This is a genomic window from Sagittula stellata E-37, assembly GCF_039724765.1.
Classification (GTDB): Bacteria; Pseudomonadota; Alphaproteobacteria; order Rhodobacterales; family Rhodobacteraceae; genus Sagittula; species Sagittula stellata.
Map to the genome: position 1 here is coordinate 57,072 of NZ_CP155730.1, position 57,097 is coordinate 114,168.

Below are 57,097 nucleotides of genomic sequence, written 5' to 3' on the forward strand. Positions count from 1 at the left end.
GGGCGGCTTGTTGCCAATGTGTCGGCGGATCCCCTCATGGCGAGTTCATTGCAACTTTGGCGTGCAGTTGCAGGCCAGTTCGGTTTCGGTAGAGAGAACTAGATTATACAATGTTCAACGCAGTTCAACATTGGATGCAAGCAGGCGGCGCATACTTCGGCCTCTCAGCCCCAAGCCTCCGATACTGCACTTGCAAAAGCATCTCGCCCTTCGGAACCGGCCATGGCGCGGCGTTTGACCACGGCGCGTGAACGCCAGCGCTGCGCAGGCGCATTCCGACGTGCCCTCGGCCAAGATGACGGCGTCATGCAGAGTTTTCATGACCGATCAGGCCGCGCCGCCAGGCAGCCCCTGCTCCATGTAGATATGCTTCGTTTCAAGAAATTCGTTCAGACCCTCGACGCCGTGCAAACGACCGAGGCCAGACTGTCCGAAGCCACCCGTTTCACCTTCCGGGAAAAGGCGGCTGTGGCAGTTGAGCCAGACGGTGCCCGCCCGGATCGCCCGCGAGAGCCGCATCGCCCGCTCCAGATCGCGCGTATGGACCGAAGCGGCGAGACCATAGGGCGTCGCATTGGCCTTGGCCACAGCCTCGGCTTCGTCGGCGAAGCGCTCGACGCTGACGAGTGGACCGAAGAGCTCTTCCTGCACGAGCGCGGATGACGTGTCCTCGATGCGGAAAAGCGAGGGCGAGACGAAGGCCCCTTTGCTGGTGCGGCCAAAGGGGTTGTCGCCTTTGAGCAGGAGCTCGCCCTCGTCGCCCGCCTGTTCGATAAGCCGGTGCAGCCGCGCCTCGTTGGCCTTGTCAATGAGCGATCCCATCTGGCTTTCGGCGCTAGCCCCAGGTCCTGTCTTCACGGCGCGAAAGGCCGCGGCGATGCGCTCGGAGAAGGCCGGGAGGACTGCGTCATGCACAAGGAAGCGTGTCGCGGCGACGCAGATCTGGCCGGCCATCATGGTCGCGGAGGCGGTCAGTTCCTTCACCGCGCGGTCGAGGTCGGCATCGTCGAAGACAACCGCCGGTGCCTTGCCGCCCAACTCCAGCCCCACGCGTTTCAGCGTGGGGGCCGCGCCCGCCATGATCCGCTGCCCGGTCGCGGAAGAGCCGGTAAAGCTGATCACGTCGATATCCGGCGAACTCACGAGCGCCTCTCCCACGTCCGATCCCGACTCGTTGACGGAATTGACCACGCCCTTGGCCAGCGCGGGACAATCCACGAGGCACTCCATGACCTTCTGGTGAATGAGCGGTGTCTGATGTGCGGGTTTGATCACGCAGGTGCAGCCTGCGGCCAGGGCCGGCCCGAGCGAGCGCACCAGCAGAGTCACCGGCGCGTTCCACGGCACGATGATCGCCGCGACGCCAGCCGCCTCGCGATGCATGATCGAGAAGCTGCCCGGCGTGGCCTCCAGCGTCCGCCCGAGGATCGCCCGAGCCAGACCGGCGTAATATCGGACCTCCGAGATCGAGCCCATCATCTCGCCGCGCGCCTCGGCCCGGAGCTTGCCGTTTTCAGCTACGATGAGCTCTGCCAGCTCCTCAAGCGCGGCCTCCAGCCTGTCGGCGAACTGAAACAGGGCATCCGCGCGCTGCCGAGGGGCCTGGGCCCAGGTCGTACCGAAAAAGGCCCGACGGGCGGCGGCGGCAGCCTGATGCGCCAATGCGGCATTGCCTGCGTGGTACTGGCCCAGAACCGCGCCCGAGGCGGGGTCGGTGCTGTCGCCAAGCGGACCCTCGGACAGCCATTCGCCGTCGATGTAATGACGCGCCAACATCACAGGTCCAGCCCCAGCAGGTTGCCGATATTGTCCTGATAGACCTTTTGGCGGGTCTCGTCCGTGAAGTCCTCGCTGTCGAGAATGCGAATGGTCTCGCGGATATATGCCGGCCCGCCTTCGGGATCGAAGGGCGCGTCCGAGGCAAAGACCACGCGATCCTCTCCGAAGAATTCCAGCGCGTGGCGGATCGCGGACTTCGAACCGAATGTCGCGGTATCCGCATAGAACTCCTTGAAATACTCTAGATGCGGACGCTTCAGCGCCTTGCGTACGGCGGCAAGATCCCGATCTGTGGTCCGCGCACCCATCTGGTCCCAGCCGGGACCGACACGGCCTTCGAAATAGGGGATCATGCCGCCCGCGTGGTGGGTGATGACCTTGAGGTTTTCCCAGCGGTCGAAGAACTGCGAGAAGACCATGCGCGCCATCGCCGCCGAGGTCTCGTAGGGCCAGCCGAACGTCCACCAGATCTCGTATTCCGACTGCGATTCAGAGGCATAGTCGGTCATGTTGGCGCCGCGCGCGGGGTGCAGCCAGACGGGCTTTTTCGCGCTGTTCATATACTCGAAGAACGGCGCGTAGTCGGGCAGGTCGACGGGCGTGCCTCCGATATTGGTGAAGATCTGGATGCCGACCGCGCCGAGATCCTCGATGGCGCGTTTGGCTTCCGCGACCATGCCATCGGGATGGCTCATTGGTGCCGTGGCGATGAATGCGGGGAAGCGGTCCGGGTATTTCTGGCACAGTTCGGCCATCGAATCCGACCCGATGCGCGAAAGCTCCAGAGCGGCCTCGGGCCCGACCATCTTTTCCAGCGGCGGCGAGGCCAGCGACAAAATCTGGCAATACTCCGGTCCGAATTCGTCCATCACCTGAAAACGGCGGTCGAGATCGGTCATCATCGGGACGTCCCCCGACCTTTTGGTGATGTCGCTCATCGTGCCGATATGGCCGATCAACGCGTCGAAAAAGGGCTTGGGCCAGATATGGTTGAAGGCATCGATTTTCTTCATGGGTCTTCTCCTGTCAGTCTCTGCCCGCGAACGCTTCGGTCCAGTCGCCTGCCAGATGGGCAAGGCGGGCCGAGGTTGCGGTGGCGGAGGATTTGATGGCGCGGCCGGGGTGCTCGTCGGCCCGATCTTTTGGCAGAGCGCGCAGCCCGTGTTCTTCGGCGGCAGAGGCCGTGTTGAGGGAGATCGAGCCCGGTTTCGATGGTGGGACACCCACGGTCTGCGCCTTGGCCACACGGTCGAAGGCCGCGCTAAGCGCAATGGCCAGGCCAAGGCCTGTCAATCCATCGGTCATGGTTCCCCTCCCCAAGGCCGATCCGCAATGCGTAACCGGAGTGAAATCCCGTTTTGTGAGATTTGACTACCTTTTTGCTTGTCATCACCGGCAGATCAAGCAAAAAGTCTCGTCAAAGATGCACTTTCTGCCGGCCCGAGGGCTGAGCCAAGGGACACGAGGGAGGGTCAGATGACTGCAATCAATGGAAAATCCGGCAGTTCGGACGCCGCAACTACGGCATCCAAGCGGAGCAGAACCGGGGCCGAGGCGCTTCTGACAGGTCTCAAGCGCGATGGAATCGACTTCATCTTCTCAAATAGTGGGACAGACCACCCTCCGATCATTGAAGCCTTTGCGGCGCTGCACCCCGACGAGCGCCCCGAGCCGGTCATCGTCCCGCATGAGACGGCAGGCGTCGCGATGGCGCATGGCTATTACCTCGCGACCGGCAGACCGCAGGCGGTGCTGGTGCATGTGAATGTGGGTTTGGCGAACTGTGTCATGGGAATGATCAACGCGGCATCCGACGACATTCCGCTGGTCATGATGTCCGGGCGCACCCCCCTGACCGAAACCGGGCGTCCCGGCGGGCGCGTCTCGCCGGTGCAATATGGGCAGGAGATGTATGACCAGACCGCTCTCGTGCGCGAGGTCGCCAAGTTCAGCTACGAAATGCGCTACCCCGAGCAGGGAGATCTGCTGCCCCGCCGCGCCATCGCTCTGGCGAAGAGCGCGCCCTCCGGTCCGGTCTATCTCAGCCTTCCGCGAGAGCCGTTGATGGAGGACGTGCCCGACCATATCGCACCGGCTCCGGTGCAGGAACCCGCCGCCGCCGGCCATCCCGCGCCAGAGGCCATCGCACGCGCCGTAAAGATGCTCCGCGCCGCAAAGTCGCCGGTCATCCTGTGCCAGCGCGGCGACCCGGAGGGACGTCTGGCGGTGGCTTTGGCCCGGCTGGCAGAAACGCACGGCATCGGGGTGGCCGAGACCTTCGTTGTTCGGAACGTCCTGCCCGGTTCACATCCCTGCCATCTGGGCCACGACCCCAAGGCGGCGATCGATGGCGCGGATCTGTTGCTTGTAATCGACGCTTCGGTGCCCTGGATCGAGGCTGCGCACCGCCCTGCGCCGGATGTGCCGGTGATCCAGATCGGCGCCGATCCCCTGTTCCGGCGTTTGCCGGTGCGCTCCTTCCGGACCGATCTTGCCTTGCAGGCCGATCCGGTCGCCGTGATCGAGGCGCTGTCAGAGGCCATGGGCGCGCCCGAACCCGCCGCCGCCGAACGCCTTGAGGCTCTGAAAGTCCGAACCGACGCGCGCCGCGCCCGCGCCCGCTCGGTGGCCGAGGCAGGGGTGAGCGAGCCGATGGCCAGCGAATGGCTCTCGCATTGCCTTTCCGAGATCATGGACGAGGACTCCATGCTGTTCTCTGAACTGGGGGCCGTGCCTGGGATGATGCAGATGAAAGGCCCGAACCAGCTGTTCAACAGCCCGCATTCGGGTGGGCTCGGATGGGGCCTGCCTGCCGCGCTGGGGGCGCAACTGGCGGATCGGGACCGGCTGGTGATCGCGGCCATCGGGGACGGGTCCTACATGTTTGCCAATCCGGTTGCCTGCCACCAGATCGCCGAGGCCCTCCAGCTGCCGATCCTGACGATCGTCAAGAACAACGGCATCTGGAACGCCGTCCGCCGCTCGGTCGTGGGCGCCTACCCGGACGGCGCGGCGGCCAAAGCCAACGAGATGCCGCTGACCTCGCTGCAACCGCAGCCCGATTTCTGCATGATCGCCGCCGCCAGCCGCGCCCATGTCGAGACAGTCAAGCACGGGCGCGACCTGAAAGCGGCGTTGGAGCGCGCCCTGAAGGTGATCCGCGAGGAAAAACGGCAAGTGCTGCTCGATGTGCGTGTGGCGCTCTCGGACAAGCACTGAAGCGATGGAGACTGATCGTCTGGGCGCCAGGGCGCAACCCGGTGTCCTGGCGCGTCGCTGAAGATTTGAGAGCACGCGTTGCCGATGTCTTTCGTCGTAAGCCACCGCCCCTGATCCTGATATGTCATGCCATGGCGAATGGCGTTGTGGAACAATACGGCGATCTTGCGCGCTGTCGCTGTGACCGCCTTCTGCTTGCCGAACCGGCTTGCCAGTTCGGCTGCCGTTTCCTCGCCTTTCAGGGCTTCCAGCGCGACCTTCGCCTTGAACTCAGGCGCATGCAGCTTGCGTTTCGACATCTCTGATCTCCTTCTCGTCGAAAATCAGCAGACTGCCAATCGTAGCTTATGTCAGTGTCCGGATTTCGGGGGGGTAGCTCACGTCCTGAGTTGAAACGCTTAACCGAATGGGCGTTCCAGGGCGGTAACACTGTCAAGGACCTGCGCAACCTGACCATCGGGACCGCGCGCGTCGCGCGGGTGGTCCGCGATCTCGATCATGTTCCAATCGAACAGCGCCAGGGCGTCAGCAACGTCCTGCGCCTTGGGGAACTGTATCTCCGGATCGCTCCAGGCCCAGGGGGCGAGGCTTCCGTGCCCTGCGATCAAAAGGAGTCCCCCCGGCGCAACGAGGGTCGCCGCAGCACGGAGCATGGCGGCCCGATCAAATTCCAGTGGCGTATGGGTGAACATCGAAAGGACAAGATCGAACGGGCCGTCCGGCAGTGACTTCGAAAGGTCATGACGCAGCCAGGTGACCCGCTCTGCGACCCCGGCCGTCTCGGCGTTGCGCCGAACAGTATCAAGGGCGGCCTGCGACACATCGACGGCAACAACCTTCCATCCGTTCCTCGCAAGCCAAATCGCATCATCGCCACGCCCGCAGCCAAGGTCCACGGCGCGGCCGGCAGGTCGACCCGCGATGAGGCGTTCCAGCGCCGCGGAGGGGCTTCCGCTGCTCGGTCGGGTCATCCCGGACCAATAGCGATCCCAGAAGCTTTCCGGCGTGTCGGTATCGAGGATGGTCGGTTTCATATGGTTTTCCTTCCGTGTTTGCGCAAGCTGTCGAGGCCGAGAAGCGCGAAGAGGATCATTGGATAAAGGCAGGCGGCAATCATGGCAGGGAGCGGATCACCGTTCGCCGATAGGCCGAAATAGATGCCAGAGACGATTGCGATACCCAGTGCCGCCCCGATCTGTTGAAACGCCTGCAACGCGCCCGAAGCGGCGCCGGAGTCTGCCGCAGCGGCCGTGGCCATCACGGACTGGAACAGGGCCACCACGACCGTTCCCATCCCGAACCCGCAGACAATGAGCGGGACAGTAAGGTGCCACGGCACAATGCCGGCTCCGATCTGCAACAGGACCAGAGCAGTCAGCACCATGCCCATCACAAGGAGTCCGGCGCCAACCCCGATCCGCCGAGGCAGCGGCCAATCTCGCAAGCGCGATGCGTTCATCGATGCCGCCATGACACCTACCGGAAACGCTGCCGTCGAAAGCCCGCTTTGCAGGGGCGTCAAGCCGAGGTTAGATTGCAGGTAGACCGTCAGCACCAGGAAGAAGCCTGGGATGCCGGAAAACACGAACACAACCCGGCAAAGGCCCTGCAGGAAGGATGCGTTTCGCAAGAGATTGGTGGGGATAAGCGACGTCCGGCCGCGCCGATCCCGCCTCAGCATGTGGCTTACGGTCAATCCCGCCAGCGGCAAGGATGCGATAAGAATTGCGATGATCGGCCATGGCCAGCCCATCGCGCGCCCCTCGACCAACGGCAGGACAAGGCAGACAGTCGTCAGCGCGGAGAGCGCCGTGCCGGTCCAGTCCGCCGCTTGCGTCACGCCTCGTTCCGCGGGCACCGTGAGCTTCGCGCCGATGATGGCCACGATCCCTAAGGGTACGTTCACAATGAAGATGGCGCGCCAGTCCAGGCCCCAAAGATCGAGCGCGATGAGCCCGCCTCCAAGAACCGGTCCGGCAACCGAGGCGAGGCTGGATACTGCCGCAAACAGGCCGAAAACACGGGTCTTCTCCTCTGGCGGAAAGGTTACGTTCAGGATGGCCAGCACTTGTGGCACCATCACCGCCGCTGACAGTCCCTGCACCAGACGTGCGCCGATCAGCATTGCGATGCTCAAAGCCCCTGCGCATGCAGCGGATGCGAGGGTGAAGCCGATCATCCCCCAGATGAAGAGGTGCTTGCGCCCCCAGCTGTCACCGAACCGGCCCATGGGCAGCAGCCCGACCGCCAGCGCCAGCACGTAGATCGCCGCCACCCATTCCAGCTGGGTCGGCGTGGCCGCCAGGTCAGACTGAATGCGCGGCAAGGCGACGATGACAATGGTGACGTCGAGCAGATTGATGAAACTGCCAAGGCAGAGGAACCCCATGGCAAGCCATCGAGTCCGCGGAGTGGGCGCGGTCATATCGGAACTCTGGTGTTTGGGTCGAATCTTTCGTAACATCGTTTGACACGTTACGGTCGAGACATCAAGTCTCGCATCATCAAAAGTATCATGAGAGGCTTCATGCGATCAGACAGCCGCCTTCCGCGCGTTCTTCATGCGCTGTTGCACTTAGCCGATATGGACCGCCCGGCGACGTCCGAGGAGATCGCGGCGATGCTGGGAACGAATGCCACTGTCGTGCGCCGCACCCTGGCAGGGCTGCGGGAGGCGGGGCTGCTTTCCTCCACCAAGGGACACGGCGGAGGATGGAGCCTGTCACGGCCTTTGACCGAGATATCTCTGTTGGATCTGTACAGCGCACTCGGCTCTCCGGAGCTTTTTGCGATCGCTCCTGACGAGGCCCAACCCGCATGCCTGCTGGCCCGAGCGGCAAACGCCGCCACCAATGACGCACTTCACGCGGCGCGGGAGGTTTTCGAAGAGCGTCTCAAGGCTCTCACCGTGGCAGAGATTGTCAGGCCATGAGGTAGCCTGAGCCACCATCCGAGGTCGAAGCGTCGCTCACTCCCCGGCCAACTCGGCTAGTCACAGGCAATTGCTGGGGAATGCCATGGCCGGGGCGGCTTTGGCCGCTTTGATCAAACACGGCAGGACGCTCTCCTCGACATCGAGATCCGGGCTGGCCTGAACAACGGCCACGCCGCCGTCCGGCACCAGCCTTATGGACCTGATCTTACCTTCGTGTTCATGAAACCGGCAGCGGGCCATCCAGCAAGCTGGCGGAAATGGAGCAAACGACAGGCGCTTGAGCCTAGGTGACATTCCGGGGATAGAGCGCCGGGAGGGTATCGGTCGATGTCCGCCGGAAAAGGCCTCCCTTGGAGGAGCGGCGAACCGAGAGCGTCTTCAACAGTTTGCGCAGATCCGTCGACACATGCGATTGCTCCGGCGCATAGGCCGCCCGATCAAGCTGCGCAAGCGCCGTGTCGATTTGCGTACGCTCCTGCGGATCGGACAGGGCCCGAAGCTCCAGAAGCCCTTGATAAAAGGCGCTCTGATCGCTTGCGCTTGCCGCATTCCTCAGTGTTTTCAGGACATGCGCCTTGTCGCGGCGCGAATTAATGTCGACAGGTCGGGACGTGCGCCGCCGGCGTCGAAAGAGGACCAGTCCGGTCCCAAAGGCGGCCAGAAACGCTAGCCCGCTCAGCCCAAGACTCACCGGGCCATACGACTGCGCGGATTGCGTTGGGACCGCGCGCGGCGCAACACTCTGCGTCGCCGCGGCGGGAACGGTCCCCTCAACGGAGATGGTCTGAGCGGGCAGCGTTGCAACCTTGGTCTCGCCAGAGGCCGTATCCAGCCAGTCCACGGCGATTTCCGGCAAGGTTACCTGCCCTCCGCGTGTCGGTACGACCGACAGGCTGAAATCGCGACGCGCGACGGTGCCCTCGGGGGTCTCGACCATGTCGGTGTCGACAGTGTCCATATAGATGCGCGCGCCGTCGGGATCTGCGAAACTCAGATTTGGCAGCTGCTCGGGCCGCGCCCCAAGCGCCAGCACACTGATCTTGCGGGTCACCGCCTCGCCTTCGCGGAAACTCGGGGTCTCGGGCTGCCAGACCTCGTGCAGCTCGACCGCCTTGGCCGGCAGGAACCAGTCGGACGTGCCGGCATTCGGATTGGCCAGCACATCCAGGGTCAGCGCATCCGAGCGGGCCACGAAGGGTTTGCCCGATTGAAACATCGAACCGAAGGGCGAGGTCATGCCGCCGGGACGACCCATACGCGCCATCATCTGATCCATCATGGCAAAGGGATCGCGCCCCCCGAACGGGCTGGAAACGGCGCTGCGCCGCCCGGCCCCGTCAGGGACCGTGCCTTTCAGCGTGAAGGCCGGAATTGTCAGCCCGCCGGTCGTGTCCGGGCGCAGCAGATAATCGCGTTCGATCACCGTGATCGGCTGGCCGTTGCGGGTGATCCGGCTCTGGCGGTCCTGACCGGTCTGGGTCAGCTCAAAATCGCCGGTGGGGGCGATCAGTTCTGCCGATTGCAGCGGCTGGGCCGTTTCGATCCGCACGGTCAGCGGGATTTCCTGGAACTGATAGTGATCGCCCTGATCAATCGTGGCGCTCAGGCTGATGCCCGTGGTGCCCTGCAACTTCGGCATTTGGCTGGCGTCCAGCACCTGAACCTGCAACGGATCGCTGGACAGGGCGCCTGCATGGATCGCCGGGATCGTCAGCGCGCCCGTACTTTGCGGGGCAAGGGTGACGATCCAGCTGACGGACTGGGACCTCTGCCCGTTGATAATCTGCGTTTGCGAGGACTGGGAGGTGCCGAGCACATCGAAATTCTGCGACAGGGGCGACAGGTCCGGAGCGGCGGTGGCCTGCTTTGCCGTCAGAACCAGCTGAAAGCTGTCCCCCTGTGCGACCTGACCGGTATTCACCTGCGCAGAGAGGCCCGCGGCCAAGGAGGCAGAGGCACTCAGGCAAAGGGCCGCCACCGCAACTGTTGTTCTCAAGAGTTTCATCGTTTTAACCCTTCTCTTCAGCAGCCTTAGCCGCCGCGCCGCAGAGTGGCGTAATGTTGACGAATGCGCGCCCTCAGCAGGCCCGACGGGTCGTCCGGCACGCGGCGCAATTGCTGCTCGATGGCCTGATCGACGGGCTGTGCGCCGGGGGCGGCCCCCTCGATCATCTCTTCGGGCTGCTGATCGGGATCGCCGAGCAGATCGGACAGCATCTGCGACAAGCCGCTTTCAGAGGGCTCTTCGGGCGCGGTCTCCTGACCGGCGGAGGCAGATTGCGGGTCTGCGGGTATCTCCGCCCCTTGTTGCTGGCTGGCGTCCTGGCCGGCCTCGGAGTCGGAGGTCCGCTGAGCGTCAGCTTGCTCTTGTCCGTCGGCTTGCGCCTGAGCCTTGGCCTGCTGCTGCTGGTCGCCCGATTGCTGATCCTGTCCCTGAGCCTGCTTCTGGTCTCCGGACTGTTGATCCTGCGCCCCAGCCTGTTGCTGCTGGTCGCCCGCCTGTTGATCTTCTCCGTCGGCCTGTTGCTGGCCTTCGGATTGTTGCTGCTGCGCGCCGGACTGCTGATCCTGGCCATCGGCCTGCTGTTGATCTTGCTGGCCGCCGCCCTGGCTTTGGTCTTGCGCCTGATCCTGCCCGGACTGACCTTGATCCTGTTGGCTTTCACCGCCGGATTGCTGTTGGTCAGCGGACTGCTGCTGATCATTCTGTTGCTGTTGCTGTTGCTGTTGCTGTTGCTGTTGCTGTTGCTGTTGCTGTTGCTGTTGCTGGTCTTGCTTCAAAAGCTCCGCCACAAGATCGCGGTTGAACTGCGCGTCGGCGTCCTCGGGATCGCGGGCCAGAGCCTCGTCATAAGCCGCAAGCGCCTGTTCGAATTCGCCGGATTTGGCAAGGGCATTGCCCCGGTTGAACGGCGATGCCATCAGATCGGCAGCGGTCTTGAAATCGCCCTCGCGATAGGCCGCGGCGCCTTTCCACGCGGGGTTTTCGAAATCGGCAGCTGCCTCGCCGTAGTCTTCGGCCTGGAACGCCGCCCGGCCTTGCTGATCCGGGGTCGCCCAAAGATCGTCCCAGGGGCTGGCCTGCGCCGCGCCGGGTTGCAGCGCAAGTCCGACACCGATCAGGGCCAGCGAAAAGACAAGCCCGCGCCGAAAGGCAAAGGGCAGCAACAGCACCGGCACAAGCAGCAGCAGATAGCCCATGTCCACATGCCGCTCTGCAAACATGTCCTGCGCATCGCCCGGCGCTGTCACCGCGCGCTGCGGCAGCAGACGGTCCAGATCGGCGCCGCCCGCCGTGATCATCGAAAAGGCGCCGCCCCCGGCCTTGGCCACGGCCTGAAGATCCGTGCGGGCTAGCGCCGTCATGAAGGTCTGCCCGTCCTTCCCGGCAATGGCGCGACCATCGGCGGTTTGCAGCACGGCGCCGTCCTCGGTGCCCGCGCCAAGAACCGAAACGGTAAAGCCGTCGCGGGCCGCGGATTTTGCCGCGGCGATGCTGGCGTCCACATCGTTGCCCGCGTCGTCCGCCATGACGATGATGTCGCCGCGCGGCGCACCGGCGCGTGTCATCATCGCGTGGGCCTCGTCGATCGCCAGATCGAGCCTGTTGCCCAGAACGGGCATCAGCGAGGTCGACAATTCGGGCAGCATCTGTTCGATGATCTTGGGATCGCTGGTCAGGGGGGCTGCCACGAAGGGCGCGTCGGCATAGATCACCAGACCGCGCTCGTCGCCCTGCGTGCGGTCCAGAATATCGCGCAGCTTGTGCACCGACCGGGTCAGGCGCGAGGGCGTCAGATCGTCCGCGTTCATGCTCTGGGCCAGGCTCAGGACAGTGACCACGGGGGTTCCGCCCTCGAAACTCGGCACGTCGCGCTCCTGCCATGTCGGGCCAGCCAGCCCGATGATGGTGGCGGCGATCATCGCGGCTGCCGCCAGCGGAACCTCCCGCGACGGTTTGGCCGAGGCCCCGCTGATGGCAAGATGCTTGAGCAGATGCGCATCCACCAGCTTGCTCCATTCACCGGCTTGGCCCCGACCGCGACGGCGCAGCACCATCGCCCCAAGAAGGATTGCGGGCACGAAAGCCCAAAGCCAGTCGGGCCGCAGGAATTGAAAATCGGCAAGGCTCATGGGTCAGGCTCCTTGTCTTGTCCGGCCCAGCGAGGTCGGAATAAGGGAGAACAAAGCGAGCAGCGCAGAGAGCAGCAGCGCGGCGCCAGCGGGCCAGTAATAAAGGTCGATCTCGGGGCGCAGGTGGATCGGATCGCCGGCCACCGGTTCCAGCCGGTCGATGGCCCGGTAGATCTGGGCCAGGCCCTGCACATCGGTTGCGCGGAAATAGGCCCCGCCCGTGGCGTCCGCGATCTGGCGCAGCGTGCGTTCATCGAGATCGCGCGAGCGCGCGGACCCCACGCCGATGGTGTAGATGCGAATGCCCAGCTTCGCGGCCAGGTCGGCGGCCTTGTCTGGCGACATCACGCCTTCGTTGTTGGCCCCGTCTGTGAGCAGGACAAGCACGCGCCCGTCTTCGGGGCGATCCTTCAGCCGTTTCACCGAAACCGCAATGGCATCGCCAATGGCGGTCTTCTGGCCCGTCAGACCCACCTGAGCCTGATCGAGAAGCTTGCGCACCGCTTCGCGGTCAAAGGTCAGAGGCGCCTGAAGATAGGCCCGGTCTGAAAAGAGCACGAGCCCCAGCCGGTCGCCGTCGCGGCGCGAGATGAAATCATCCGCCGTCTCCTTGACGATGCTCAACCGGGTCGCGGGGCGTCCGCCCACGGCAAAGTCGCGCTCTTCCATCGACCCGGACAGGTCGATCGCCATCATGATGTCGCGCCCTTCGACAGGCAGCGGCATTTCGGGGCCGACCAGGGCCGGACGGGCCAGCGCCGTGGCAAGCAGAATCCAGACCAGCGTGAGCGTGGCCAGCTTGAGAAGATTGGGTTTGCCCCCGGTTTGCCCGGCGCCGGCACGGGCGCGCAGGGCCTCGAAGAACGGCACTTTCAACGCACCGGCCAGACCGGGATCGACGGGCTTCAGAAAGCGCCAGGCCAGATAGGGCAGGGGCAAGAGAAGAAAGGCCAGCGGCCATAAAAAGGTGATCATGTCTGCCTCCGGATCCAGTGGGCCGCGGCGTGGCGCAGGTCATCTGTCGGCGCATCGGCGCCGCGCGGGGCATAGGTCGCCTCGGCCAGATAGGTGGCGAGGTCAGGCCGCAGGCCCTTGCCGGTCAGATACTCGGCCCAACGCGGGCCGCTCAGTTGCGCGGCAAAGGCGTCTTTTCGGCGGGCCACCCGGCGCAACAGAACCGAGACAGCCGTGGCAAAGGCCTGCGGATCGTCGCCCGGGATCGCGGCCAGTTCGCGCAGGGCGCGGGCGCGCGCGGTCTGTTTCCGCCACCGGACATAGACGATCCCTGACAGGATCGCTGCGCAGAGCAAGGCAAGGGCCAGCCACCAGCCATAGGCCAGCGGCCACCAGCTTATCGGGTCAGGCAGGCGAATGTCGCGCAATTGCGCAAGCTGCGCTTCTGTTTCGGGCGTCATCGTCCGCTCCTCCCTATTTTGAAATCAGCCGGGGTTTCGATGGGTTGAGGATCGCCTTGGGGTCGTCGCCCGTGTGCAGGTGATGCAGGGCCATCCGGCTTTTGCGGCACAGGGTCTCCAGCCGCGCGTGACGCTCGGCAAAGGCCTTGGCGTAGTCCTGCACGTCCCGCCGCCCGAGCGAGGCAAGCGACAGGCCCCCGGTGCCATCGCTGATGCGGCCACCGCCGGGGGGCAGCATCTCATCGAGCGGGTCGGTGATCTCGATTGCGGTGACTTGGGCGCTATGCCCCAGATGGCGCAGCTCGCGTGCCGTGAGATCGTCGAAGTCGTTGAAATCGCTGATGACAAAGGCCAATGTGCCGGGCTTGCAGCTGCGCCGCAGCCGGCGCAGACCCGCGGCCAGCATCACTTCATGGCCGGTCGCATGCTCTGGCTCTGTCTCTTCGCTGATCTTTTCGAGAAACCGCAGAACCGACTTTCGGGTGCGCCCGGCGCGAAAATCCATCAGCCCGTCGCGCGACAGGATGAGCCCACCAACCCGGTCGCCGCCATCATGTCCGACCCAGGCCAGCATGGCCGCGACCTCGGCCGCCAGATGCGACTTGAACCGGACGCGGGTGCCGAACTGCATCATGGCCCGCATGTCCACGAGGATATAGACAGGGCGCTCGCGCTCTTCCTGAAACAGCTTGGTATGCGCGGTGCCGGTACGGGCGGTCACGCGCCAGTCGATGGCACGGACGTCGTCACCGGGCTGATAGGCGCGGGCCTCGGAAAACTCCATCCCGCGCCCGCGAAACACCGACGCATTGGTGCCCCAGCCATGGGTGGATACCCGGCCTCCGGGGGCGAACCCGGTTTGGTGGCGCGGCGGGCGCGCGCGCAAAAGCTCGGGAACGGTTGCAACGACACCAGACATGGTTTTTCCCTCCAAATCAGGCCACAGGGACCCGCTCGATCAGCGCGTCGATGAAGGAATCGGGGGTTTTGCCGTCGGCTTCGGCCTCGTAGCTGAGGATCACGCGGTGGCGCAGCACGTCGTGCAGAACCGCCTGAACATCCGACGGGGTGGCAAATGCAGCGCCGCGCATCCAGGCATGCACGCGGGCGCATCGGTCAAGCGCGATGGTCGCTCGAGGGCTCGCGCCGTAAGCGATCATCTCGGCCAGATCCTCGCCATAGACCTTGGGATGCCGCGTCGCCTGGATGATCTGGATGAGGTATTCCGTCAGCGCATCCGAGGCGTAGACAGTCATCGCCTGCTTGCGCGCGGCCAGGATCTCGGCGGTCGCGATCATTCGGGCGGGGGCGGGCGCGTCCCCCGCCACTTCGCCGCGCACGATCTTCAGGATCTCGCGTTCGGCATCCACCGACGGGTAGTCGATGTTCACATGCAGCAGGAACCGGTCAAGCTGCGCTTCGGGCAACGGATAGGTGCCTTCCTGTTCGATCGGGTTCTGGGTGGCCATGACCATGAAGAGGTCAGGCAGCTGATAGGTTGTCCCGCCCACGGTGACCTGTCGTTCGGCCATCGCCTCAAGCAAGGCCGACTGCACCTTGGCGGGGGCGCGGTTGATCTCGTCGGCGAGGATCAGGTTGTGAAAGAGCGGCCCCCTCTGAAAGGCGAAAGTCCCCTCTTCGGGGCGGTAGATGTCGGTGCCGGTCAAATCGCTGGGCAAGAGGTCGGGGGTGAACTGGATGCGCCTTGCATCGCAGTCGATGGTGCTGGCCAGCGCGTTCACGGCCTTGGTCTTGGCCAGACCCGGCGCCCCTTCCAGCAGGACATGCCCGTCGGCGAACAAGGCCAGCAGCAGTCGATCGACAAAACGCTCCTGACCGACAATGCGCGCCGTCATATGGTCCTTGAGGTACGAGACCAGATCGTTCTGGCCTGTGGTTTCCATTTGGGTGATCTGGTTCATCCGAAAGTCTCCTGCAGGTGCGCGGCCGGCGCTGACGTGCAACGCAGACCGCACCCTCCCCAAGCTGTTAACCTTGTTGAATATCGCTCATGGCATAGCCCTGCGCGGGCAGCGCGTCGGGGGCAAAGGATGCCACGTGGACAGAGGCGAGGATGGCATCGAGCGACGCTGTGGCCTGATCCACCTGGCCCGCATCCAGATCGGCGGCGGCCTGTGTCAGGCTGTCCACGGTCGGGGTGTAAGGCAGCAGCGCGATCTCGGCGACCAGATCCACACCGGCATCGGTCAGCGTGCTGATCACCTCGTTGATATTGCCGTCCGCCATCAGGGTCTGAGCCTTGGCGAACGCGGCCTCATGTACTTCGGTCGGGGTGAACCCCTTGGCGAGGGTCAGGCCCGTGTCGATGGGCAGGCTGAAACCCTTGTCGGTTTTCATCATCACCGTGCCGTCCTGATCCCCGAACAGGCCATTCACGTCCGCAAGTATTTTCTTGGCAACATCGGTCTGGCCCTGGCCAATCGCGGCTTTCGCGTATTGGACACCGGCCAGCACGTTGCGCGCGGTCCCCGAGACGGTGACGTCTTTGGCGGTGACGACCTCTTGCTGCGCACTGGGCGCGGCGGTGGCGTCGGTCCCGGCGGATGCCATGGACACCAGAGCGGTGGAGCCCATTATGGCGATGAGGCCGGTGGCGACGAGTTTGTTGGCGGTTTTCATCTTGATCTCCTTGCGAGAGCAGGGATTGCTCTGATGACGAAGAGATGGACCACCAGTCTCAATTGGGCTTGGGGGAATTCTTAATTTCTCTTGAAGTACGGGGTCAGACCGGCCCCGACGGGTCCTTTACGCCTTGAAAGGTCAGGGAAACTAGGAATCCGGGATCAAGGTTCTTTATCGAAATCAAGGCATTGTGCCTCTCTGCCACGGCTTTGACCAAGGCCAGCCCAAGCCCGGACCCTTCCGTGGAGCGCGCGGAATCCGCGCGTGTAAAAGGCTCTAGCAGCCGCTCCGGATCCTGATCCGGCACGCCCGGACCGGTGTCGCGCACCTCGATCCTGCCCTCGGAGAGCACAATCCTGATCTGCGCGTTCTCCCCCGCATAGGTCACGGCGTTCTTGACGATGTTCACCAGGGCCTGCTGCACCATCCCCTTGTCGGCGAAAATGGCGGCGGGGTGTGTCGTTTCCAGCGTCAGGCTTTGGCCGTGCTGCTCGGCCAGCGGGGTCAGGAACTCGATTGTTTTTGCTGCAATCGCATCGAGATCGACCATCTCGAACCCGGAGTGGTCGCGCGTTGCGCGAATGCGGGAAATCCGCAGGACTGCCTCGAATATGCCGTTGAGCTCTTCGGTTTCCTGCAAGGCCGCTTCGATATGCGGCAAGGGGTCCCGACCCTCCAGACTGGCATCGGCGGCGGCATGCAGCGCGTATTGCACATGGCTCAGCGGCGTCTTGAGGTCGTGCGCAATGGCCGCGGCGGTGGCTTTCATACTGCCAACCGCCCGTTCCAGAAGGTCAAGGTTCTGGTTGACCCGGATCGACACCTGATCGAACTGATCGTTGCGGTTCAGGACGGGAAGGCGCGCGGACATGTTGCCTTCGCCCACGTCACGCAAGGCCGCGCCCATCTGATCCAGCCGTTGCAGAGACATCCGGCTGGCCCAAAGCCCCAGGCACAGGATGGTCAGGGTGATCACGGCGGCAAAACCGGACAGCCCGACGATCAGACGTGCACGGGCCGTCCTGACCGGTGCATCGTTGCGCCCGACAACCAGGGTTCTTTCGTCGATCCTGCGGACATGCACGACATAGCCGCCGGGCAACGCCTGTGCCGTGAACCGGTCGAGTGTCACCCGCCGCGTGCCAAGAAAATCGGGCCTGACCGAAATCGGGCCGATCAAAGACGTCCCGTCGGCGCCGAGGAAACTGGCAAACCGGTCGGAGGTCTCCGTCGTCTGCGCTGTCACACGCATGGTTTCGATCAGCCCGGCCTCGCCGGTTTCGGCGTAGATTTCCGACAGGAGCACGGCCTCGGATTCCGCCTGAGCGGCCAGTTCCGCGATCAGGGAGGAGTCGACGGCTTTGACCAGGAAGAAACCTGCGACGGCGCAGATCGTCAAAAACACCAGGCTTGACCACAGGGCTGCCTTGTACGGCAGGCCGGACGTCAGGCTAGTGAGGCGCACGGATCGTGTATCCCATGTTGCGTACCGTATGAATCAAGGCCACGTCGAAGGGCTTGTCGACTTTCTGCCGCAACTTGCTGACATGCGTTTCCACCACGGTGGTGCCGGGATCGAAGTTGAAATCCCAGATCTTTTCGAGAATGAGGGTCCGGCTGAAGATGCGGCCGGGATTTTCCATGAACAGCTGCAAAAGGGAGAACTCTTTCCCGAGCAGGTCGATATTCCGGCCTTGCCGCTGCGCCTGGCGGGTCAAAAGGTTCAGTTTCAGATCGTGAACGACCAGTTCCGTCGGTTCCTGGGTCGACTGTTTCGGCCTGCGTCCCAGCACCGTTATCCGCGCCAGAAGTTCCGACAGGTGAAACGGCTTGACAAGATAGTCATCGCCGCCGGCCATCAGGCCGTCGACACGGTCATCGACATCCGAAAGGGCCGTCAGAAAGATGACCGGCAGGTTTGACTTGGCGGCGCGTAACGCTTTGACAAGCGACAGCCCATCCATGCCGGGCATCATCCGATCCACGATGGCCAGATCCGCGTCGTTGTAGAGGCAATAGGTCAGCGCCTCGCGGCCGTCGGCCACCCAATCCACGACGAATCCCTGTTCCTTCAAGCCCTTGCAAATGTAGTCTGCGGACTTCGGGTCGTCTTCTGCGAGCAAGATCTTCATGCGCGCTACGTTAGATAAGGGCGCGAAATCGGAAAAGTGGAAAAGGCGTATTGGAGCGCGTGATCTCGACAATGAGTACAAGGGTCCGGCGCGTCAGGCCGTTTTGCCGGTCACGCCAGCCATAGCGAAACCTCCCGTCATGCACCAAGGCAGAAACCGGCTAACTCGGGTCATCCAAGCTGGCGGAGAACTCTGCGGCGGCGATCTCGAGCTCGCGAAGAAAACCGTCCACGATGGGGCGTGACACGCGCTGCTTGCGATAGGCAACCCCCACGGACCGCGTCCATGCGGGTGTGGGCAGCGGGAGCGGCGCCAGTTGTGCGTTATCGTCGGATGTATAGGCGCTGGAGGTTGTCAGGTAGCTCAGCCATGGGGAGCCCGCGAGCATCGAAACCTGAAAGCGCGACGACGTCGTCTCGCAGACCGCTTTGGGCAACGGCAGCTGCGCCTTGCTGAACAGCGAATCGAGGGTAAGGCGGTCAGGATCGGGACGCGCCGGCAGGATCCACTGATAGCGGGTCAGGTCGCCGAGAGACAGCCGCTCGCGTTGCAGGAGCGGGTGCGTGATATCGGCGACGATCTGCATCGGACTGTTCAGAAGGGCGCGGTATTCCAGTTCGTCATCCGGAAAGTCATGCGGCCGGGACATCACGGCGACATCGATCGATCCCTTCAGAAGCTGCGCCTGGAGGGCGGGCGAGAGTTCCTCGTAGAAGGTCAGATCGACTTCGGGGGATTTCTTGAGGAACCGACGGGCCGCGGTGGGCACGACGCCGCGAACGGTGGTGGCGAGCGACCCGACCCGAAGGCGCCCGCGCTTTGCCCCCAGCATGGCGTCGATCTCGGTGCGGGCTTCTTCCGTCAGGGCCAAAAGCACCTCGCCGTACTGGATCAACCGCTCGCCATACTCCGTCGGTTTCACGCCCCAGGGACCACGGTCCAGAAGGCGGACGCCAACGGATTGCTCCAGGACGCGGATGCCTTTGCTGACCGCAGGTTGTGTCGCGTTCAACTTGTCGGCTGCGATGCGGAAGCTGGAATAGCGAGCGGTGAAGACGAGGTAGCGGAGCTGACGAATATCCATGTGGTACGATAACCAAAAGTCATCTTGAAGGCCAGATTAGTTCATTGCATGCCTCCTGCGTATCGCTTCAGACTAGGCGTATCGACGCGGAAACCGGGAAAAGACAGGACGCGAAGGCGACGACCACAAGTCGTCATAGTCATGTCTTTTGCTCATCGGTTTTTCGTTCTTGATCAACAGGGAAAGGGCTCTCGTCGGTTACCCGACATCCGCCCATAAGGATAACACATGAGCTTCACACGTTCGCACCTCTTCGCAAGCACTGCCGCGCTTCTGCTGGCCTGCACGCCGGCAATCGCCGAAGATCTGGTCATCGGCACCAAGTCCGAACCCTCCTCGCTGGACCCGCAATTCCACGTTCTTTCGCCGAACATGCAGGTGTCCCTCGCCATATTCGAACCGCTCGTCCGTCAGGACGCGCAAGGCGCGATCGAGCCGCTTCTGGCCGAAAGCTGGGAGCTGGCGAGCCCGACGGAGTGGGACTTTCACCTGAGGGACGGCGTGACCTTTTCGGACGGCACGCCGCTGACCGCGCAGGATGTGGTCTTCTCGCTCGACCGGGTGGCCAAGGTGCCGAACAGCCCGACGCCGTTCACTCTGTTCACGCGGCAGATCGCCGGCGTCGAAGCCCTGGATGACACCACGGTACGGATCACCACAAAGCAAACCTACCCGAACCTGACCGTCGATCTGGTCAACCTCCCGATCATGTCGAAAGCCGCCGCCTCCGGGGATGCGCCCGAGGGGCGGACGACCACCGAGCTTAACCGCGGCGAAGGGCTGATCGGCACCGGACCGTTCACCTTCTCGTCCTGGCAGAAGGGCGCGGATCTCGTCCTCGAAGCGAACACGTCCTATTGGGGCGGTGCGCCGGACTGGGACCGCGTCATCATGCGACCGATGACCAATCCGGCAACGCGCTCCGCAGCGCTTCTGGCGGGCGACATCGACATGATGGAGGACGTGCCCACAGGCAGTGTCGATCAGATCGAAGGCGATCCGAGCGTAAAGATCGTCTCGGGCCCGCCCGCACGGGTCATCTTTATCGCCCTCGATCAGGACCGGGACGACAGCCCGGGGATCTCCGGAACGGAAGGCGAGAACCCCCTCAAGATCAAGGAAGTCCGCGAGGCGCTTTTCCGCGCGATTGACCGCGAAGGGATTGTGAGCCGTGTCATGGGGGGCGCTGCCGTAGCGGCTGGCAGCCTCGGAACGCCGAACATGTTCGGGACCAGTGCAGAGCATGAGGTGCCCGCCCCCGCCGACCCCGAACGCGCGGCGCAATTGCTTGAGGACGCCGGGTACGGCGATGGGTTTTCCATCACGCTCGGCTCACCCAGCGGGCGATACGTCAACGACGCCCGCGTCGCGCAGACAGTCGCCGCGATGTGGAGCCGGATCGGCGTCAAGACGGCTGTCGATGCCGCGGCGCCGCCGGTCTTCTTCAAGAACCGCGACCAGCGGGCCTACAGCGCCTACCTCGCATCCTGGGGCAACAACACCGGCGAGATCGGCACGACCCTAGGTGCCCAGCTGGCGACCTACGACAAGGAAGCGAGCCAGGGCAGCGCGAATGCGGGCCGCTACTCCAACCCCGAGCTTGACGCGCTGCTGAGCAAGGCGAGCAAGACCATGGACGATGACGCGCGCGCCAAGCTTCTGGAAGAGGCGGATGCGCTCGCGATGTCTGACTTCGCGATCCTGCCGATCCATTTCGAGGTTCCGTCCTGGGGCCTGCGCGCGGATCTCGAGTACGAAGCGCGCGCGGACCAGTTCACGTTGCCGCAAAACGTGACCCGGTCCGAGTGATCCATCGCAGGCCCGCAGCCCGCCAGGCTGTGGGCCACCCCTAACGCGTGGGAGACGCTCCTTGTCGGCTTTCGTCATCAATCGGCTGTTGCAGGCCGTCCTTGTCCTTTTCGTCATGTCCGTCCTCGTCTTTGTCGGCATCTACCTTGTCGGGGATCCGATCTCGATGCTGGTCAGCCCCGAGGCGACGGATCTCGAACGGGACGCCGTGCGCGAGAGCTTCGGGCTCGATCGGCCGATCTTCGTGCAGTACGTCACCTTTCTGGGCAGCGCGTTGCAGGGGGATTTCGGGCGCAGCTTCCTCACCGGCGAGCCGGCGCTGCAACTCATTCTCGAACGGATGCCGGCCACGGTCGAACTCGTCGGTTTCGCGATGTTCTTTTCCGTCGTCATAGGCGTGCCGCTCGGCATCATCGCGGGGCTGCGTCCCGAAGCGGCCTACTCGAAGATCATCATGACGGGCTCGATCTTCGGCTTCAGCCTTCCGACGTTCTGGGTCGGCATGGTCCTCATCATGTTCTTCGCGGTGCAACTCGGCATCCTGCCGACATCCGGGCGGGGGGAAACGGTCCAGGTTGGCCCGATCCAGCTCAGCATCCTTACGCTCGACGGCCTGCGACACCTGATCCTGCCGGCGTTGACTCTCGGTCTGACGAAGGCGTCTCTCATCATCCGCGTCACCCGAGCGGCGACACGCGAAATCCAGGCGATGGACTACATCAAGTTCGCCCGCGCCAAGGGGCTCTCCTCCTCGCGCATCCTGCGCGTTCACCTGCTCAAGAACGTGCTCATCCCGATCATCACCGTGGCGGGGCTCGAATTCGGCCAGGCGCTGGCCTTCGCCGTCGTCACCGAGACGGTCTTCTCCTGGCCCGGTATGGGCAAGCTGCTGATCGACTCGATCCTCACGCTCGATCGGCCCGTGGTCGTCGCCTACGTCCTCATCATGGTCCTGTTCCTGGTCCTGCTCAACCTCGTGATCGACCTTCTTTACATGGTGATCGACCCCAGTTCCCGCGAAAAGGTCCGTGACTGATGACTGTGCAATCCACTCTTGCGGCCAGCCCCGCCCGCACCCGCGCCGACACGCCGTTCCGCCGGATCACGCGCCAGTTCTTTGAGAATCGCCTCGCCGTTCTGGGTTTGGTCATCCTCATCGTTCTTACGCTTCCCTCTTTCCTCGCCCCATGGGTCGCGCCGCAGAACCCGTACGACATCGCCACGCTCGATATCTTCGATTCGCAGCTGCCCCCGTTCAGCACGTCGTCGTCGGGGGACATCACCTACTGGCTCGGAACCGACGGACAGGCGCGGGACGTGCTTTCGGCCATCCTTTACGGGATGCGCACCAGCCTGATAGTCGCCTTCAGCGCCGTCGCGGGGGCGCTGTTCATCGGGACTGCCGTCGGTCTCATCGCGGCCTATTTCGGCGGCGTGGTCGATGCGGTCCTGATGCGGACGGTGGACATCCAGCTTTCCTTTCCGGCGATCCTCGTGGCGCTCGTCCTGTTGTCGGTGCTGGGTCAGGGGATCGACAAGGTGATCATCGCCCTGATCATCGTCCAGTGGGCCTATTTCGCGCGGACGGCCCGCAGTTCGGCCATCGTGGAGCGCAACCGCGAATACGTGCTGGCGGCGCGCAGCCTGTCGCTTGGATCGCGCCGGATCATCTTTCGCCACATGCTGCCGAACACGATGCCGCCGCTGATCGTCATCGCCACCATCGACCTGGCCCATGCCATCACGGCAGAGGCGACGCTGTCCTTCCTTGGCATCGGCGTGCCGGTGACCGAGCCGTCGCTTGGCATGCTCATCGCGAACGGGTTCGAGTTCATGATGTCCGGCGAATACTGGATCTCGCTCTTTCCCGGTATCGCCCTGACCCTGATCGTCCTCGGCATCAATCTTGTCGGTGACCATCTGCGCGACATTCTCAACCCGAGGAACGCCCAATGACCGCCCGTCAGACGACAGACATCAAGCCGCTTCTGCGGGTGCAGAACCTCCAGACCCATTTCCTCACGCGCCTCGGAGCGGTCAAGGCGGTGGACGGCGTCGACCTTGAACTCGCGCCCGGCGAAATTCTGGGTCTTGTGGGCGAGTCGGGCTCCGGCAAGTCCATCACCGGGTTTTCGATCCTCGGTCTGATCGACCCGCCAGGGCGCATCGTCGGCGGCAGCATCGAGTTCGAGGGCCGCGACCTGCTGGCCATGAAAGAGCGGGAGCTTCGCCGCCTGCGGGGCAACGACATCGCGGTGGTCTTCCAGGACCCGTCGATGACGCTCAACCCGGTTCTCAGGGTCGATACCCAGATGATCGAGGCGATCCAGGCGCATGAGACCGTCAGCACCAAGGCCGCCCGGCAGCGGGCGCGGGACGTGCTGGTCAAGGTCGGCATCCCGTCGCCCGACGAGCGGCTGCACTGCTATCCCTTCGAGCTGTCGGGCGGGATGCGCCAGCGGATCGCCATCGCCATCGCGCTGCTGAACCGGCCGCGCCTGATCATCGCGGATGAGCCGACCACGGCGCTCGACGTGTCGATCCAGGGGCAGATCATCCACGAAGTGCGCGAGCTGTGCCGGGACACCGGCACCGCGCTGATCTGGGTGACGCACGACCTCGCGGTCATTGCCGGCCTCGCCGACCGCATCGCGGTGATGTACGCGGGCCGGATCGTCGAGACGGGTGAGACCGACGAGATCATCCATCACCCGATGCATCCCTATACGCGCGGCCTGATCGATTCAGTCCCGTCGGGCAGCACCCGTGGCGCGCGGCTTCACCAGATCGAAGGCATGACACCCTCGCTGCTTGAGCTGGGCGAGGGCTGCGCCTTTCGCGACCGCTGCCACCGCGCCACCGGGCAATGCCGCGAAACACCGGGCGTCACCTCGCTCGGGGCGACGCGGGAATTCCGGTGCTGGCACCCCGAACCCGGAGCAGAGCAATGACCGAGGCCCCCATTCTCGAGATCCGCAACCTGTCCAAGACCTTTTCGCAGCCGGTGAGCCTGGGCGGTCGGATCGCCAATCTCTTTGGCGGCAAGAACCGGCCGGTCCATGTGCACGCCGTTCAGGACGTGGATATCACCGTCGAGAGCGGCGAGGTGGTCGGCATCGTCGGCGAGTCCGGCTGTGGAAAATCGACCGTCGCCCGGATGCTCGCCGGGATCAGCACGCCTTCGGGTGGCAGCCTGCGCTGGCGCGGCAAGGACGTGGCCGAGATGACCGCGAAAGAGCATCGCGCCTTCGACCTTGGCGTTCAGATGATCTTTCAGGATCCCTTCGCCTCTCTCAACCCGCGCATGCGGATCGGCGACATCATCGGTGAGGCGGCGGTCAAACATGGCCGGATCACGCGCCGGGAGCAGCGCGATTACGTCGTTTCGCTCATGGAGAAGGTGGGGCTGTCGGGGGCCTACATCGACCGGTTCCCGCACCAGTTTTCCGGCGGCCAGCGCCAGCGCATCGGGATCGCCCGGGCGCTTGCGGTCAACCCGGACCTGATCATCTGCGACGAATCCGTCGCAGCACTCGATGTGTCGATCCAGGCGCAGGTCCTCAACCTCTTCATGGATTTGCGGGACGAGCTCGACCTCACCTATCTCTTCATTTCCCATAACCTGGGCGTGGTGGAGCATATCTCCGACCGGGTGGTGATCATGTATCTCGGCCGCGTGGTAGAGGTGGCGCCGACGGACGCGCTTTATGGCGATCCGAACCATCCCTACACCCGCCTCCTGATCGAACAGGTGCCCAGCCTTGAGGCCGGCAAGCGCGATTACGCCCCGATCGCGGGCGAACTCCCTTCGCCGCTCGATCCGCCGTCGGGCTGCGCGTTCAACCCGCGCTGTCCCTGGGCGACCGAGCGCTGCCGCACGGAGCGTCCCGCGCTGCGCGAGATCGCCCCGGGGCGCCTTTCCGCGTGCCATCTGAACGATCCGGCCTGACCCACAGGCCGCGTGTTCATCGAGAAACCGAGCTGACAAGAGAAAAACAATGACTAGAGACACACCCGATCTCGCCCTGCGCAACGACATGCTGTCGACAGCGGCCGTTTCGGCGCTCGCCGACCGCAAGGCCCCGACCTTCATCGACCTGAGCGACCGGCTCTGGGGCATGCCGGAGCTGCGCTGGGAAGAGGTCCGCTCCGTCGAGGAGCATATCGCGGCGGCGGAAGCCGAAGGGTTTGCCATCACCCGCAACCTGGCGGGCATGCCCACCGCCTTCATGGCCGAATGTGGCGAGGGCGACATCACGATCGGGTTCCTCGGCGAATACGACGCCCTCGCGGGTCTCTCGCAAGAGGCAGGGCTGACCGAACAGAAACCGCTGGAGCAGGGCGGCAAGGGACATGGCTGCCACCACAACCTGCTGGGCAGCGCGTCCCTGCTGGCCGCCGTCACCCTGCGCGACGCGCTGGCCGAGGCCGGGGTCAAGGCCCGGGTGCGCTATTTCGGCTGCCCGGCAGAGGAAGGCGGCTCGGGCAAGACCTACATGGCCCGCGAAGGCAGCTTCGACGGTCTCGACGCGGCCTTCTGCTGGCATCCCGCGCCCTACAATGCCGTCATGTCCGCGGCCACGCTCGCCAACAAGCAAGCCTATTTCCGCTTCACCGGGCGGTCGTCCCACGCCGCCGTCAGCCCCGAAGTCGGGCGCAGCGCGCTCGACGCGCTCGAGCTCATGAACATCGGCATCAACTTCATGCGCGAACACATGTCGTCGAACTGCCGCGTGCATTATTCGATCACCGACACCGGCGGGACGTCGCCGAACGTGGTGCAGGGCTATGCCGAGGGCCTCTATCTGGTGCGCGCGCCCCGGTTGGACCAGGCGGAAGACCTCTATGCGCGGGTGCTTCGCATCGCCGAGGGGGCGGCCCTGATGAGCGACACGACCTTCGAGGTGGTCTTTGATCGCGCGACCTCGGGCATCCTGCCGAACCGGGCCCTGGAAGAGGCGATGCACGAGGCATTCGAGGAAATCGGCGCGCCGGCCTTCGACGAGACCGACCATGACTATGCCGACCGTCTTGCGGCCGCGGCGCTGACCGACAGCGACCGCCGCGCCAGCGCCGAGGCGTTCGGTGCCGAACTGGAATACCCGCGCAACCTGCACGAGGGCATCCTGGCCTTGCCGACAGAGCCAGGGCTGTTCTTCGGCTCAACCGATGTGGGCGATGTCAGCAACGTCGTTCCTGTCGCGCAATGCCTGACGGCGACCACAGTCATCGGCACCCCGTTCCACACCTGGCAGACGGTCACGCAGGGCAAGATGCCCCACGCCCACAAGGCGATGGTCACCGCCGCCAAGGTGATGGCCAGCACCGCCGCCCGCGTTGTGCGCGATCCCGACCTGCGCAGTGCCGCGCAGGCCGAGTTTGACAAGCGTCGGGGCGGAAAGGCCTACCGGTCGCCGATGCCGGACGACAAGATGCCACCGAAGAACTCCCGATCGTCCTGAAAGGCGACGCGCAGCATGACCGCGGCCCATGCCGGATGACGGGGCGTGGCGCTTCCGTGATGGACGGGGCCCGAAATGTTGCCCTCGAAGCCTGCGAAAGGACCACGCCGTCATACCGTGGGGCCAACCACCTCAGGCGGGACTTGAAGTGGCGGCGCCAAAGTCGGTTTGATCGATCCTGAAGCGCCGCGTTCAGATAATCTTGGCCAGCAGCCGCAGCAGCGTTTCCTTTTCACGCTCGCGCAGGGGGGCGAGGGTTTCGTTGGTGACGCGGATGGCGGCCTCGACCGCTTCATTGATCAGGGCGATACCCTTTGGGGTCAGGGAAACAAGGTGTCTGCGGCGATCTTTCGGGTCGCGGCGGGTGACCAGAAGCTCGCGTGCAATGAGGCGGTCGACCACACCTTTGGTGGTGGCACCGTCCATTGCGACCGAGCGGCCCAACAGGTTTTGCGACATCGGTCCGTCTTCGGCCAGACGGTGCATGATTGCAAACTGGGTTGTGGTCAGCCTGCCCGGTACAAGTTCGAGAAAGATGTTCGAATTACGCTGATAGGCTTTGCGCAAAAGAAAGCCGATCTGCTCGTCCAGCACATAGCCATGATCTGCACTGGTGCGGGGCTGTGTGGTCTCGCTCAACGGCCTCTCCTTGAAACTGGCCTATCGCTGGTAAAGCGCAGGGTGCGCAGAGGCAAGACGCCTGTCGGATCAGACCGACAGGTAGGCATCGCGGATTTCGGGATGGGCTTCGAGTTCGGCAAAGCTGCCGTCGAACTTCTTCTCGCCGCCTTCGATGATGATGGCGCGGTCGGCAACGGCGCGGGCAAAGTGCAGGTTCTGTTCCGAGATCATCACCGTCAGCCCTTCGGCCTTGAGCTTGAGAATTGTATTGGCCATCTCTTCGACGATCACCGGCGCAATGCCTTCTGAGGGTTCGTCGAGCAACAAGAGCAGCGGGTTGCCCATAAGCGTGCGGGCGATGGTCAGCATTTGCTGTTCGCCGCCCGACATATGTTTGCCACGGTTGTTTCGGCGTTCGGCCAGGTTGGGGAAGATGTCGAACAGTTGCTCGACGCTCCACGTCGGCGCGCCGTCGCGGCGGGGTTGGCGGCCGACTTCGAGGTTTTCCATCACCGTCAGGTCGGTGAAGATGCGGCGGTCTTCGGGCACATAGCCGATGCCGGCCTTGGCGACGCGAAAGGCCGGTGCGCCGACAAGGTCGGTGCCCTGGAACATGACCCGGCCCGTGCGGGGCCGGACCAGTTGCAACACCGATTTCATGGTGGTGGATTTGCCCGCGCCGTTGCGCCCCAGCAGGGCCACGACCTCGCCCCGGCCGATCTGGAAGGACAGGCCGTTCAGGATATGGGCCTTGCCGTAATAGCTGTGAATGCCCTCGACGTTAAGCATCCTGCGCCTCCTTGAACAACGTGCCGCCGCCCAGATAAACCTCTTGGACCTGCGGATTTTCACGCACCTCTGCGGCGCTGCCGTCGGCAATCAGCTCGCCCCGGTTCAGCACCATGATGTGATGCGCGTGGGCAAAGACCACGTCCATGTCGTGCTCGGTAAAAAGGACGGACACGCCCTGATCGCGCACGATATCGGCCACCAGCTGCATCAGTTCGATGCGCGCCGAGGGCGCCATGCCGGCGGTGGGTTCGTCCATCAGCAACAGGCGGGGGCGGTGGGTGAGGGCGATGGCCAGTTCGAGCCGCTTGAGGTCGCCGTAGGCCAGAACCGAGCAGGGGCGGTCGGCCTGATCGGCCATCGACACTGTTTGCAGGAACTCGAAAGCCTCCTCGCGGTACAGTTTCCATGCGCGGGGCAGCATCGAGAAGAGTTTGCGGTGGTGGCTCATCAGCGCCATCTGCACGTTCTCGATCACGCTCATCGACTGGTAGGTGCCGGTGATCTGGAATGTGCGGCCGACCCCCTTGCGCCAGATCTCACGGGGGCGCTGGCCGGTCACGTTTTCGCCGTCCAGAAACACCTGACCGGCGGTCGGTTTCAGCTGGCCCATCAGCATGTTGAAACAGGTGGATTTACCGGCGCCGTTGGGACCGATCAGGGCCTTGAGCTCGCCCTGTTCCACCGCAAAGGACACGCCGTTGACGGCCAGAAAACCGTCATAACTTTTCTTGAGGTCTTCGACACGCAGGATCTCGGTCATTTGACGGCCTCATCGTTGGTGCCGCGGAATTTGGCCCACGTGCTGCGCAGGGTGCCGACGATGCCTTCGGGCGCGATGATGACCACGGCGATGATGACAAGGCCCAGAACCAGACGCCAGTATTCGAGCCGGGTCAGCCAGTCTTCGACCACCGTCATGAAGCCCGCGCCGACGACGCCACCGGCGAGCGTTTTGACACCGCCAAGGAAGACCACGATGAGCGCGTCGAAAGAGGCCCCGATCTCCAGTTCGGTCGGGAAGACGGACCCTTTGGAGAAGACGAAGATGCCGCCCGCCAGCCCGGCCATGACGCCTGCCAGCCCGAAGGCGACGTGCTGGACGCGCTTGACATTGATGCCCATCGCCTCGGCCTGACGCGGGCTGTCTCGGCCTGCGCGCAAAGCATAGCCAAAAGGCGAATGGATGATGTGGCGCAGCACCAGGATGCCGCCGACACCGAAGGCCAGGGTGAAGTAATAGAACGGGGTCGTGCCGCTCAGCCAGCTTGCAGGCCAGATGTTGACCAGCCCGTCATCGCCGCGCGTCAGGTCGCGCCATTGATAGGCCATCGACCAGACCAGCTGTGAAAAGGCCAGCGTGAGCATGGCAAAGTAAACACCGCTGAGGCGGATGCAGAACCAGCCGATCCCCAGCGCCAGCAGGCCGGCGGCTAGCGGGGCAAACAGGAATGCGATCTCCATCGGGGTTTCGAGATGATAGACCAGCAGCGCCGCGGCATAGGCGCCGCCGCCAAAGAACGCCGCGTGGCCAAAGCTGACCATGCCACCGGTGCCAAGGATGAAATGCAGCGAGGCGGCGAAGAGGGCAAAGACCAACATGTCGATCAGCAGGATCAGCACGAAGCGGTCGGCAAACAGGGGCAGGGCAGCCAGCATGAGCAACAGGGCGACCACCACCATCTGACCGGTGGGGCCGTAGGGGCGGATCGGGCTTTCGGGTGCGCCGACCTGTCCGTGTTCGCCCGCGACTTCCTCCCGGCCGAGCAGGCCGTAGGGGCGGATGATCAGGACCACGGCCATGACGACAAACATCAGCACCAGCGTGGATTGCGGCAGATAGGTGACGCCAAAGACGTTCAGCACCGAGATCAGCACCGCCGCAATGAAGGCCCCGGGCAGCGATCCCATGCCGCCGATCACCACGACGACGAAGGCCGCGCCGATGATGTTGAAATCCATCAGAAGATCGGCCCCGCCCTTGGGCAGTTGCAGCGCGCCGCCCCAGCCGGCCAGCGCCGAGCCGAGGGCAAAGACGCCGGTGAACAGCCAGGCCTGATTGACGCCAAGTGCGCCGACCATCTCGCGGTCTTGCGTGGCGGCGCGGACCAGCACGCCGACCCGTGTCTTGGTGATGAGATACCACAGGGCAAATAGGATCAGCGGGGTGATGGCGATGATCACCAGATCGTACTTGGGCACCGGTTCGCCGAAGATGCGCCAGACGCCGCGCAGGCCGGGCGCACGCGGGCCCATGCGGTCTTCAGCGCCCCAGACCATCAGGGCAAGGTCCTGGATGACGAGGATCACGCCGAAGGTGGCAACCAGCTGGAACAGTTCGGGGGCGCGGTAGATCGGGCGCAGCACCACCATTTCGACAAAGGCCCCGATGGCGCCGACCACAAGGCCGGTCAGAAGGATCGCCCCCCAGAACCCCATGGCACCGGGCAGCACCTGCATCAAGGTGACGCCGACGAAGGCGCCCAGCATGTAGAACGACCCGTGGGCAAAGTTGACGATCCGGGTGACGCCGAAGATCAGCGACAGGCCCGAGGCCACCAGGAACAGCGAGCAGGCATTGGCGAGGCCGGTCAGGAGCTGGGCAAAGAAAAAGGCCATGCGGAAGATAATCCTTGGGCGTGCACCGCCAAGCGGAGTGTCATGTCGGGAAGGGATGTGGCAGGCGGGCGCTGTGCCCACCTGCCGGTCGCGCGGGGCTTATTCCGCCGGGCGCATCGCCTTGATTTCTTCGTCCGAAGGCATGTAGCCGTCGGGCGATTTATAGGTCCAGTCGACCATGACACCCTTGCCGTCCTGCATCGCGAGGGTGCCGACATAGGCGCCCATGTTCGACTGGTTGTCGACCTCGCGATACATCAGCGTGCCGATGGGTGTGTCGGGGATTTCCAGCCCTTCGAAGGCGGCAATCAGCGAGTCCGTGTCGGTGGCACCGGCCTTTTCGATAGCGGCGGCGATGGAGATCACGTCGAGGTAACCGACCAGCGAGCCGATCTTGGGCGTTTCGCCGGTTTCGGCCATGTAGGCATCCACAAAGGCTTTTTCCGCCGTGCCGTCTTCAAAGCCGTACCAGGGATAGCCGGTGACGAACCAGCCCTCGGGGGCTTCATCGCCCAGCGGTTCCAGATACTCGGGCTCGCCGGACAGCAGGCCATAGACCGGGCGGCCGTCGAAAAGGCCACGGTCGCCGCCCTCACGCACGAACTTGGCAAGGTCGGTGCCGAAGGTGACGTTGTAGATCGCGTCGGGTTTGGCGCGTTCGATGGCCTGCACCTCGGCGCCGGCGTCGATTTTGAACAGGGCGGGCCATTGTTCCGCGACGAATTCGACCTCGGGCTTGAGCCGCTTGAGGTTCTCCTTGAAGGCGGCGACGGCATCCTGACCGTAGGCATAGTTGGGCGCGATGGTCGCGTATTTCACCGCGTCGGTCTTGGCGGCTTCTTCGGCCAGCATCGCGGCCTGAATCCAGGTCGAGGCGCGCAGGCGGAAGGTGTTGGGGTTGCCCGAGGTCCACACAAGGCTGTCGGCCAGCGGCTCGGCGGCAAGGTAGAGATAGCCCTTTTCAGCGGCAAAAGAGGACAGCGCCAGACCGACGTGCGAAAGGATCGAGCCGGTCAGCATGACGGCCCCGTCACGGGTCATCAGCTCTTCTGCAATCTTGACAGCTTCAGCGGGGTCGCCCTGATCGTCGCGGAAGATGAATTCCAGCGGTTTGCCCAGCACACCGCCGGCGTCGTTGATTTCCTTGAGGCCCAGTTCGATACCCATCTTGTAGGGCTCGGCAAAGGCCGCCATGCGCTTGTAGTGGTTGATCTCACCGATCTTGATCGTGTCCTGCGCCAAGGCGGCCACAGGGGCCAGTGCAAGGGCGGTGGTAGCAGCGAGCAGGGTGCGTCGCGTGAAGGTCATTGGTGTCTCTCCTGTTGGCGGCAGTCTCCTGCCGGTCTGTTGGTGGCAGTCGGTGCCGCCGTTTTGCCCGGTCTGACGCCGGTTAGTCGTGGTAGACAAAGGCAGGCGAGGGGTCGCTTGCCAGATCTTCGGTGCGTTCGAGTTCGATAAGGTCGTTGATCCGCTTGCGGTACACCAGAGGTCCCTTGTCGATGGCGATGCGGATGGGGCGTCGCTTGGCGGGGCGGTTCTCTTCCTCTTGCACGGCTTCAAGGATGTCCTTGTCCTCCTGAAAGGCGGTGCGGAACATCTTGTCCATGGTTGTCTCGGCCTCGGGATCGTCAAGCGCGGTGTTGCGGATGTGCATCCAGCGGTCGATGGAATAGGTCTCGGTCACCGGGGTGATGAAATGCAGGGCGAAGATGCGGACGCCCTTGTCGCGTTCATCCTCGGCAATGGCCTCCTCGGCGGGGGCCGAGCCGAAGTCGATCACGGCGGTGCAGGGCGTGTAGAGGTAGTAGTAATGCCAGCGGTCGACGTTGCCGGTAAAGCCGCCGAAGCCCTTGAAGAACCCGATGGGCTCGGCATCGCGGATCCAGCGCCAGGCGACAATCGCCTCGCCTTCGGTCTGGACATGCACGGGCACGTTTTCCGACGCCGCGTTGCCCAGCGTGGTGGGGTGGACAAAGCTCACATGCGCGGGGTCGACGAGGTTTTCGGCCACGTTCAGGTAGTTGGACCTGAGGTGCAGGGCGTCGCCGTGGTGAACCTTCCAGCCCGGGTCGGTGAATTCGGGCATGTCGAAGATCTTGCTGGTGTCTGCGCGGGCGGCGTCGCCCATCCAGATCCAGACGATGCCGTGGCGTTCTTCGGTGGGGAAGGCCTCGACATAGGCGGATTTGGGTAGGTTGGTCTGGCCCGGCACCCGCACGCATGCCCCCGAACAGTCGAACGTCAGCCCGTGATAGCCGCATTGCACATTGTCGCCCACACGCTTGCCCTTCGACAGCGGCAGCAGGCGGTGCGGGCAGCGGTCTTCGAGGGCAACCACCCCGCCATCGGATTTGCGGTACATGACGACGTGATCGCCAAGGATGGTAAAGCGGCGCAGGTCGTCGTCGATCTCGGTCGACCATGCGGCGACGTACCAGGCGTTGCGTATGAAATTCGACATGTCGACCTCCTTGGTGGTGTTTCTAGCGCAGCCCGTCCGCACCTGTGACTTCAGCGTGTGTCAGTCCGCTGACGCGGGGGTTGGGCCGCCCGCCCAGTTGCAGCGCCACGGCCACGACGATTTCACCACGGCGCGGGGCGTCAGGCAATTGCAGGCGCATCCCGTCGAAGTGGCTGCGCACATAGGCGGCGTCCTTGTGGCCCAGCGGCACGTCGATGACGGTTCCCGGCCCCCCCATCGCCTTGGAGGAGGGCACCAGCGCCTTGCCGCCGCCCAGCACGTCGCGCAGGGGCGCGCCGAGCGTCGGGTGGAGAAGGGCCGCGGCATGTTCCAGCTCACCGTCTTCACCGACAAGGGCGGCCTTGCCATAGCCCTGAACGTCGCCCGCGGCACAGCCCAATGCGGCCAGCGCCTCGGTGCCCAGCAGCGCGCCGAGCTCAGCGCCGGTGCCGATGAGCTCGGCAAGGTCTTCGACGTAGCGGCCCGCGTAGGGGTTGGCGATGACCGCCGCCGCCAGCGCGCGGCGGGCCGGGGGCGAGATGGGTTGGCCCATCTCTATCCGCGTCTCTTCGACCAGCGTTATGAGGCGGCGCAGCTTCACCGCAAGCCGTCCTCGCCCTTGACGTCCTTGGCGGCGAGCCCGCCGACGCGGGCGTGAATGCGAGCGCCGGTGCTCATGACCAGAACCAGCAGGATTTCGTCGGCCTTGGGACCATCGGACAGGCCCACCTCCATGGCGTCGAAATGGCTGCGCACATAGGAGGCGTTGGTGTGGGTGATCGGCACATCGAGACGTGTGCCGGGTCCGCCGATCTTCTTGGTCGAGGGCACGATGGCCATGCTGTCCGCGATGGTGTCGCGCATGGCGTAGCCACCGGGCACATGCCACAGCGCGCCGTGTTCCAATTCGCCGTTGGTGCCGACGATGGCGCCCTTGCCATAGCCCTCGATAACGGCGGGATCACCGCCCAGGGCCGCGACCAGTTGCTGCGCCATTTCCTTGCCCAAGGGTTCCAGGTCTTTCATGAACCCCTGAATATCTTCGACATAGCGCCCGGCGAAAGGGTTCGCGATGACGGTCATGCAGGCGGCGCGGCGCAGGGGTGTGTCCGGGGCCGGACCGCCCTCGTGATAGATCGTCTCGGTCAGGATCGCCGTTTTGCGGATCACGGGTTCAGGCATGGATAAGGTCCTTGGTCTGCGCCTGCGGGACGCGGGCGGTCTTCGTTGTGCCGACCATGCGTCTTTGGCCCTGAGTGGCAAGACATGCGCCGACGATCAGGCCGCGTGCGGCGAAATCCAGAGCAAGCGCTTCGCCATGGTCGAGGGCGTGGCTCAGGTCCGCGTGGGAAAGGGGGGCGACATCGGTGGTGACCAGCCGCGCGCCCAGATCGCTGTCGGGTGACAGGCTGTTGGCCGGCGCCCGGGTGATGGCGGGATGGTCGGGCAGGGTGACCGCGTTGGCGATCAGCGTGGCGGCGGCGTCGGCCTGTGAGGCGGTGGCGGCCAGAACGGTCACCGCGTCGGCAATGCCCAGCGAATGCGACCGGCCCCGCCAGCCTGAGGTGGCCACCCCGCCGATGCCGTCCTGCGGCCCGATCTCGGCCTGCGCGCCGGGGGCGGCAGTGGTGGGGTCTTCGCAGATGGCGAGGCGCAGGGGCTGGCCTTCGGTCCACAGAGCGATGTCGCCGCCGTTGTTGACATGGGCGCGGGTGAGGCCGTGGTTGGGGGCCAGCAGGGCGGAAAGCATGTGATCCGCCACGGCACCGGCGACGGCGGCCATCGGGGTGATGAAGATTGGGGCAAAGGGGCAGGTGGCCTGGTGCATCTTTCGGGCGATCACGCCGGTCGGCGCAGGCCCGTCGGGCTGGCGCAGGCGGGGCAGCTCAGCCACCAGATCGGTCAAGACAGGCTTGAAGGCGTCCGAGGCGCGCAGATAGGCGGCCCGCACGGCCTGCGAAGGGCCCTCGGCCGCAACAATCAGGTCAATCGGCCCATGGATCAACCGCAGGCGACCGTCGGGCGACAGATGCGCCGTCGGGGCTTCCTGCCAACTCACGATGTGCCCCTGGACGTGGCTGACCCGACCGGCCAGGGCGCGCCGGTCTTGCGCGCTTCGGAGCGTTGGCCGGACAGGCGGTGATCGTTCTGCCGCCCCTTGGAGCCGCGCAGGGCGTCTTCGAGCGGCATGACATAGTCCATATGGCCACCAAGGGCGGCGTAATCGGCCGCCGTCATGGTGAATTCGATCGGGGCGACCAGCGCAGGCGTGGGCACGTACCCAAAGGCGTTCTTCGGCATCTGCGTGACATCGGCCATGAAGGTGATGCCTCCGCCCGGCCAGATGAACACCGGCGCGCCGCCCGAGGTGACGCGGGTCAGCCGCGACTGGACCGAGCGGGTCAGCGACACCGGGTTTTCGGTCACACCGGACCGCAACGACCCGCCAGCCCCGGCCATGAACAGCACCGAGGTCAGCGACGGTTCGCAGTTCTCCTCGATGCGTTTCACCGACGGCAGAAGGCGCGCGGGCATGTCCTTTTGCACCGGCACCAGATCGTCGTTCAGCTCATAATAGGCGGCGTTCTCGCCGGTGGTGGAGACCATCAGCAGCGATTGACCGGCCCGCGCCTGATCGGGTTTCCAGCTGTCCAGAATGTCGAGCGGATCGGTCAGGTCGGTGCCGCCCCAGCCGATGCCGGGCTCGGCCACCTGAAAGTAGCGCCCCGGGGTCGAGCGGCGGCCCTTGATTCTGATGCCGGAGGGGGCCCAGCCGATGACTTTGCCCGCCTGATGCTCGGACATGACGCCTGTGATGTGATCGTCGACAACGACCACCTCGTCGACCAGCCCCTGCCATTGCGCGGCGAACATGCCCACCGTGGCCGATCCGCAGCCGACGCGCATCCGTTGCTCAGGTGCGCCGTTGACGATGGGGGGCTGACCGGCGGCAATCTCAAGATCTGCACCGTTGTCGATGGTCAGCGCGACCTGTTCCCCGTTGCAGAGCGCCAGAAGGGCGGCACAGGTTGCGCGCCCCTCTTTCTTGGAACCGCCGGTTAGGTGGTTGACTCCGCCCAGCGACAACATTTGCGAGCCGTATTCCGATGTCGAGACGTGGCCGATCACCTCGCCCTCGGCGCGCACAGGGGCGCATTCGCTGCCAAGGTGGCGGTCGGTGTCGATCTTCACCTTGGCCCCGCAATAGGAAAAGATGCCCTCGGTGACGACGGTGATCATGTCGACGCCTGCGGATTTCGAGGCGACGATGAAGGGGGCCGGTTTGTAGTCAGGATAGGTCGTGCCGGAGCCCACGGCGGTGATGAAGGTGTCTTCGCCCGACACCAGGTCGCCGTCCCATTCGCGGTCGAGGAAGGGCACCAGTGGCGTATCTTCCCGGTTTTCCAGAATGGTCAGCGGGTCAAGGCGCACCAGTTCGCCGCCCTCGTTGGCATAGCGGTCGCAGGCCCCCGAGCGACCTTCCGCGATGTAGCACATGACCGGGCAGGCATCGCAGCGGATCTTTTCCGGCTTGGCGGTCTGGGGACGTTTGCTGGGTGTCTCGGTCACGGTGCGGGCTCCGGGGGGTTTGCAAACGGGCGGATCATGGCGGATGTGCAATTCGTTTGTATACGAACGCATGTCACCCGTTTGCGTGTCAACAGTTTTGCGTAGCCTTGCGGTGTGGATCAGTCCACGAAGGCCTTTTCGACCACGAATTCAGCGGGACGGTTGTTGGCGCCTTCTTCCAACCCGCGTTCAAGGCAGATTGCGCGGCAATCGGCCAGCATCTCCATTGATCCGCAGATCATGACACGGTCGTCGGCGGGGGTGATCGGGGGCACATCGAGTGCAGTATATATGTCCCCCGACCGGATCATGTCGGTGATGCGGCCCTGCACCTTGTAGGCCTCACGGGTGGCGGTGTTGAACAGTCGCAAACGGCCCTGGGCCAACTCGCCCACCAGAGGATCGTTCAGGGTGGCCTTGGTGATCTCGTCGCCATAGGTCAGTTCGGCCACCTCGCGACAGCCGTGGCACAGAATGACTTCGTCAAAGCGTTCATAGGTCTCGGGATCGCGAATCAGCGAGGCAAAAGGCGCGATGCCGGTGCCGGTGGAGAGCATCCACAGCCGCTTGCCGGGGGTCAGCGCATCCAGAACCAGCGTGCCGGTGGGTTTCTTGCGCATGAGGACGGTGTCGCCCACTCGAATGTTTTGAAGATGCTCTGTCAGCGGGCCGTCGGGCACCTTGATCGAGTAGAACTCCAGCGTGTCGTCCCAGGCGGGAGAGGCAATGGAGTAAGCGCGCATGACAGGACGGTCTGCGTTGGGCAGGCCGATCATCACGAACTCGCCCGAGCGAAAACGGAACGTGGCGGGGCGGGCCACGCGAAAGCGGAACAACCGGTCGGTGTAATGCTCAACCTCGGTGACGGTCAGCCCGAAACAGGCGGCGGGAATGTCGTATCCCGCAGGCCGGCCCTGAAGGATGGGGTCAATGGCAAGATCGGTCATCTCAGTGCTCCACTCTGCATAATTTCAAAGCAGATGCTGCGTCAAAAGTCGTTCGTACACAAATGAAAAAGCTTTTCTGGCCGATAAGTGCCCGGACGCGATCAGGACGATTGACAACTTTTCGTGCAAGTTTCTACGGTGAGCTTGTATCATTTGCACACAAATGAAGCTCGGGCGTGGTCCGGGCAGTGAAAGGGGCACCGCATGACGCTTCATCGACCCGAGACACTGGACGCGGCCCTTGCCCTGCTGGCCGAAGGCGGCGGGGTCATTCTGGCGGGGGGTACGGATGTATATCCGGGTCTGCGCGATGCGCCGCCGCCTGCTCGGATGATCGATGTGTCGGCGGTGGCGGGGATGCGCGGGATCACGCGGGTGGGCGAGGGCTGGCGGATCGGCGCGGCAACGACATGGACGGATGTGGTGCGCGCAGATCTGCCTGCGCTGTTCGACGGCCTCAAGCTGGCCGCGCGAGAGGTCGGGTCGGTGCAGATCCAGAACACCGGAACGGTTGCAGGCAACCTGTGCAATGCCTCGCCTGCGGCGGACGGCGTTCCGGCGCTGATGGCGCTGGATGCCGAGGTGGAGCTTACGGGGCCAGGCGGCGTGCGGCGGGTGCCGCTGAGCGCGTTCATCCAGGGCGTTCGCAAGGTCGATCTGGCAGCGGACGAATTGATGTTGGCGATCCATGTGCCGGACGCGCCGGGCCGTGGTGCGTTTCGCAAACTGGGCGCGCGGCGGTATCTGGTGATTTCGATCGCGATGGTCGGCGCTGTCGTCCACGCCGAGGACGGGCGGATCGTAAATGCGCGTATCGCCGTCGGGTCCTGTTCGCCGGTGGCGCGGCGGCTGGTCGATCTGGAAGCGGCGCTGGCCGGTGCCGCGTCGGGGGATGTCGGGGGCATTGTCGCCGACGTCAGCCTGGAGGCGTTGACCCCGATTGACGATGTGCGGGCCAGTGCGGCCTTTCGCAAGGATGCGGTGCGCACGCTGGTGCAGCGTACGCTGGTGGATGCGGTGGAGAGAACCGATGTCGCTTGATGAACCCAAAGGGCAGATTTCGCTGACTCTGAACGGGACCGAGATCACGCTGTCCGCATCGCCAACAGCGCGGCTGTCCGAGGTTCTGCGCCGCGACGCGGGCGCGCTGGATGTCAAAGTGGGGTGCAACGCGGGCGATTGCGGGGCCTGTACCGTCCTGCTGGACGGCGCGCCGGTCTGTGCCTGCATCACCGCAGCCGGGCAGGCGCAGGGGCGAGCGGTTGAAACGCAGGTAGGACTGGTGGCCGATGACCCGGATGCCCTGCGCCTGGCGCAGGCGTTCCAGCGCCATCAGGCGGCGCAATGCGGGATCTGCACGCCAGGCATGATGGTGTCGGCGGTGGCCCTGTTGCGCTCCGGCACGGCCCTCAGCGAAGAGCGGGTTGCCGATGCGTTGGGCGGCGTGCTCTGCCGCTGCACCGGCTATCGCAAGATCATCGCGGCGGTGCTGGATGCGGGCAACACCGAAGACACCCTGAGCGAGGGCGGCGTTGGCGCGCGGGTGGCGCGGCTGGACGGCTGGCCCAAGGTGTCGGGTGCTGAGCGGTTTGGCGACGATGTGCCCCCGGCGGATGCGCTGACGCTACGGGTGATCCGCTCGCCCTTCCACCGCGCGGGGTTTCGCTTTGGAGATCTGGAGGCATACCAGGCGGCCAACGGGCTGGACCTGATCCTGACGGCGCGGGACGTGCCGGGAGAGAACCTCTTTGGCGTCATTCCGGGGTTCATCGACCAGCCGGTGTTTGCCGAAGGCGAGGCGCGCTTCAAAGGCGAAGCGGTGGCGGCCGTGGTGGGCCGCGCCGAGGTTCTGGACGCAATGGGCGCCTTTCCGGTGGAGTGGGACGAACGCCCGGCGCAACTGACGCCAAAGGGGGCAGAAACCGCAGACTTGGTGCACGGCGACCGCGCCGACAACGTCATGTGTCGCGGGCTGGTGGCGCGCGGCGATGCGGATGCCGGGATGAAAGACGCCGCTCACGTGGTGTCTGGCCAGTTTTCGACCGGGTTCATCGAACACGGCTATATTGAGCCCGAGGCGGCGTCGGCCCGCAGGGTCGGGAACCGGATCGAGGTTCAGTGCTGCACGCAGGCGCCCTATATGAACCGCGACGCGCTGGCGTTGATATTGGGGCTGGACCCGGAGGCCGTGCGCATCCTGCCCACGGCGGTGGGCGGTGGCTTTGGATCGAAGCTGGACCTGACCGCACAGCCCTATGTGGCGCTTGCCGCCTGGATATCGGGACAGCCAGTGCGCATAGCCTACAGCCGCGCCGAAAGCATCGCCACCTCGACCAAACGCCACCCGTCCGAGATTGCGATGAAGATCGGGGCGGATGCCGACGGACGGCTCGTGGCGGCGCGGTTTGACGGCGTGTTCAACACCGGGGCCTATGCAAGCTGGGGTCCGACGGTGGCCAACCGTGTGCCGATCCACGCCTCGGGTCCCTACCGCCTGCCGCATTACGAGGCCAACAGCGTCGCCATCCACACCAATACGGCGCCGTCCGGCGCGTTTAGGGGCTTTGGCGTGCCGCAATCGGCCGTGGCGCAGGAGCAGTTGTTCGATCTGCTGGCCCATGAGTTGGGCATGGACCGGCTGGCATTTCGGCGGCTGAATTGCCTGCAGAACGGCGATGCGACCGTCACGGGGCAGATCTTTGACACCGGGATGGGCATCGATGCCTGCTTTGACGCGCTGAAACCGGAATGGGAGCGCGCGCTCGCCGAGGCCAAGGCATTCAATGCGGCCCATTCTCAGATCAAGCGCGGGGTTGGCGTGGCGGGTGGCTGGTATGGCTGTGGCAACACGTCGATGTCGAACCCCTCGACCATCCGCGCGGGTGTCACCTCGGACGGAAAGCTGATGCTGCACCAGGGGGCGGTGGATATCGGCCAGGGGTCGAACACTGTCATCCCCCAGATTTTCGCTGAGGCGCTTGGGGTGCCGCTGGCGCAGGTCACTCTGGTGGGGCCGGATACCGATGTGACGCCGGACGCGGGCAAGACCTCGGCCAGCCGCCAGACCTTTATCACCGGCAACGCCGCACGACTCGCGGGCGAGGCGCTGCGGGCGCAGATCCTGCGTCTGGGCAATGTGGGCGAAGGGGCCGCGATTTCCTTTGTGGATGGCCTGATCGAGCTGTCGGAAGGCGACGTGCTGCGCCGGATCGAACTGCCCGAGGCCGAAGGATATGCGCTCGAAGTGCAGGAAAGCTATGACCCGCCGACGCTGCCGATGGATGCAAAGGGGCAGGGGTCGCCCTATGCGGTCTTCGGCACGGCGGCGCAGATCGTCGAGCTTGAGGTCGACATGGAGCTGGGCACCGTGAAACTGTTGCGGTTTCTGGCCGCGCATGACGTGGGGCGGGCGATCAACCCGCTGCTGGTCGAAGGGCAGATCGAAGGCGGCATTGCGCAGGGCATCGGGCTGGCGCTGATGGAAGAGTTCCTGCCCGGGCGGACCGAAAACCTGCACGACTACCTGATCCCGACGATGGGCGATGTGCCGTACATCAGGTCGATCATCGTGGAATCCGGCGATGCACATGGCCCCTATGGCGCCAAGGGTCTGGGCGAACATTGCCTGATACCCACGGCGCCGGCGATCCTGAACGCCATCGCGGACGCCAGTGGCGCGCGTATCCATCATCTGCCTGCCACACCGGATCGGGTGCGGGCCGCCATTCTGGCGCAAAAGGACTTGGCGACCACATGACTGACAACAATGAACTGAGTGGCAGCTTTGCCGGTATCGACGTGGGCGGGACATTCACCGATCTGGTGCATTACGACAGCCGTTCGGGACGGGTGAAGCTGGCCAAGGTGCCGACCACGCTGGACAATCAGGCGCATGGGGTGCTCGCGGCGCTGGACGCCGCCGAGGTGGACGCCGCGATGCTGGACCTGATCGTGCACGGCACGACGACCACCACAAACGCGGTGCTGGAACGGCGGCTGTGCAAGACCGGGCTGATCACGACGATGGGGTTTCGCGATGTGCTGGAGCTGGGTCGGCGGACACGTCCGCGGGCCTATGGCATGTCGGGCCAGTTCCGCCCGCTGATCCCGCGCGATCTGCGCCTGGAGGTGCCGGAACGGACGCTTGCGGATGGGAACGAGTATCTGGCGCTGGATGAGGACGCCCTGCGCGTCGCCCTGCGCAAGCTGGTGGCCGAGGGCTGCGAGGCGCTGGTGATCCACTTCCTGCACGCCTATGCCAACCCAGCGCATGAAATCCGCGCAGGCGAGATTGCGCGCGAGGAATGGCCCAACGGCAACATCACGCTGGGCAGCGCGCTCTTGTCGGAAAGCCGCGAGTTCGAGCGCGGGGTGACGGCGGCGGTAAATGCCTCGGTGCAGCCGTTGCTAAGGCGCTATGTCGAGCGGCTGGCGGATCGGTTGGCCGAACGGGGCTATACCCGGGATCTGCTGGTGATGAACGGCAATGGCGGCATGGTCTCGGCGCGGATCGTGGCCGAGGAAGCGGCCAAGACGGTGATGTCCGGCCCGGCCTCGGGTGTGATGGCGGCGGCCTATACCGGGCGCCGGGCGGGCATCCCCGATCTGCTGACCTATGACATGGGCGGCACCAGCACCGATGTGGCAATGATCCGGGGGGCCGATCCCGCGGTCAGCCACGAGATCGAGATCGAATATGCCATGCCGATCCATGTGCCGATGGTCGATGTGCGCACGGTGGGGGCCGGTGGTGGCTCCATCGCCCGGGTGAATGCGGCCGGGCTGCTGCAGGTGGGGCCGGACAGCGCCGGCTCGACCCCTGGCCCGATCTGTTACGGCAAGGGCGGAACGGAGCCGACGATTTCGGATGCGAATATGCTGCTCGGGCGGATGGACCCGGGCAAGCTGAACACGATTTCGGGGGACGTGTCGTTTGACACGATCCGCGAGGCCTTTGCTGGCAGGCTGGGGGCGCCGCTGGGGCTGGATGCGGTGGAGGCGGCGGCGGCCGTGCTGCGCATTGCCACGGCCAAGATGGCGGATGCGGTGCGGATGGTGTCGATTTCGCTGGGTGAAGACCCGCGCGATTTTGCCCTCTTCGCCTTTGGCGGGGCCGGGCCGTTGCACGCCTGTGCCATTGCCCGCGAGTTGGGCGTGCCGCGTGTGCTGGTGCCTGCGCGCCCCGGCATCACCAACGCCCTGGGCTGTATCGTGGCCGACCTGCGGCACGATTTCGTGCAGACGGTGAACACGCCGCTGGATCAATGCGACATCGACGAGGTCCACGCCGCATTCGCCCGCCAGATCGAGGATGGCACTGCCGCGATAGGCCGCGAGCGCGTCGAGATTGCCGAGCTGCGCCTGATGCATTCGGTGGACATGCAGTTCATCGGGCAGACACATCTGCTGCGCGTGCCGCTGCCCGATGCCACGCCCACCCGAGAGGCATTGCAGGCGCTGTTCGAAGAGGCTTATTTCAGGCGCTTCCAGGTGACGCTGCCCGAAATCCGCCCCGCCTTGGTCAACGTGAACACGTCGGTCATCGGCCGCCGCCCCGAGGTCGACCTGTCACTGCTGATCGACACCGCCGACCGCCGCGCGACGCTGGCCGAGGCGCAGACCGGCACGCGGTCCGTGTGGTTCGATGGTTGGGTCGACACGCCGGTTTATTGGCGCGACCACCTGCCTACTGACGCCGTGCTGACGGGCCCGGTGATCGTCGAACAGATGGATTGCACGCTGGTGATGGAGCCGGGCGACAGCGCCGTGCAGGACGCCGACGGTAACCTGATCGTAACCCTGGGAGAGCAGCCATGAGCATTGATCCGATCACGTTGACGGTGATCCAGTCGGGCCTGCAGCAGGTCTGCGACGAGATGGACCTGTCGTTTTCCCGCGCCGCCTTCTCGCCGGTGATCGCCGAGGCAAACGATCGCTCGGACGGTATCTATTCGGCGGTCGACGGCAGCCTGATCGCGCAAGGCTCGCAAGGGCTGCCGGTGTTTGTCGGCACCATGCAGTTTTCGACCGCGACGCTGATCGAGATGATCAATACGGGCAAGGCGGCCAGCCCCAAGCCGGGCGACATCTATATCGTGAACGACCCCTATCTGGGTGGCACCCACCTGATGGACGTGCGCTTTGCCATGCCCGTCTACCGGAACGGCGAGATTTTCTGCTGGCTCTCCAACACCGGTCACTGGCCGGACACGGGGGGCGCGGTGCCGGGCGGGTTCTCGGCCTCGGCCACCGCGGTCGAGCAGGAAGGGCTGCGGCTGCCACCCGTCCGCCTGTTCAAAGAGGGTGAGATGGATGCCGAGATTTACGCCATCATCTGCTCCAACATCCGCGTGTCCGAGCAGCGGATCGGTGACGTCAAGGCGCAGGCGGCGGCGCTTTACGTGGGCCAGTCGCGCCTGACGCGGTTGCTGGATCGCTATGGCGATGACACGGTGCGCGAGGCGATTGCCGAGCTGCGCACCCGCGCGGCTCAGCAGATGCGCGCCAACATCGCGGCGATCCCGCCGGGGGTGTACCGCTCCACCGCCTATGTCGACAGCGACGGCGTGGTCGATGAACCGCTGGAAATCCGGCTGGCGATCACGGCGGATGGCGACGGGCTGAGCTTTGACTTCACCGGTTCCTCTGCCCCCTGTGCGGGGCCGATGAACTCGGTCCTGGCGACGACGCATTCCTCGGTCTATCTGGCGATGCGCCATATTTTCCCGGATGTGCCGATCAGCGCGGGTGCCTTCGAGCCGCTGAAGATCGTGCGGCCCGTCGATACCTTCCTCGATGCGCAATATCCGCGCCCGGTGTCGGGCTGTGCGGCCGAGGTCAGCCAGCGGATCGCCGAGGCGGTTTTTGCCGCCCTCGTGGAGCCTCTGCCCGAGCTGGTGACAGCCGCGCCTGCCGGGTCCTCGGGCAATTTTGCGCTGGGGGGCGACATCCCCGAAGAGGGGCGCAGCTACGTGATGTACCAGATCTCGGGCGGCGGCTACGGCGGCTATGCGGGGGGCGACGGAATTTCGAACGGCTGTTCGACCATCGGCATTTCCAAGTCCCCGCCGGTCGAGATCATGGAGCAGCAGTTTCCGGTGCTCTACCACCGCTATGCCCTGCATGAAGGCTCGGGCGGCGCGGGGACGCAGCGCGGCGGGTTCGGCCTGGATTACGAGGTGGAGATCCTGCGCGGCACGGCGCGGGCCAGCTTCGTGATGGATCACGGCCGGTTCGGCCCCCAGGGTGTTCTGGGCGGCGAGGACGGCGGCAAGAACCGGGTTTTGGTCACGCAATCCGGCAACAGCTTTGTGCCCGAACACCTCTCCAAGGCGCAGGACATCGCGCTGACCGCGGGCGACCGCGTGCGGGTGCGCACACCGGGCGGCGGCGGCTATGGCCCGGCAAAAGACCGCGATCCCGCGCTGGTGGCCGAAGATGTGCGTCTCGGGCGCTACACTCAGGAGGACGCCGCGCGGCTTTTCGGCGGATAAGAGATCATCAAGCGCACAGAGAAGCGCCTGCGCCGGACCCGCGTTGATTGCACGTCTCCTCTCGGCAGATCGCGTTGTGATGGCCTGCCGTACGATGGACGCGACCTATATCCGCGTCATCGGCAAGCGGTGTTGTCTCTGGCGCGCCATCGCTGCAGCCGTGCAGACGATCGACTTCCGACCGCCCGGGCAGCGAGATGCCAAAGTCGCGAAAGCCTTTCTCAACAAACCGGTAGAACGTGCAGCGCTCCATCGTCCGGTCATCATGGTCACGGATAAAGCTCCGACCCATCGACGTGTCATCCGCGAGATCAACCGCCGACATGAACTACACTTCGTGAGCATCCGGCATGTCGACAGGAAATGGCGCAACACCGTCATCGAGAGCGATCATGCAGCCATGAAAACGGCCCTTGGGCTGCCGCCAGAGCTTTCGATCCTTGCGATCAGCCAAGGCGACATCAAGCGGGATTGAGGCCCGCCGGACCAGCAGGCGCGGCCAAATCAACAACAAACAACCGGGCCTCAAAGGCGAGTCCCAGTTCATCAGCCGTCTGTACGATGCAACGTGAGATGCAGGATCGCCGCAGCGCAACTTGGATCCAGATAAATCAACGCAACTGTCCCAGCCAGACCAACCAGCCAGTGTGCTCATATCAGTTGGCTGACACCTTTTGACGAAGACAGATCCAATAACGAAGTCCTGAACGCAGGTGGGTCAGTAGTACACCTCACCCGCCATCACCCTGCGTGCCGTCCGGTAAGTCGAGACCGACGTGACCGTGCCGTCGGTGGCGATGTCGGCGTCCACGGTCATGCGGCCACTGGCATGGCAGATCACCAGTGGGCTGCCCTTGGCGATCAAAGGCTGGACGAGACTGCCTTGGAGCGCCCCTGCCGCGGCGAGACAGAGTGCGCCCGTCAAGGGCACCGCCTTGTGCGGTTGATCGGCCGAAAACATGCGCACGACAATTCCGGCTCCGGCCTCCTTGGAACTGTCGGGATCGGGCGCGGAGACCAGGGCCACCAGCGGGAGGTTCGTCAGGACCCGGCGGGCGTGATCTTCGTCGGGCGAGAGGCCCATCTTCACTGCCGCGGCCACCCGCATGTTTACCGCCCGCGACATGAGCGCCGCATTGGCGGCAAGATCCTCCGGGCTCTCCCGGCCTGTCAGGCCGAGGTCGGTCGCGCGGGCGAAACAGACCGGATTGGCCGCGTCGATCAGCGAGACCTCGATCTCCTCTCCCGCGACCGTCATCCTTTCTCGCGGTGTGCCGGTCGGCAGCAGGCGGCCCGTGGTCGCCCCCCCGGGGTCAAGAAAGGACAGCCGGATGGGCGCACCTGTCCCGGCGACGCCATCGAGGGCAAAGTCGCCTTCTTCGGACCATGCCCCGTCCTGCAAGGGAAACTCGGCAACGATGATCTTGCCGGTGTTGGTGTTGTGGATGCGCACCCTTGCGCTGTCGCCCGAGGCCGCGACCAGCCCCTGGTCGATGGCAAAGGGGCCGACCGCCGAGGAGATGTTGCCGCAATTGCCGCGAAAGCTCACGGTGGGCTCCTTCACGCCCACCTGGCCGAAGGTGTAATCCACATCTGCATCCGGCCGGCTTGGCGGGCCGATCACCGCGACCTTCGACAGCGAGCTGATGCCGCCGCCGATCCCGTTCAACTGCCTCCCAAAGGGATCCGGGCTGCCGATCGCGCCCAGGAACACCGGGTTCCAGGCGGCATAGTCCGGTGCAGTCGCCACGGGAAGATCGTCGCGATGGAACATCAGTGCGCGGCTTGTGCCGCCGCGCATGTAAAGCGCTCTGATCCGACCCGTTGCCATCGGCCTAGTCCCCCATCGTTGGAATGGCCGACCGAACGATCTTGCGGTCCAGCGCCTCGAAGTCGTTCAGGCCGATGGTCTCGTAAAGCTCTGCCCGGGTCTGCATGTCGTCCTGCGCAGCCTTCGTACTGCCGTCGCGGGCGAGGACCTTCAGCAGTTTCTCCTGCGCGCGGTTGGCGACACGCAGGGTCGAAACCGGCCAGATCACCATCTTGTAGCCTAGGTCCTCGAATTCCTGGGCAGTGATGTCCGGCGTTCGGCCGAACTCGGTCATGTTGGCCAAAAGTGGCGCATCGACCGCCTTGGCGAACGCGCGGAACGCCTCGCGCGTGCCGAGCGCTTCGGGGAAGATCGCGTCAGCCCCGGCCTCCAGGTACGTCTTCGCGCGGGCTATAGCCGCGTCGAGTCCTTCGCTCGCCGCGGCATCTGTCCGCGCGACGATGCGCAGGGACCTGCGCGCCATGCGGGCGGCAGCGACCTTGGCTGCCATGTCTTCGGGCGTGACAAGGCTCTTGTCGTTCAGATGGCCGCATTTCTTTGGCAACACCTGGTCCTCGATCTGCACGGCGGCGGCGCCTGCGTCCTCGAAGGCGCGCACCATGTGCATGACATTCAGGGCTTCGCCAAAGCCGGTGTCGCCATCCACCAGCACCGGCAGGCCCGAAGCCCGCCAGACCTGGCGGATAAAGAAGCAGACCTCGTCCACCGTGATGATGCCCAGATCGGGCAGGCCCATCGAGGCCGTCATCGCCGCGCCGGAAAGGTACAGAGAAGAGAAGCCCGCGTTCCGTGCCTGGATGGCCGCCATTCCGTTATGGGCACCCGGCATGCGCAGGATCCCCGGTTCGGCCCACATCTCGGCCAGCCGATCGCCCGGCGCGCCCAGGGGCAGGTAAGATGCTTTCAGATACATGAAGCTTTTCCGCCTTTCGTGTTTATCCGCTCGGTTTGTCCCAGACCGCGTGCATGCCCGCTTCGCCCCTCACGACCTTGAGGTCTAGCGCGCCGACGCCCGCGACGCGGCTGACGACACGATCGCCCTCCTCGATAGGCCCGACGCCCGAGGGCGTACCGGAAGCGATGATATCGCCGGGGTAAAGCGTCATGACGGCCGAGGCCATCTCGATCATCGCCGGAATATCGACGATCAGGTCCCGCGTCGAAGCTTTCTGCCGGGGCTCGCCGTTCACCGTCAGCTCGGTCTCGATGGCCGTCACGTCGGCAATCTCGTCCGCGGTTACGATCCAGGGGCCGACCGGGCAGAAGCTGTCGTAGGATTTGCGCATCACGCGCTCCTCCTTGCCGCGGATGACCACGTCGATCAGGCAGGAATAGCCAAAGATGTGATCCAGGGCATCGGCCCGCGGAATGGCACGCCCGCCCTTGCCGATGATGATGGCGATCTCGCATTCGTGGTGAATTTCACGATCCGGCACCGGCGGAAGGACGATCGGGTCCGACGGTCCACTGAGCGAAGAGTTCGCTTTCAGGAAGAATCCCTGTCCGCCCGCCGCGAATTTCGAGATCACGCCGTGGGTCGCGGTCTTCTGCTCTTCGATATGAGCCTGGTAGTTGGCCGGAAAGGCAATCAGCTTGTTGGGCCAGTCAACCGGGCAGTCGAGCCGAACCTGATCGAGCGAGAGCCGTGGCGCACCCGCGGCCAGCGCGGCGATACCGGTGGGGTTCTCGGCATGCTCTGCGATGAAACGAACCATCCCCACCGGAGGCCAGGCAGCGGGGTCCAACCCCGCCGCCTCGGTCAGATCCGCGAGATGGTCGCCCTCGATCAGGCCGATCCGGCCGCCATTGAAACGTGCGATCTTCATGGTTCTCTCAGGCCGCTTCTTCTCGCCACAGGCCCAGAGCCTTGAGGACCGGAAAGTCGTTTACCTGAAACATCAGGCAATCCTCGTCCTGCGAGAGGTTCTCGTGGGAATGCTCGGCCCAAGGCGGGATCGCGATGAAGTCGCCCTTGCCCCAGTTGAAAACCTGGCCGTCGACCACTGTCCGCCCGTTGCCGCGGAGGACGTAGGTGACCGAGCTGCCGGTATGACGGTGCAGCTTCAGCTTTATGCCGGGCCGCAGGCGTTGCATCAGCGTGCCGACAGTGCGCGAGGCCGGCTGACCGTTCACAGGGTTGATGTACTCGAGGATCGTGTCGTCATGCGGATCCGGATCCAGCCCGGCCGCCTGCATCACCGCCTCTTCCGCCCGTTCAGCAGGATAGACCAGAAGCGGGTTGTCGAACATCCGGTGCTGTGGCTTCACCGGGCGCATGATGCCGCTGCCGAACTCCCGGAAGGTGGCATCGGACAGCTTGTTCGTCTCCTGCCTCTGGGCGTCGGACCCTTCGAAGAACACCGCTTCGAGATTGCGCACCAAGGTGACGTCCAGCACGTCGAGCCAGACCATCGGCTTGTCGCCCTTGTGCTCGTGATCGTGCCAGGTCATCGACGGGGTGAAGACGAGATCGCCCTTGTTCATCTGGTACTTCTCACCATCGACGATGGTGTCGGCCCCTTCGCCCTGCATGATGAAGCGCAACGCCGACGCGGTGTGCCGGTGAGGCGTAGCGATCTCGCCGGGCAGGATGTACTGGATCGAGGCCCAGAACGTCGGCGTGGTGCCATAGTCGATCCCGGGATTCGCCAGCCGCAATGTGCGGCGCACGCCGCCGGCCGACAGCTTGATCTGCTCGCCGATGCGATCGAGAAAGGCGGCGATGTCCGCGGCCTTCCAGTGCACCGGCTGCATGGCCGGCTTCGGCACCTTGGTGAACAGCGGCGGGTCCGATGGCTGGTGGATCGCAAGGTTCAGTGCCTTGAGATCCGCCCGCAGGGCCTCGCGTGCCTCGCCGTTCTCGGCGGTCATGGTGTCTGCCATCATGTATCCCTTTCGGTCTCATCATTGGAAAAAGCAGCCGTGCCCGCAGCGGCCGGGGCCGACCCCACAGGAAAAGGCCGTCCGGCATCCGGCAATTCGGGCACGCCGGGCCCGACCGGCATGGGCGCGCGGTCGAGAAAGAAGGGAAGCCGGGGCACCGAGAGCGCACCGCTGGCATCCGAAAGTTGCGCCATGAAAGCGGGCACACCCAGGGCCGGGTCGCTGATGGCCTGGCCGACCGAATTGTAACAGGCGGCAGGCACACCGGCCCGGGTCAGGATAGACTCGCACTCGGCCGCCTCGCGCTCGGCCGTCCAGTCCTGGACGATCTGCATCAGGCTGTCCCAGTTTTCGTAGCGGCGGTCCACCGTGTCGAAGCGCGGATCGGCGGCAAGCTCTGGCCGCTCCATCGCCTGACAGAGGAACCGAAAATTCTTCGGCGTGGTTGGCGCCACCAGAACGAAGCCGTCCCGCGCTTTGAGGGGATGGTAGGCCGCACGCGGGCGCTCCGCTGGGAATTGCGCGGCCTGCACCTCGTAGACCATCATGTTGAACATGCCTGCCATAAGCGACAGATCGACGTGATGTCCCTTGCCGTCCTTGTCACGCTGGCGCAGGGCCCCGAGGATGCCGGAAAGCGCAAAGCTGGCACCAAGGGCATCGGCGACGAAGAGCACGCTGTTTCCCGGGGCAGCCTGATCCTTCTGGTATCCCATGTAGGCCATGTCGTACCCCGATAAGGCTTGGATCACCTGCGCATAGGCCGGGCGATCGCGCGAAGGGCTCTGCTGGCCAAATCCGGAGATCGAACAGTAGACCAGCCGCGGGTTCAGCGCCTTAGCAGCCTCCCAACCGAAGCCCAGGCGATCCATGACGCCGGGGCGGAAATTCTCGACCAGGACATCCGCGCGCGCTATCAGATCCTGAAGACGGGCGATATCGTCGGGCGCCTTGAGGTCTAGCTGGAGGCTGGATTTGCCGGCGTTGAGCTGCGCAAAATAGGCGCTGCGGCCGTCTCGGAGCGGTGGCCGGGAGCGCATGTAGTCGCCGCCCGGCGGCTCGATCTTGACGACCTCCGCCCCCATGTCGGCGAGGTAACGCGCGCACAGTGGGCCCGCCATCATGGTGGTAAGGTCCACCACCATGATGTCCGACAGGATGTCGCCGGGAGTGGTTTGCGCGCGCGTCTCGGTCATGATCAGTCGATCTTGACGAGCACATCGTTGTAGAGGCGCTCCGAGATTGCCTCATTGTCGTCGCCTGCCTCGGAGACGATTGCCTTCCACTTGTCCAGAAGCTCCAGGAAGGTATCGACCGTTTCGGCCGCGTCGGGCAAGCCGCGCTCTTCTGCCTGGGCCACAACGGCATCGCGGGTGTCGGCCGAGAACTGGTCGAGCACCGCCCGGATGTCTGGCCCCGCCTCGACGACCGTGTAGCCACTTGCCTCCGCGTTCGCCAGGACCACGTCGTCAGCCGCCTCGTAGGCCGCCGCGGACGAGATGGTGCCGTGGGCCGCCGCACGTTTCAACGCATCCTTCTGCGCGTCGTCGAGCACGTCCCATTTGTCGAGCGACACGTTGAGCAGAGGCCCGGCGAATGCCGTGCCCATGCCCATCAGCAGGACGTTATTGGCCACGTCGCCCATCGAGAAGGTGGTCAGCCAGCCCGGGGAGCCAAGCGTGCAGTCGACCTGGCCTCGCTGGAGCGCCTCATAGGTTTCCGTAATCGTCATGTTGACGGGCACCATGCCGAGCGCAGTGGCCAGCGTGCCGAAGTTGCCGGTCGCGCGCACCCGGAGACCCTGGAGATCGTCAAGCTTCGAAACGGGTTCGGAGCAGAGCAGCGAATAGGAGGAAACACCGTAGCCGCCGAGGTACTTGATGTTCCATTTCTCAAGCTCTTCCCGGCACCGAGGACATTTGAGAACGCTCATTTCCGTCGTGGCGGCGGCGACTGCGCGCGTATCCGCGGCGATCCCGGGTGCAAGGTTCGACGCAATGTTCTGCTGCGGAAGTTCCGAGGGGTAGTTGATCGACGAGATCAGCGCGCCATCGACCAGCCCGTCGCGCATCCCGCTGAGCGACGTCTGTGTTCCGACGACGGCGCCCCCGCTCAGAAGTTCGAACGTCAGGCTTCCGTCACTGAGGCGCTCGGCCTCGTCGATAAAGGGAATGATCCCCTGACCGACAAGCGTGGACGTCGGCGAACTGTAGGCGCCGTAGGCGATATGGACGTTTTCGGCGCTGACGGCAGTGGCCAGCGTCGAGGCGAAGACAAGTCCCAAAGTGAATTTATGTTGCATGTATTCCTCCCTGTTCGGGGAAGATGCCATGCGTTGGCGGATCGGGAAAATATGAACTGCCTGCAGAAGCGATACGCCAAAACTATCTGAGGTTCGTCTGTCGCTCAGTGGCGTCAGGCGCAGCCTTCGACCTGCAAATCCCGATCCGTCTGGAACAGCAAACCCTTGGCGACGTCGACCAGGCGCGGCAGACTTGTCGAATCCGAGTCCTTGAGCCAGGCAAGCTGGATCGTCGACGTGGGCGTGCCCTCACGGAGCGGGATGTACCGGAGTTGATCCGTGTGGATCGACCTGACCGATGCAGGCACCATAGAAATGCCCATGCCCGCGGCAACGAGGCCCAAGAGCGTGTGCGTATCCGAAACCTCGTGCACGATGTTCGGCGTTGTGTTGCGGTTCGCCAAGACACTGAACATCTGGTGGCTGTAATCGCGGTTTACCGATGGGATGACCCGGATCAGCGGTTGCGACAACACCTGGTCCGCGGTCAGGATAGTCTGCTTGGCCAGGGGATGTTTTTTGGAAACCACCACGACGAAGGGTTCTTCGAGGAGCGTGTGCGTCTCTATCTCGGGATGAATGATCGGACCGCGCAGGATGCCCAGGTCGATCCGTTCCTCGCGCAGGGCTACGAGCTGCTGGCCGATGGTCATTTCCTGAAGATGGAAGCGAACCCTGGGATGCTGTGCGACAAAGGCTTCGAAGAGCTGGGGCACAACCGTGTAGATTGACGAGAAGATGGCCGCGACGGAAAGCGGCCCCTCTTCGCCACGCTTGATCGCGCCGACCAGTTCGGCCGCGATCTGTGTATTGTTTATGATGCGTCGCGCGTAGAGGATGAAGGCTTCGCCCTCGGGTGTCAGCGAGACATGGCGGCGGCTGCGGTTGAGCAGCTTCACCCGAAGTTGTTGCTCCAGCACGAGGATCTGCTGGCTGAGCGGCGGTTGGGCGATGCCCATCTTCTCGGCCGCGCGGGTGAAATTCAGCTCCTCGGCGACGGCCAGGAAGTAGCGCAGCTGCCGCAACTCGATCCGGGGCAGATTTCCGTAGAGGTCCGTACGCGTGCTCGACGGGTCTACGAAAGCGGCAAGGCCGCCCTCTGTGGGTTCCGACATATCAATCCTCCCTGAACCCGCACTCCCCCGGGTTCTTCAGGCCAGGTGGTGGTCTGGCCGTAATGTCCGCACAGCCGCTCGCCTGCATGGTCGCCTGCTAGCCTGCGGCTGGTCCTTTGTGTCCTTGGACATCTTATGGCGGCAGGACCCGGAAGCATAGATAGGTTCTCCATATCAGGATCTAAGGTTTCGGTCTTGGACAGCTCTCGCTCGCGCAACTTATGGATTGGTTCGACTTGGGGTCATGACACTCGATTGCCCCGGCTCACCGATGCAGGACACAACAGGACAGCGCATGACACAGCGACACATTCCGGTACTTATCGTCGGCGCAGGGCCAGTGGGCCTCTCGCTTGCCGGAGACCTTGCGACCCGCGGCATTCGCAGCCTGCTCATCGAAAAGACGGACGGCACGATCCTGCAACCTAAGATGGACATGGTCGGGGTCAGAACGATGGAGTTCTGCCGGAGATGGGGCATCGCCGAATGGGTCGAGCAGTCTCCCTATCCGCGCGACTATCCGCAGGACAACGTCTGGCTGGAGTCCTTTACAGGCGTCGAGTTCGGGCGGGAGCCAATGGTATCCAAGGAGGAGGAGCCGCTGCCGAAGCAGAGCCCGCAAAAGCGCGAGCGGTGCCCGCAGGATATGTTCGATCCGATCCTGACGCGTTTCGTCCGCCAATTCGACGAGTCCACTATCGAGTATGAGACGGAGCTGCAGTCGTTCACGCAATCCGCCAAGGGAGTGGTTGCCGAGCTCAGGCACAAGAACGGCACGCTCGAGACGATCACGGCGGATTATCTGGTCGGAACCGACGGCGCCGCCAGCACGGTGCGCCGCGCGCTCGACATCCCGATGCATGGCCAGCCGGTGCTGACCTACACGACCAACGTGATCTTCCGCTGCAAAGATCTGCCGTCGCTCCATGACAAGGGCAAGGCCTACCGCTTCATCTTCATCGGAGAGGAAGGCACCTGGCTGACCATCGTGGCCATCGACGGCGCCGACCGCTGGCGCCTCTCCTATGTCGGATCGCAGGAACGGCGCACGCTGGAAGAGGCCGACATCCACAAGCTTATCCTGCGCGCCATGGGCAAGCCCTTCGAGTACGAAATCGAATCCGTGATGCCCTGGGTCCGCCGCGCACTTGTGGCCGAAACCTTCGGCAAGGGGCGGGTCTTCCTTGCCGGAGATGCCTGCCACCTGACATCGCCCACCGGCGGCTTCGGGATGAACACCGGGATCGCCGATGCGGTGGATCTCTCGTGGAAACTTGCAGCTGTTCTCGACGGCTGGGCCGATCCGGCGCTGCTCGAAAGCTACACGATCGAGCGCAAGCCCGTCGCGGTCCGAATGGTGACCGAGGCCAACCGAAACCTGAAGCGAATGCTGGCGACCCGCACCAAGGCGCCTGACCCGATCGCCTTCGATCCAAGCCCCGAAGGCGCCGCGGCCCGCAAGGCCTATGGCGACTGGTACACCGAGACGATGCGCGCCGAGTGGTACTCTATTGGGATCCATCTCGGCTTCAACTACTACGAGTCCCCGGTGGTCTGCCCCGATGGCTCCGATAACCCGGATGACGACGTGTCGAATTACGTACAGACAGGCCGGCCGGGACACCGGGCGCCACATGCCTGGCTCAAGGACGGGCAATCGACACTTGACCTTTTCGGCGAGGGGGTGACCCTGTTGCGTCTGTCCGCCGACGCTCCTTCTACCGACGGTTTCGGCGCTGCGGCCGGCGAACGGAGCATACCCTTGACGATCCACGACCTTTCCGCTCAAGGCGCCGAGATACACGATCTTTATGGGGCAGCACTTGTGCTGGTTCGACCCGACGGTCATGTGGGTTGGCGTGGCAACGTGGTCCCAGGGGACCCGGGCGGCGTGCTGGACACGCTGCGCGGAGCGAACCCATCACAAGCGGCCATTCTGCCCCCCGATCTGCCCGGGGAGGAACCACATGTGGATCTGCGGTTCGAAGACATAGAAAGCTTCGCCGGTCGCGACGAAGAAGTGAGGAGGAGAGGATGATCTGGCTAGACCGGATTGAGCGCGCCCTTGCGGCCGCAATGATGATGATCGGTTGTTTGGCGTTGATCGCCACGGCCTTCCACGTCACCGCCAGCGTGGTCATGCGCTATGCGTTCAACACGCCACTGAACGCAACGCTCGAGATCGGCACTTTCTATTACATGGTCGCGATCTCCTTTCTGCCTCTTGCCTATACGCAGCTTGGCCGTGGCCACATCACCGTTGATTTCGTGGCGGAACTGCTTCCAGCAAGAGCCAACAAGGTGCTTCAGTTCATCGCGGATTGCCTGATGCTGGTGTTTCTCGTGTTGCTGACGCGCGGTGCTTGGATTTCGGCAATCGAGGCAACTCGGCACAAAGAATACGCTTTTACGGCAAAGTTTGACCTGTTGCTCTGGCCGTCCCGCTGGATCCTGGTCGCTGCCATGGTGGCCTTCGTTCTCGTGCTGCTGGCACAGATCGTCCGGAGCGTCGCCGGCCGTGGCAACGGAATGGAAACGCCATGACCCCGCTGGCAATAGGCTTGATCGGACTGGCGGGGCTGTTCGTCCTGCTGGCTATTCGCCTTCCGGTCGGCATCTGTCTGGCTGTGGTTTCGTTCTGCGGGGTCTGGGCCATCCGGGGTGACCGCGCTGCCTTTGGCTTGCTGGAATCCCTGCCATATGACTTCGTGGCGCACTGGACGCTCTCGGCGATTCCGATGTTCCTGCTGATGGGTGCGATCGTGGCCCATTCGGGCATGACGACCGCGCTGTTCCGGGCGATGCGGATCTGGCTGGCCTGGCTGCCGGGTAGCCTTGCGGTGGCGACCAATTTCGCAGGGGCGGGATTTGCAGCCGCCAGCGGGTCCAGCATGGCGACCACGGCGACCCTTGGCCGCGTCGCCGTTCCCGAAATGCTGCGGCTCGGCTACAATCCGGGCCTCGCGACCGGGGTGTCGACCGCCGTGGGGACGCTCGGCGCGGTGATACCGCCCAGCATCATGATCGTTCTGTTCGCCATCTTCGCCCAGGTGCCTGTGGGGCAGGTGCTGATCGCCGGTATTGTGCCCGGACTGCTGACAGCCTTCGCCTACGCCGTGCTGATCGTGACCCGCTGCAAGCTCGACCCGAGCCTGGCCCCGCGGGACGTAGATCATGGCATGACACGACGCGAGAAGCTGGCCCTGCTGCTGCCCGTCTGGCCTCTGCCGGTGCTCGTGATCGGCGTGATCGGGGGCATCTACAGCGGCATCACCACCGCGACCGAGGCGGGCGCGGCCGGTGTTGTGCTCGCTTTGATCCTGGGGCTGGTCCAGCGCAAGCTGACTTGGGAGGGCCTCAGGGCGAGCTTGATAGATTCCGCCCGCAGCACGGCAGCCCTCATGCTGATCGCAATTGGCGCGGCGATGCTCACCCGGTTTCTGGCATTCACCGGCATTCCGAACCTGCTGTCGGATGTCATCATCGCCTGGGGCGCCAGCCCTCTGGTGATCATCCTGGCCGTATCGGTCGCCTACCTGATCCTGGGTTGCTTCCTCGACCCGCTGGGCGTGCTGCTGCTGACCCTGCCGATCCTGCTGCCGATCTTCGATGCGGCGGACATGAACATGATCTGGGTGGGGATCATCCTGGTGAAGTTCATCGAGATCGGGATGCTGACGCCACCTGTTGGGCTGAACGTCTTCGTGATGAAGGGGATCATGGGCGATGAGGTCAGCCTGATTTCGATCTTCAAGGGCGTGACCTGGTTTCTGCTGGCAGAGGTCGTCGTGATGGCTATTCTGATCGGATTTCCGGCCGTCGTCACCTTCCTGCCTGAAATGATGCAATGACCA

At 64.3% G+C, this 57,097-nt stretch carries 48 protein-coding genes and 2 pseudogenes; 16 read left to right on the forward strand and 34 right to left on the reverse strand.

Annotated features, from left to right (window positions below; translation table 11 throughout):
* Positions 1 to 327: 327 nt before the first annotated feature.
* Genes ABFK29_RS21720 through ABFK29_RS21730 form a run of 3 tightly spaced genes read right to left on the reverse strand, consistent with a single transcriptional unit; the run spans position 328 to position 3,084 of the window.
* Positions 328 to 1,776, reverse strand: coding sequence for an aldehyde dehydrogenase family protein (locus ABFK29_RS21720; protein ID WP_005862055.1), 1,449 nt, complete (start codon positions 1,774 to 1,776; stop codon positions 328 to 330).
* On the reverse strand, positions 1,776 to 2,792 hold the full coding sequence (locus tag ABFK29_RS21725) for an amidohydrolase family protein (RefSeq protein ID WP_005862054.1): 1,017 nt from the start codon (positions 2,790 to 2,792) through the stop codon (positions 1,776 to 1,778). Before ABFK29_RS21725 ends, ABFK29_RS21720 begins: the two co-directional genes overlap by 1 nt.
* A 13-nt stretch (positions 2,793 to 2,805) precedes the next feature.
* On the reverse strand, positions 2,806 to 3,084 hold the full coding sequence (locus tag ABFK29_RS21730) for a hypothetical protein (RefSeq protein ID WP_005862053.1): 279 nt from the start codon (positions 3,082 to 3,084) through the stop codon (positions 2,806 to 2,808).
* A 171-nt stretch (positions 3,085 to 3,255) separates the two neighbouring features.
* On the opposite strand from ABFK29_RS21730, the gene ABFK29_RS21735 reads away from it, so the two are divergent.
* On the forward strand, positions 3,256 to 4,998 hold the full coding sequence (locus ABFK29_RS21735) for a thiamine pyrophosphate-requiring protein (protein WP_005862052.1): 1,743 nt from the start codon (positions 3,256 to 3,258) through the stop codon (positions 4,996 to 4,998).
* A gap of 21 nt (positions 4,999 to 5,019) precedes the next feature.
* Here ABFK29_RS21735 and ABFK29_RS21740 read toward each other — a convergent pair.
* The 3 genes and pseudogenes from ABFK29_RS21740 to ABFK29_RS21750 form a co-directional block, all read right to left on the reverse strand.
* Positions 5,020 to 5,213 (reverse strand): annotated as a pseudogene (locus ABFK29_RS21740) (IS110 family transposase); the annotation flags it as partial.
* A 183-nt stretch (positions 5,214 to 5,396) separates the two neighbouring features.
* Complete coding sequence (locus tag ABFK29_RS21745) at positions 5,397 to 6,032, reverse strand: SAM-dependent methyltransferase (protein ID WP_005862050.1); 636 nt, start codon at positions 6,030 to 6,032, stop codon at positions 5,397 to 5,399.
* The gene (locus tag ABFK29_RS21750; RefSeq protein ID WP_347100629.1) at positions 6,029 to 7,423 is read right to left on the reverse strand and encodes an MFS transporter; all 1,395 of its coding nucleotides are present in this window, start codon (positions 7,421 to 7,423) and stop codon (positions 6,029 to 6,031) included. Before ABFK29_RS21750 ends, ABFK29_RS21745 begins: the two co-directional genes overlap by 4 nt.
* Positions 7,424 to 7,525: 102 nt before the next feature.
* Between ABFK29_RS21750 and ABFK29_RS21755 the strand changes: the two genes are divergently transcribed.
* A complete protein-coding gene (locus ABFK29_RS21755; protein WP_040604932.1) occupies positions 7,526 to 7,930 on the forward strand; it encodes an Rrf2 family transcriptional regulator in 405 nt (134 codons plus the stop codon).
* Positions 7,931 to 8,216: 286 nt separating this feature from the next.
* On the opposite strand, the gene ABFK29_RS21760 is transcribed toward ABFK29_RS21755, so the two are convergent.
* The 10 genes from ABFK29_RS21760 to ABFK29_RS21805 form a co-directional block, all read right to left on the reverse strand.
* Positions 8,217 to 9,938 carry a BatD family protein gene (locus ABFK29_RS21760; RefSeq protein WP_083803503.1) on the reverse strand — a complete coding sequence of 574 codons (1,722 nt, stop codon included), beginning with the start codon at positions 9,936 to 9,938 and terminating at the stop codon, positions 8,217 to 8,219.
* 26 nt (positions 9,939 to 9,964) lie between these two features.
* Positions 9,965 to 12,067, reverse strand: coding sequence for a VWA domain-containing protein (locus ABFK29_RS21765; RefSeq protein ID WP_005862045.1), 2,103 nt, complete (start codon positions 12,065 to 12,067; stop codon positions 9,965 to 9,967).
* Positions 12,068 to 12,070: 3 nt separating this feature from the next.
* The gene (locus tag ABFK29_RS21770) at positions 12,071 to 13,042 is read right to left on the reverse strand and encodes a vWA domain-containing protein (protein WP_005862044.1); all 972 of its coding nucleotides are present in this window, start codon (positions 13,040 to 13,042) and stop codon (positions 12,071 to 12,073) included.
* Positions 13,039 to 13,482 (reverse strand): DUF4381 domain-containing protein, encoded by a 444-nt coding sequence (locus ABFK29_RS21775; protein WP_005862043.1) that lies wholly within the window; start codon positions 13,480 to 13,482, stop codon positions 13,039 to 13,041. The genes ABFK29_RS21770 and ABFK29_RS21775 overlap by 4 nt, the downstream gene beginning before the upstream one ends.
* 13 nt (positions 13,483 to 13,495) lie before the next feature.
* A complete protein-coding gene (locus ABFK29_RS21780; RefSeq protein WP_050772470.1) occupies positions 13,496 to 14,401 on the reverse strand; it encodes a DUF58 domain-containing protein in 906 nt (301 codons plus the stop codon).
* A 16-nt stretch (positions 14,402 to 14,417) separates the two neighbouring features.
* Entirely contained in the window at positions 14,418 to 15,404 is a 987-nt protein-coding gene (locus ABFK29_RS21785) for an AAA family ATPase (protein ID WP_005862039.1), read from the reverse strand.
* 67 nt (positions 15,405 to 15,471) lie between these two features.
* A complete protein-coding gene (locus ABFK29_RS21790) occupies positions 15,472 to 16,122 on the reverse strand; it encodes a YfdX family protein (RefSeq protein ID WP_005862037.1) in 651 nt (216 codons plus the stop codon).
* Between the two features lie 103 nt (positions 16,123 to 16,225).
* The gene (locus ABFK29_RS21795) at positions 16,226 to 17,590 is read right to left on the reverse strand and encodes a sensor histidine kinase (RefSeq protein WP_005862036.1); all 1,365 of its coding nucleotides are present in this window, start codon (positions 17,588 to 17,590) and stop codon (positions 16,226 to 16,228) included.
* Positions 17,577 to 18,257: a response regulator transcription factor gene (locus ABFK29_RS21800; protein ID WP_005862035.1), complete on the reverse strand. Its 681-nt coding sequence runs from the start codon at positions 18,255 to 18,257 to the stop codon at positions 17,577 to 17,579. The genes ABFK29_RS21795 and ABFK29_RS21800 overlap by 14 nt, the downstream gene beginning before the upstream one ends.
* Positions 18,258 to 18,417: 160 nt before the next feature.
* Positions 18,418 to 19,341, reverse strand: coding sequence for a LysR family transcriptional regulator (locus ABFK29_RS21805; protein ID WP_005862034.1), 924 nt, complete (start codon positions 19,339 to 19,341; stop codon positions 18,418 to 18,420).
* Between the two features lie 228 nt (positions 19,342 to 19,569).
* On the opposite strand from ABFK29_RS21805, the gene ABFK29_RS21810 reads away from it, so the two are divergent.
* The 6 genes from ABFK29_RS21810 to ABFK29_RS21835 all read left to right on the forward strand — a co-directional run bounded on the left by ABFK29_RS21810 (position 19,570) and on the right by ABFK29_RS21835 (position 26,612).
* Positions 19,570 to 21,150, forward strand: a complete 1,581-nt coding sequence (locus tag ABFK29_RS21810) for an ABC transporter substrate-binding protein (RefSeq protein WP_005862033.1) — start codon at positions 19,570 to 19,572, stop codon at positions 21,148 to 21,150.
* Between the two features lie 61 nt (positions 21,151 to 21,211).
* Positions 21,212 to 22,186 (forward strand): ABC transporter permease, encoded by a 975-nt coding sequence (locus ABFK29_RS21815; RefSeq protein ID WP_005862032.1) that lies wholly within the window; start codon positions 21,212 to 21,214, stop codon positions 22,184 to 22,186.
* On the forward strand, positions 22,186 to 23,106 hold the full coding sequence (locus tag ABFK29_RS21820; protein ID WP_005862031.1) for an ABC transporter permease: 921 nt from the start codon (positions 22,186 to 22,188) through the stop codon (positions 23,104 to 23,106). Before ABFK29_RS21815 ends, ABFK29_RS21820 begins: the two co-directional genes overlap by 1 nt.
* On the forward strand, positions 23,103 to 24,101 hold the full coding sequence (locus ABFK29_RS21825) for an ABC transporter ATP-binding protein (RefSeq protein WP_005862030.1): 999 nt from the start codon (positions 23,103 to 23,105) through the stop codon (positions 24,099 to 24,101). Before ABFK29_RS21820 ends, ABFK29_RS21825 begins: the two co-directional genes overlap by 4 nt.
* The gene (locus ABFK29_RS21830; protein ID WP_005862029.1) at positions 24,098 to 25,099 is read left to right on the forward strand and encodes an ABC transporter ATP-binding protein; all 1,002 of its coding nucleotides are present in this window, start codon (positions 24,098 to 24,100) and stop codon (positions 25,097 to 25,099) included. The genes ABFK29_RS21825 and ABFK29_RS21830 overlap by 4 nt, the downstream gene beginning before the upstream one ends.
* Before the next feature lie 88 nt (positions 25,100 to 25,187).
* Positions 25,188 to 26,612, forward strand: coding sequence for a M20 family metallopeptidase (locus ABFK29_RS21835; protein ID WP_050772473.1), 1,425 nt, complete (start codon positions 25,188 to 25,190; stop codon positions 26,610 to 26,612).
* 192 nt (positions 26,613 to 26,804) lie between these two features.
* Here the strand turns inward: ABFK29_RS21835 and ABFK29_RS21840 are convergent, their stop codons facing one another.
* The 11 genes from ABFK29_RS21840 to ABFK29_RS21890 form a co-directional block, all read right to left on the reverse strand.
* Positions 26,805 to 27,251, reverse strand: a complete 447-nt coding sequence (locus ABFK29_RS21840; RefSeq protein ID WP_005862027.1) for a MarR family winged helix-turn-helix transcriptional regulator — start codon at positions 27,249 to 27,251, stop codon at positions 26,805 to 26,807.
* Between the two features lie 69 nt (positions 27,252 to 27,320).
* Positions 27,321 to 28,022 (reverse strand): ABC transporter ATP-binding protein, encoded by a 702-nt coding sequence (locus tag ABFK29_RS21845; RefSeq protein ID WP_005862026.1) that lies wholly within the window; start codon positions 28,020 to 28,022, stop codon positions 27,321 to 27,323.
* A complete protein-coding gene (locus ABFK29_RS21850; protein WP_005862025.1) occupies positions 28,015 to 28,785 on the reverse strand; it encodes an ABC transporter ATP-binding protein in 771 nt (256 codons plus the stop codon). Before ABFK29_RS21850 ends, ABFK29_RS21845 begins: the two co-directional genes overlap by 8 nt.
* On the reverse strand, positions 28,782 to 30,641 hold the full coding sequence (locus tag ABFK29_RS21855) for an ABC transporter permease (protein WP_005862024.1): 1,860 nt from the start codon (positions 30,639 to 30,641) through the stop codon (positions 28,782 to 28,784). The genes ABFK29_RS21850 and ABFK29_RS21855 overlap by 4 nt, the downstream gene beginning before the upstream one ends.
* A 99-nt stretch (positions 30,642 to 30,740) precedes the next feature.
* Complete coding sequence (locus tag ABFK29_RS21860; RefSeq protein ID WP_005862023.1) at positions 30,741 to 31,949, reverse strand: ABC transporter substrate-binding protein; 1,209 nt, start codon at positions 31,947 to 31,949, stop codon at positions 30,741 to 30,743.
* Positions 31,950 to 32,031: 82 nt separating this feature from the next.
* Positions 32,032 to 33,102, reverse strand: coding sequence for an aromatic ring-hydroxylating dioxygenase subunit alpha (locus ABFK29_RS21865; protein ID WP_005862022.1), 1,071 nt, complete (start codon positions 33,100 to 33,102; stop codon positions 32,032 to 32,034).
* A 22-nt stretch (positions 33,103 to 33,124) separates the two neighbouring features.
* The gene (locus ABFK29_RS21870; protein ID WP_005862020.1) at positions 33,125 to 33,703 is read right to left on the reverse strand and encodes an amino acid synthesis family protein; all 579 of its coding nucleotides are present in this window, start codon (positions 33,701 to 33,703) and stop codon (positions 33,125 to 33,127) included.
* Complete coding sequence (locus ABFK29_RS21875; RefSeq protein ID WP_005862018.1) at positions 33,700 to 34,284, reverse strand: amino acid synthesis family protein; 585 nt, start codon at positions 34,282 to 34,284, stop codon at positions 33,700 to 33,702. Before ABFK29_RS21875 ends, ABFK29_RS21870 begins: the two co-directional genes overlap by 4 nt.
* Positions 34,277 to 35,161, reverse strand: coding sequence for a UPF0280 family protein (locus ABFK29_RS21880; protein WP_005862016.1), 885 nt, complete (start codon positions 35,159 to 35,161; stop codon positions 34,277 to 34,279). The genes ABFK29_RS21875 and ABFK29_RS21880 overlap by 8 nt, the downstream gene beginning before the upstream one ends.
* A complete protein-coding gene (locus tag ABFK29_RS21885) occupies positions 35,158 to 36,600 on the reverse strand; it encodes a 6-hydroxynicotinate reductase (protein ID WP_232281603.1) in 1,443 nt (480 codons plus the stop codon). The genes ABFK29_RS21880 and ABFK29_RS21885 overlap by 4 nt, the downstream gene beginning before the upstream one ends.
* A gap of 191 nt (positions 36,601 to 36,791) precedes the next feature.
* Positions 36,792 to 37,619: a ferredoxin--NADP reductase gene (locus ABFK29_RS21890; RefSeq protein WP_005862012.1), complete on the reverse strand. Its 828-nt coding sequence runs from the start codon at positions 37,617 to 37,619 to the stop codon at positions 36,792 to 36,794.
* A 204-nt stretch (positions 37,620 to 37,823) separates the two neighbouring features.
* On the opposite strand from ABFK29_RS21890, the gene ABFK29_RS21895 reads away from it, so the two are divergent.
* From ABFK29_RS21895 to ABFK29_RS21915, 5 genes and pseudogenes are all read left to right on the forward strand, one after another.
* Complete coding sequence (locus tag ABFK29_RS21895) at positions 37,824 to 38,660, forward strand: FAD binding domain-containing protein (RefSeq protein WP_005862010.1); 837 nt, start codon at positions 37,824 to 37,826, stop codon at positions 38,658 to 38,660.
* Positions 38,650 to 41,376 (forward strand): molybdopterin-dependent oxidoreductase, encoded by a 2,727-nt coding sequence (locus tag ABFK29_RS21900; protein ID WP_040604930.1) that lies wholly within the window; start codon positions 38,650 to 38,652, stop codon positions 41,374 to 41,376. The genes ABFK29_RS21895 and ABFK29_RS21900 overlap by 11 nt, the downstream gene beginning before the upstream one ends.
* Positions 41,373 to 43,436, forward strand: a complete 2,064-nt coding sequence (locus ABFK29_RS21905) for a hydantoinase/oxoprolinase family protein (RefSeq protein WP_005862006.1) — start codon at positions 41,373 to 41,375, stop codon at positions 43,434 to 43,436. Before ABFK29_RS21900 ends, ABFK29_RS21905 begins: the two co-directional genes overlap by 4 nt.
* Positions 43,433 to 45,112, forward strand: a complete 1,680-nt coding sequence (locus tag ABFK29_RS21910; RefSeq protein WP_005862005.1) for a hydantoinase B/oxoprolinase family protein — start codon at positions 43,433 to 43,435, stop codon at positions 45,110 to 45,112. Before ABFK29_RS21905 ends, ABFK29_RS21910 begins: the two co-directional genes overlap by 4 nt.
* Positions 45,113 to 45,684 (forward strand): annotated as a pseudogene (locus ABFK29_RS21915) (DDE-type integrase/transposase/recombinase); the annotation flags it as partial. It lies immediately after the preceding gene.
* A gap of 146 nt (positions 45,685 to 45,830) precedes the next feature.
* Here ABFK29_RS21915 and ABFK29_RS21920 read toward each other — a convergent pair.
* The 7 genes from ABFK29_RS21920 to ABFK29_RS21950 form a co-directional block, all read right to left on the reverse strand.
* Positions 45,831 to 46,943 (reverse strand): PrpF domain-containing protein, encoded by a 1,113-nt coding sequence (locus ABFK29_RS21920; RefSeq protein ID WP_005862001.1) that lies wholly within the window; start codon positions 46,941 to 46,943, stop codon positions 45,831 to 45,833.
* Positions 46,944 to 46,947: 4 nt separating this feature from the next.
* Positions 46,948 to 47,856, reverse strand: a complete 909-nt coding sequence (gene prpB / locus ABFK29_RS21925; RefSeq protein ID WP_005861999.1) for a methylisocitrate lyase — start codon at positions 47,854 to 47,856, stop codon at positions 46,948 to 46,950.
* Positions 47,857 to 47,878: 22 nt separating this feature from the next.
* Positions 47,879 to 48,769 carry a fumarylacetoacetate hydrolase family protein gene (locus tag ABFK29_RS21930; protein ID WP_005861997.1) on the reverse strand — a complete coding sequence of 297 codons (891 nt, stop codon included), beginning with the start codon at positions 48,767 to 48,769 and terminating at the stop codon, positions 47,879 to 47,881.
* A gap of 7 nt (positions 48,770 to 48,776) precedes the next feature.
* Positions 48,777 to 49,829 carry a cupin domain-containing protein gene (locus ABFK29_RS21935; RefSeq protein ID WP_005861995.1) on the reverse strand — a complete coding sequence of 351 codons (1,053 nt, stop codon included), beginning with the start codon at positions 49,827 to 49,829 and terminating at the stop codon, positions 48,777 to 48,779.
* Entirely contained in the window at positions 49,826 to 51,022 is a 1,197-nt protein-coding gene (locus ABFK29_RS21940) for a CaiB/BaiF CoA transferase family protein (protein WP_005861994.1), read from the reverse strand. Before ABFK29_RS21940 ends, ABFK29_RS21935 begins: the two co-directional genes overlap by 4 nt.
* Positions 51,023 to 51,024: 2 nt before the next feature.
* Positions 51,025 to 52,128, reverse strand: a complete 1,104-nt coding sequence (locus tag ABFK29_RS21945) for a C4-dicarboxylate TRAP transporter substrate-binding protein (protein WP_040604929.1) — start codon at positions 52,126 to 52,128, stop codon at positions 51,025 to 51,027.
* A 113-nt stretch (positions 52,129 to 52,241) separates the two neighbouring features.
* On the reverse strand, positions 52,242 to 53,243 hold the full coding sequence (locus ABFK29_RS21950) for a LysR family transcriptional regulator (protein WP_005861990.1): 1,002 nt from the start codon (positions 53,241 to 53,243) through the stop codon (positions 52,242 to 52,244).
* 295 nt (positions 53,244 to 53,538) lie between these two features.
* Between ABFK29_RS21950 and ABFK29_RS21955 the strand changes: the two genes are divergently transcribed.
* Genes ABFK29_RS21955 through ABFK29_RS21965 form a run of 3 tightly spaced genes read left to right on the forward strand, consistent with a single transcriptional unit; the run spans position 53,539 to position 57,094 of the window.
* Complete coding sequence (locus ABFK29_RS21955) at positions 53,539 to 55,281, forward strand: FAD-dependent oxidoreductase (protein WP_050772468.1); 1,743 nt, start codon at positions 53,539 to 53,541, stop codon at positions 55,279 to 55,281.
* On the forward strand, positions 55,278 to 55,787 hold the full coding sequence (locus ABFK29_RS21960; RefSeq protein WP_005861986.1) for a TRAP transporter small permease subunit: 510 nt from the start codon (positions 55,278 to 55,280) through the stop codon (positions 55,785 to 55,787). Before ABFK29_RS21955 ends, ABFK29_RS21960 begins: the two co-directional genes overlap by 4 nt.
* Positions 55,784 to 57,094 (forward strand): TRAP transporter large permease, encoded by a 1,311-nt coding sequence (locus tag ABFK29_RS21965; RefSeq protein ID WP_005861984.1) that lies wholly within the window; start codon positions 55,784 to 55,786, stop codon positions 57,092 to 57,094. Before ABFK29_RS21960 ends, ABFK29_RS21965 begins: the two co-directional genes overlap by 4 nt.
* Positions 57,095 to 57,097 lie beyond the last annotated feature (3 nt).

Bases quoted from the DNA above. Each gene is read 5' to 3' on its own strand.
- ABFK29_RS21940 (WP_005861994.1), bottom strand. From the start codon at position 51,022: ATGACCGAGACGCGCGCGCAAACCACTCCCGGCGACATCCTGTCGGAC.
- ABFK29_RS21860 (WP_005862023.1), bottom strand. From the start codon at position 31,949: ATGACCTTCACGCGACGCACCCTGCTCGCTGCTACCACCGCCCTTGCA.
- ABFK29_RS21750 (WP_347100629.1), bottom strand. From the start codon at position 7,423: ATGACCGCGCCCACTCCGCGGACTCGATGGCTTGCCATGGGGTTCCTC.
- ABFK29_RS21820 (WP_005862031.1), top strand. From the start codon at position 22,186: ATGACTGTGCAATCCACTCTTGCGGCCAGCCCCGCCCGCACCCGCGCC.
- ABFK29_RS21900 (WP_040604930.1), top strand. From the start codon at position 38,650: ATGTCGCTTGATGAACCCAAAGGGCAGATTTCGCTGACTCTGAACGGG.
- ABFK29_RS21760 (WP_083803503.1), bottom strand. From the start codon at position 9,938: ATGAAACTCTTGAGAACAACAGTTGCGGTGGCGGCCCTTTGCCTGAGT.
- ABFK29_RS21875 (WP_005862018.1), bottom strand. From the start codon at position 34,284: ATGCCTGAACCCGTGATCCGCAAAACGGCGATCCTGACCGAGACGATC.
- ABFK29_RS21865 (WP_005862022.1), bottom strand. From the start codon at position 33,102: ATGTCGAATTTCATACGCAACGCCTGGTACGTCGCCGCATGGTCGACC.
- ABFK29_RS21810 (WP_005862033.1), top strand. From the start codon at position 19,570: ATGAGCTTCACACGTTCGCACCTCTTCGCAAGCACTGCCGCGCTTCTG.
- ABFK29_RS21825 (WP_005862030.1), top strand. From the start codon at position 23,103: ATGACCGCCCGTCAGACGACAGACATCAAGCCGCTTCTGCGGGTGCAG.
- ABFK29_RS21835 (WP_050772473.1), top strand. From the start codon at position 25,188: ATGCTGTCGACAGCGGCCGTTTCGGCGCTCGCCGACCGCAAGGCCCCG.
- ABFK29_RS21725 (WP_005862054.1), bottom strand. From the start codon at position 2,792: ATGAAGAAAATCGATGCCTTCAACCATATCTGGCCCAAGCCCTTTTTC.
- ABFK29_RS21920 (WP_005862001.1), bottom strand. From the start codon at position 46,943: ATGGCAACGGGTCGGATCAGAGCGCTTTACATGCGCGGCGGCACAAGC.
- ABFK29_RS21735 (WP_005862052.1), top strand. From the start codon at position 3,256: ATGACTGCAATCAATGGAAAATCCGGCAGTTCGGACGCCGCAACTACG.
- ABFK29_RS21960 (WP_005861986.1), top strand. From the start codon at position 55,278: ATGATCTGGCTAGACCGGATTGAGCGCGCCCTTGCGGCCGCAATGATG.
- ABFK29_RS21775 (WP_005862043.1), bottom strand. From the start codon at position 13,482: ATGACGCCCGAAACAGAAGCGCAGCTTGCGCAATTGCGCGACATTCGC.
- ABFK29_RS21945 (WP_040604929.1), bottom strand. From the start codon at position 52,128: ATGCAACATAAATTCACTTTGGGACTTGTCTTCGCCTCGACGCTGGCC.
- ABFK29_RS21745 (WP_005862050.1), bottom strand. From the start codon at position 6,032: ATGAAACCGACCATCCTCGATACCGACACGCCGGAAAGCTTCTGGGAT.
- ABFK29_RS21845 (WP_005862026.1), bottom strand. From the start codon at position 28,022: ATGCTTAACGTCGAGGGCATTCACAGCTATTACGGCAAGGCCCATATC.
- ABFK29_RS21955 (WP_050772468.1), top strand. From the start codon at position 53,539: ATGACACAGCGACACATTCCGGTACTTATCGTCGGCGCAGGGCCAGTG.
- ABFK29_RS21805 (WP_005862034.1), bottom strand. From the start codon at position 19,341: ATGGATATTCGTCAGCTCCGCTACCTCGTCTTCACCGCTCGCTATTCC.
- ABFK29_RS21730 (WP_005862053.1), bottom strand. From the start codon at position 3,084: ATGACCGATGGATTGACAGGCCTTGGCCTGGCCATTGCGCTTAGCGCG.
- ABFK29_RS21885 (WP_232281603.1), bottom strand. From the start codon at position 36,600: ATGTGCTACATCGCGGAAGGTCGCTCGGGGGCCTGCGACCGCTATGCC.
- ABFK29_RS21770 (WP_005862044.1), bottom strand. From the start codon at position 13,042: ATGATCACCTTTTTATGGCCGCTGGCCTTTCTTCTCTTGCCCCTGCCC.
- ABFK29_RS21890 (WP_005862012.1), bottom strand. From the start codon at position 37,619: ATGACCGATCTTGCCATTGACCCCATCCTTCAGGGCCGGCCTGCGGGA.
- ABFK29_RS21910 (WP_005862005.1), top strand. From the start codon at position 43,433: ATGAGCATTGATCCGATCACGTTGACGGTGATCCAGTCGGGCCTGCAG.
- ABFK29_RS21830 (WP_005862029.1), top strand. From the start codon at position 24,098: ATGACCGAGGCCCCCATTCTCGAGATCCGCAACCTGTCCAAGACCTTT.
- ABFK29_RS21935 (WP_005861995.1), bottom strand. From the start codon at position 49,829: ATGATGGCAGACACCATGACCGCCGAGAACGGCGAGGCACGCGAGGCC.
- ABFK29_RS21895 (WP_005862010.1), top strand. From the start codon at position 37,824: ATGACGCTTCATCGACCCGAGACACTGGACGCGGCCCTTGCCCTGCTG.
- ABFK29_RS21780 (WP_050772470.1), bottom strand. From the start codon at position 14,401: ATGTCTGGTGTCGTTGCAACCGTTCCCGAGCTTTTGCGCGCGCGCCCG.
- ABFK29_RS21850 (WP_005862025.1), bottom strand. From the start codon at position 28,785: ATGACCGAGATCCTGCGTGTCGAAGACCTCAAGAAAAGTTATGACGGT.
- prpB (WP_005861999.1), bottom strand. From the start codon at position 47,856: ATGTATCTGAAAGCATCTTACCTGCCCCTGGGCGCGCCGGGCGATCGG.
- ABFK29_RS21800 (WP_005862035.1), bottom strand. From the start codon at position 18,257: ATGAAGATCTTGCTCGCAGAAGACGACCCGAAGTCCGCAGACTACATT.
- ABFK29_RS21905 (WP_005862006.1), top strand. From the start codon at position 41,373: ATGACTGACAACAATGAACTGAGTGGCAGCTTTGCCGGTATCGACGTG.
- ABFK29_RS21965 (WP_005861984.1), top strand. From the start codon at position 55,784: ATGACCCCGCTGGCAATAGGCTTGATCGGACTGGCGGGGCTGTTCGTC.
- ABFK29_RS21790 (WP_005862037.1), bottom strand. From the start codon at position 16,122: ATGAAAACCGCCAACAAACTCGTCGCCACCGGCCTCATCGCCATAATG.
- ABFK29_RS21785 (WP_005862039.1), bottom strand. From the start codon at position 15,404: ATGAACCAGATCACCCAAATGGAAACCACAGGCCAGAACGATCTGGTC.
- ABFK29_RS21930 (WP_005861997.1), bottom strand. From the start codon at position 48,769: ATGAAGATCGCACGTTTCAATGGCGGCCGGATCGGCCTGATCGAGGGC.
- ABFK29_RS21855 (WP_005862024.1), bottom strand. From the start codon at position 30,641: ATGGCCTTTTTCTTTGCCCAGCTCCTGACCGGCCTCGCCAATGCCTGC.
- ABFK29_RS21755 (WP_040604932.1), top strand. From the start codon at position 7,526: ATGCGATCAGACAGCCGCCTTCCGCGCGTTCTTCATGCGCTGTTGCAC.
- ABFK29_RS21765 (WP_005862045.1), bottom strand. From the start codon at position 12,067: ATGAGCCTTGCCGATTTTCAATTCCTGCGGCCCGACTGGCTTTGGGCT.
- ABFK29_RS21720 (WP_005862055.1), bottom strand. From the start codon at position 1,776: ATGTTGGCGCGTCATTACATCGACGGCGAATGGCTGTCCGAGGGTCCG.
- ABFK29_RS21950 (WP_005861990.1), bottom strand. From the start codon at position 53,243: ATGTCGGAACCCACAGAGGGCGGCCTTGCCGCTTTCGTAGACCCGTCG.